Annotated in this window: 45 protein-coding genes and 1 tRNA gene; 33 read left to right on the top strand and 13 right to left on the bottom strand. The window is 45.9% G+C overall.

Annotated features, from left to right (window positions below):
- Window positions 1-163 precede the first annotated feature (163 nt).
- Window positions 164-1258 (bottom strand): RIP metalloprotease RseP, encoded by a 1095-nt coding sequence (gene rseP / locus QUB08_RS05385; RefSeq protein WP_333223797.1) that lies wholly within the window; start codon window positions 1256-1258, stop codon window positions 164-166.
- A gap of 35 nt (window positions 1259-1293) precedes the next feature.
- Window positions 1294-1449, bottom strand: a complete 156-nt coding sequence (locus tag QUB08_RS05380; protein ID WP_333219142.1) for a hypothetical protein — start codon at window positions 1447-1449, stop codon at window positions 1294-1296.
- Between the two features lie 63 nt (window positions 1450-1512).
- On the opposite strand from QUB08_RS05380, the gene QUB08_RS05375 reads away from it, so the two are divergent.
- From QUB08_RS05375 to QUB08_RS05350, 6 genes are all read left to right on the top strand, one after another.
- Window positions 1513-2190 (top strand): ATP-dependent Zn protease, encoded by a 678-nt coding sequence (locus QUB08_RS05375; protein WP_333223796.1) that lies wholly within the window; start codon window positions 1513-1515, stop codon window positions 2188-2190.
- Between the two features lie 211 nt (window positions 2191-2401).
- Window positions 2402-2956, top strand: a complete 555-nt coding sequence (locus tag QUB08_RS05370) for a hypothetical protein (protein WP_333223795.1) — start codon at window positions 2402-2404, stop codon at window positions 2954-2956.
- A gap of 59 nt (window positions 2957-3015) precedes the next feature.
- Window positions 3016-3573: a Uma2 family endonuclease gene (locus QUB08_RS05365; protein ID WP_333223794.1), complete on the top strand. Its 558-nt coding sequence runs from the start codon at window positions 3016-3018 to the stop codon at window positions 3571-3573.
- A gap of 447 nt (window positions 3574-4020) precedes the next feature.
- Entirely contained in the window at window positions 4021-5451 is a 1431-nt protein-coding gene (locus tag QUB08_RS05360; protein WP_333223793.1) for an MFS transporter, read from the top strand.
- 536 nt (window positions 5452-5987) lie between these two features.
- Window positions 5988-6161: a hypothetical protein gene (locus QUB08_RS05355; RefSeq protein ID WP_333223792.1), complete on the top strand. Its 174-nt coding sequence runs from the start codon at window positions 5988-5990 to the stop codon at window positions 6159-6161.
- Window positions 6162-6489: 328 nt separating this feature from the next.
- Window positions 6490-8847 (top strand): polysaccharide biosynthesis tyrosine autokinase, encoded by a 2358-nt coding sequence (locus tag QUB08_RS05350; protein WP_333223791.1) that lies wholly within the window; start codon window positions 6490-6492, stop codon window positions 8845-8847.
- A gap of 428 nt (window positions 8848-9275) precedes the next feature.
- Here QUB08_RS05350 and QUB08_RS05345 read toward each other — a convergent pair whose 3' ends face one another.
- Window positions 9276-11735 carry a CBS domain-containing protein gene (locus tag QUB08_RS05345; protein ID WP_333223790.1) on the bottom strand — a complete coding sequence of 820 codons (2460 nt, stop codon included), beginning with the start codon at window positions 11733-11735 and terminating at the stop codon, window positions 9276-9278.
- Between the two features lie 269 nt (window positions 11736-12004).
- Here QUB08_RS05345 and QUB08_RS05340 point away from each other — a divergent pair, with 269 nt between their 5' ends.
- From QUB08_RS05340 to urtE, 20 genes are all read left to right on the top strand, one after another.
- Window positions 12005-12679 carry a HEAT repeat domain-containing protein gene (locus QUB08_RS05340; RefSeq protein WP_333223789.1) on the top strand — a complete coding sequence of 225 codons (675 nt, stop codon included), beginning with the start codon at window positions 12005-12007 and terminating at the stop codon, window positions 12677-12679.
- A gap of 177 nt (window positions 12680-12856) precedes the next feature.
- Entirely contained in the window at window positions 12857-13111 is a 255-nt protein-coding gene (locus tag QUB08_RS05335) for a hypothetical protein (RefSeq protein ID WP_333223788.1), read from the top strand.
- 234 nt (window positions 13112-13345) lie between these two features.
- The gene (locus QUB08_RS05330) at window positions 13346-14461 is read left to right on the top strand and encodes an inorganic phosphate transporter (protein ID WP_333223787.1); all 1116 of its coding nucleotides are present in this window, start codon (window positions 13346-13348) and stop codon (window positions 14459-14461) included.
- 282 nt (window positions 14462-14743) lie between these two features.
- Window positions 14744-15085 carry a metalloregulator ArsR/SmtB family transcription factor gene (locus QUB08_RS05325; RefSeq protein ID WP_333223786.1) on the top strand — a complete coding sequence of 114 codons (342 nt, stop codon included), beginning with the start codon at window positions 14744-14746 and terminating at the stop codon, window positions 15083-15085.
- A gap of 116 nt (window positions 15086-15201) precedes the next feature.
- The gene (locus QUB08_RS05320; RefSeq protein WP_333223785.1) at window positions 15202-16230 is read left to right on the top strand and encodes a PstS family phosphate ABC transporter substrate-binding protein; all 1029 of its coding nucleotides are present in this window, start codon (window positions 15202-15204) and stop codon (window positions 16228-16230) included.
- 37 nt (window positions 16231-16267) lie between these two features.
- Complete coding sequence (gene arsB, locus QUB08_RS05315; RefSeq protein WP_333223784.1) at window positions 16268-17419, top strand: ACR3 family arsenite efflux transporter; 1152 nt, start codon at window positions 16268-16270, stop codon at window positions 17417-17419.
- A gap of 6 nt (window positions 17420-17425) precedes the next feature.
- Window positions 17426-18082, top strand: a complete 657-nt coding sequence (arsH, locus tag QUB08_RS05310; protein ID WP_333223783.1) for an arsenical resistance protein ArsH — start codon at window positions 17426-17428, stop codon at window positions 18080-18082.
- Between the two features lie 36 nt (window positions 18083-18118).
- Entirely contained in the window at window positions 18119-18514 is a 396-nt protein-coding gene (gene arsC / locus QUB08_RS05305; protein ID WP_006633827.1) for an arsenate reductase, glutathione/glutaredoxin type, read from the top strand.
- A gap of 334 nt (window positions 18515-18848) precedes the next feature.
- The gene (gene arsS, locus QUB08_RS05300; RefSeq protein WP_333223782.1) at window positions 18849-19835 is read left to right on the top strand and encodes an arsenosugar biosynthesis radical SAM (seleno)protein ArsS; all 987 of its coding nucleotides are present in this window, start codon (window positions 18849-18851) and stop codon (window positions 19833-19835) included.
- 298 nt (window positions 19836-20133) lie between these two features.
- Window positions 20134-20859 (top strand): TVP38/TMEM64 family protein, encoded by a 726-nt coding sequence (locus QUB08_RS05295; protein WP_333223781.1) that lies wholly within the window; start codon window positions 20134-20136, stop codon window positions 20857-20859.
- A gap of 334 nt (window positions 20860-21193) precedes the next feature.
- Window positions 21194-23761, top strand: a complete 2568-nt coding sequence (locus QUB08_RS05290) for an ATP-binding protein (protein ID WP_333223780.1) — start codon at window positions 21194-21196, stop codon at window positions 23759-23761.
- 101 nt (window positions 23762-23862) lie between these two features.
- Complete coding sequence (locus tag QUB08_RS05285) at window positions 23863-24762, top strand: methyltransferase domain-containing protein (RefSeq protein ID WP_333223779.1); 900 nt, start codon at window positions 23863-23865, stop codon at window positions 24760-24762.
- Window positions 24763-24912: 150 nt separating this feature from the next.
- Window positions 24913-25641 carry an HAD family phosphatase gene (locus tag QUB08_RS05280; protein WP_333223778.1) on the top strand — a complete coding sequence of 243 codons (729 nt, stop codon included), beginning with the start codon at window positions 24913-24915 and terminating at the stop codon, window positions 25639-25641.
- A 120-nt stretch (window positions 25642-25761) separates the two neighbouring features.
- Window positions 25762-25834: transfer RNA gene (locus tag QUB08_RS05275), tRNA-Ala, on the top strand.
- A 523-nt stretch (window positions 25835-26357) separates the two neighbouring features.
- A complete protein-coding gene (urtA, locus tag QUB08_RS05270) occupies window positions 26358-27677 on the top strand; it encodes an urea ABC transporter substrate-binding protein (RefSeq protein WP_333223777.1) in 1320 nt (439 codons plus the stop codon).
- Between the two features lie 375 nt (window positions 27678-28052).
- On the top strand, window positions 28053-29207 hold the full coding sequence (locus QUB08_RS05265) for an ABC transporter permease subunit (RefSeq protein ID WP_333223776.1): 1155 nt from the start codon (window positions 28053-28055) through the stop codon (window positions 29205-29207).
- Window positions 29208-29234: 27 nt separating this feature from the next.
- The gene (gene urtC, locus QUB08_RS05260; protein WP_333223775.1) at window positions 29235-30377 is read left to right on the top strand and encodes an urea ABC transporter permease subunit UrtC; all 1143 of its coding nucleotides are present in this window, start codon (window positions 29235-29237) and stop codon (window positions 30375-30377) included.
- Between the two features lie 188 nt (window positions 30378-30565).
- On the top strand, window positions 30566-31294 hold the full coding sequence (locus tag QUB08_RS05255) for a TIGR00266 family protein (protein WP_333223774.1): 729 nt from the start codon (window positions 30566-30568) through the stop codon (window positions 31292-31294).
- A gap of 179 nt (window positions 31295-31473) precedes the next feature.
- Window positions 31474-32220: an urea ABC transporter ATP-binding protein UrtD gene (gene urtD / locus QUB08_RS05250; protein ID WP_333223773.1), complete on the top strand. Its 747-nt coding sequence runs from the start codon at window positions 31474-31476 to the stop codon at window positions 32218-32220.
- 93 nt (window positions 32221-32313) lie between these two features.
- Complete coding sequence (urtE, locus tag QUB08_RS05245) at window positions 32314-33012, top strand: urea ABC transporter ATP-binding subunit UrtE (protein WP_333150800.1); 699 nt, start codon at window positions 32314-32316, stop codon at window positions 33010-33012.
- A 202-nt stretch (window positions 33013-33214) separates the two neighbouring features.
- On the opposite strand, the gene QUB08_RS05240 is transcribed toward urtE, so the two are convergent.
- From QUB08_RS05240 to QUB08_RS05205, 8 genes are all read right to left on the bottom strand, one after another.
- Window positions 33215-33955 carry a pentapeptide repeat-containing protein gene (locus QUB08_RS05240; RefSeq protein WP_333223772.1) on the bottom strand — a complete coding sequence of 247 codons (741 nt, stop codon included), beginning with the start codon at window positions 33953-33955 and terminating at the stop codon, window positions 33215-33217.
- A gap of 66 nt (window positions 33956-34021) precedes the next feature.
- Window positions 34022-34498, bottom strand: a complete 477-nt coding sequence (locus tag QUB08_RS05235; protein ID WP_333223771.1) for a chemotaxis protein CheW — start codon at window positions 34496-34498, stop codon at window positions 34022-34024.
- Between the two features lie 334 nt (window positions 34499-34832).
- Window positions 34833-37676, bottom strand: coding sequence for a hybrid sensor histidine kinase/response regulator (locus QUB08_RS05230; RefSeq protein ID WP_333223770.1), 2844 nt, complete (start codon window positions 37674-37676; stop codon window positions 34833-34835).
- Between the two features lie 61 nt (window positions 37677-37737).
- On the bottom strand, window positions 37738-38055 hold the full coding sequence (locus QUB08_RS05225; RefSeq protein WP_333223769.1) for a hypothetical protein: 318 nt from the start codon (window positions 38053-38055) through the stop codon (window positions 37738-37740).
- Entirely contained in the window at window positions 38052-38354 is a 303-nt protein-coding gene (locus QUB08_RS05220; RefSeq protein WP_333223768.1) for a type II toxin-antitoxin system RelE/ParE family toxin, read from the bottom strand. Before QUB08_RS05220 ends, QUB08_RS05225 begins: the two co-directional genes overlap by 4 nt.
- A 102-nt stretch (window positions 38355-38456) precedes the next feature.
- Window positions 38457-44249, bottom strand: coding sequence for a PAS domain S-box protein (locus QUB08_RS05215; RefSeq protein ID WP_333223767.1), 5793 nt, complete (start codon window positions 44247-44249; stop codon window positions 38457-38459).
- A 90-nt stretch (window positions 44250-44339) separates the two neighbouring features.
- Entirely contained in the window at window positions 44340-44843 is a 504-nt protein-coding gene (locus QUB08_RS05210) for a chemotaxis protein CheW (RefSeq protein WP_333223766.1), read from the bottom strand.
- Window positions 44844-45099: 256 nt separating this feature from the next.
- Window positions 45100-45465, bottom strand: coding sequence for a response regulator (locus QUB08_RS05205; protein ID WP_333080153.1), 366 nt, complete (start codon window positions 45463-45465; stop codon window positions 45100-45102).
- Window positions 45466-46398: 933 nt separating this feature from the next.
- On the opposite strand from QUB08_RS05205, the gene QUB08_RS05200 reads away from it, so the two are divergent.
- A complete protein-coding gene (locus tag QUB08_RS05200) occupies window positions 46399-47136 on the top strand; it encodes a phosphoadenylyl-sulfate reductase (protein WP_333223765.1) in 738 nt (245 codons plus the stop codon).
- 287 nt (window positions 47137-47423) lie between these two features.
- Window positions 47424-48401, top strand: a complete 978-nt coding sequence (locus QUB08_RS05195) for a class II fructose-bisphosphate aldolase (RefSeq protein WP_333223764.1) — start codon at window positions 47424-47426, stop codon at window positions 48399-48401.
- 53 nt (window positions 48402-48454) lie between these two features.
- Here QUB08_RS05195 and QUB08_RS05190 read toward each other — a convergent pair whose 3' ends face one another.
- Window positions 48455-49294 (bottom strand): Uma2 family endonuclease, encoded by an 840-nt coding sequence (locus QUB08_RS05190; protein ID WP_333223763.1) that lies wholly within the window; start codon window positions 49292-49294, stop codon window positions 48455-48457.
- A 243-nt stretch (window positions 49295-49537) separates the two neighbouring features.
- Here QUB08_RS05190 and QUB08_RS05185 point away from each other — a divergent pair, with 243 nt between their 5' ends.
- The gene (locus QUB08_RS05185; protein ID WP_333223762.1) at window positions 49538-51748 is read left to right on the top strand and encodes a Tex family protein; all 2211 of its coding nucleotides are present in this window, start codon (window positions 49538-49540) and stop codon (window positions 51746-51748) included.
- A gap of 310 nt (window positions 51749-52058) precedes the next feature.
- Here the strand turns inward: QUB08_RS05185 and QUB08_RS05180 are convergent, their stop codons facing one another.
- Window positions 52059-53138 (bottom strand): PIN/TRAM domain-containing protein, encoded by a 1080-nt coding sequence (locus tag QUB08_RS05180; protein ID WP_333057600.1) that lies wholly within the window; start codon window positions 53136-53138, stop codon window positions 52059-52061.
- Between the two features lie 396 nt (window positions 53139-53534).
- Between QUB08_RS05180 and hemW the strand changes: the two genes are divergently transcribed.
- The 4 genes from hemW (at window position 53535) to QUB08_RS05160 (ending at window position 57500) form a co-directional block, all read left to right on the top strand.
- Entirely contained in the window at window positions 53535-54878 is a 1344-nt protein-coding gene (gene hemW, locus QUB08_RS05175) for a radical SAM family heme chaperone HemW (RefSeq protein WP_333223761.1), read from the top strand.
- 227 nt (window positions 54879-55105) lie between these two features.
- Complete coding sequence (locus QUB08_RS05170; protein ID WP_333223760.1) at window positions 55106-55366, top strand: hypothetical protein; 261 nt, start codon at window positions 55106-55108, stop codon at window positions 55364-55366.
- A 112-nt stretch (window positions 55367-55478) separates the two neighbouring features.
- Entirely contained in the window at window positions 55479-55751 is a 273-nt protein-coding gene (locus QUB08_RS05165; protein ID WP_333223759.1) for a DUF1830 domain-containing protein, read from the top strand.
- A 183-nt stretch (window positions 55752-55934) separates the two neighbouring features.
- Window positions 55935-57500 (top strand): FAD-dependent oxidoreductase, encoded by a 1566-nt coding sequence (locus QUB08_RS05160; RefSeq protein WP_333223758.1) that lies wholly within the window; start codon window positions 55935-55937, stop codon window positions 57498-57500.
- Window positions 57501-57671 lie beyond the last annotated feature (171 nt).

Below are 57671 nucleotides of genomic sequence, written 5' to 3'. Positions count from 1 at the left end.
GTTTTTAAGTGGTTCCCAGGCACGACTGGGGAACCCATAACCAGAGGTTCTGCCTCGCTTGCGTCGGAAAAAAAGAAGAGGGAAAAATAGGAAAATATGAAAACGGAAAACTAGACATAATTCTTCCTTCTTCCTTCTTCCTTCTTCCTTCTTCCTTCATTTACTATTGCATGAAATTTCGCAAATCAAACCCAGCCAAATTAGCAGTATCGCGAATAATCAAGAAAATCCCCAAACCCAGCAACAACACCAAACCTGTCTGCATGACATTTTCCTGAATGCGGTTCGGCAGAGGCTTGCCCCGCAGTCCTTCTATTAACAGAAAAGCTAGCTGACCGCCGTCCAAAGCAGGTAAAGGCAAGATATTAATCACAGCCAAATTGATGCTAATTAGCACAGCATACTGAAACAAACTCGCAGCATCCGATTTAGCAATCCCTGCACCAATCGCCACAATCGCCACTGGCCCGGACAACTTGTCGGCAGTCTGGCTGAAATTGCTAAGTAACTGCCCGAAACCTTGCACCGTCAGCACCACAATCCGCTCAAATTCTTTGGCGGCCTTGCTAAACGCCTCTACAAATCCGGCCCTCTGCCGCACCACAGTGCCGTTAGAAGTTAGCTGCACGCCAATGCGACCTTTGCCGTCGGGCGACTCTTCAGGAGTTACTGTCACCACAAATTTTTGTTCTTGGCGCTGAATTTCCAACGCTAGGGGTTGGTTGGGATGATCTTGGATTGCTGCGACCAATAATTTGACTGCTTCGCCGGAAGCGCCCAATTCCTTGCCGTCAACAGACAGAACAACGTCGCCCGATCGAATTCCCGCTTGTTTGGCGGCCGAACTGACTTCGGCGGCGACTTCCGGGACTTTAACTCCCGGTAGGTAGTTCATTTGTGCAGCGCCGACAGTGGTCAATTGCACCACCAGCAGGAAATAAGCAAAAATTAAGTTGGCAATTACCCCTGCACTAATGACGATCGCCCGATCGAGTACGGGGCGATTTTTGAGCAAATTCGGGTCATTTGGGGGAATTGTACTGTCGGGATCGTCGTCCGGGAAACCCACGAAACCTCCCAGGGGAAAGGCGCGGAGGGCGTATTCAGTTTCCGGGCCTTGGTACTTCCAGAGGATTGGCCCGAAACCGATGGAGAAGCGGTTGACGTGGATGTGTTGAAGTCTCGCCGCCAAGAAGTGGCCGAGTTCGTGAACGACAATCAAGATACCTAAAACTGCGATCGCTGCCAAAACTGACATGAAGGATTCCACTAACACTTTTACTGGACTTTGATTTATTTTAATATCTTTTTAATATCGGTGGCTTCGGAGGGGCAATTTTCAGTCAAACTGGAAGGTGGTGTTTTTGTCGGAAGTCCCGGCTGCTGCGATCGACCCGACGCTGCCAAACCGATCGCGCGATCGTACCTGAGTTTACCTCTAAAACCCATTCCCATTACCAATTCCCTATTACAAATTACCCATTACCAATTCCCTGTTAGCCATTCGCCATTATGAAAGACACTTCTTTGAATATTATCGCTATTTCTATCTTTGCCATCACCATTTCAATATTGTTGGGCCCCCTATTCAACTTGCCAGAAGCCGTACCTGCGATCGCCACTTTTTGCCTGTTGGGGCTAGCCACCCTCGACAGTTTCCAGTGGCAAGGTCAAGGCGGTACTATTTTATTAGATTGGCTGGGGGGAACTTCCAAACAAAAGCGCGATCGTATCCTTCACCACGAAGCCGGACACTTCCTAGTCGCGTACCTCTTGGGAATTCCCGTAACCAGCTACGCCCTCAACGCTTGGGAAGCATTTAAACAAGGTCAAACAGCCCAAGGAGGCGTGCGATTTGAAGACGAACAATTAGCATCTCAACTCCAAAATGGCACTCTTTCCGCCCAACTTTTAGACCAATACTGCACCGTATGGATGGCCGGAATAGTCGCCGAAAAATTTGTTTACGGCAGTGCAGAAGGAGGAGCAGAAGACCGCACCAAAATTAGTGCAATTTTAACACAACTGCGCCGTCCCAGTTCCGAGATTCAACTCAAACAAAACTGGGGTTTGCTGCGAGCAAAAAACCTGATCGAAAGCCACAAATCAGCTTACGAAGCCCTAGTAGCAGCAATGGAAGAAAGAGCAACTGTTGCCGAATGCTGCGACATAATTCAGCAAAATTTATAGGAAAAAGATTACGCACTCTTGCCTTATAAACCCGGTTTATCTCTAGATTTCTCACAAAGACAGGACTTACGCACCGCCTCAATATATAGTGTTTTGTAGGGGCAAACCCCCCGTGGTTGCCCCCATACCTGGAATGATTGCGTAAGTCCTAAAAGACAAAAAATTTGCGTATAAACCTAGTTTAAGAGCGTATTATAGGGATTAAAAATTCATGTCAGAACCAAAAGATTTCCCAACAACACTGCAAACAGCGAACCCAAATACAGAAAAATTGTTGTGGCTGTTCGGTTTCCGGATCGACCCCGGCACCGAAATACCAAATCTATATACTTTAATTGTCTATGGAGAACAAGAGCCACCCTTAGTAGCCGGCGGTCAACTTGTATTTTTTACCCGCCCAGAACTAGCGATTAACGCTCTCCAATTGTGCAATATCGATGTCAGCGAACTGGGAAAGCCACCCACACAAATAGACGCTATTTGCGACATTGCAGAAACGCTGTACTTGCTCGATGCCGAAGATTTTGACGAGTCAGCTACTATCCTCAACTGTTTGAACGCGCTTTTCGATTTAGTGAAAGCTACTTTAATACCGATGCCAACTGAATACAAGCGCATACTTTATGATTTTGCAGACCATTTGAATATTGAGGAAGAGTTTGCAAGTTTTTTAGACGCAGAAGATATTCAGCGCTCGGAAATTGTCAATGCCATTTTGTGGTGTGTGGGAGCAATTACAGCTAAATCTAGATTGTTGACCGAGTAATTTAATAAAAACTAGAATGTGACTCGATAATAGATAATATAGCAAAAGGAAATTGTGCCATGACTGTAACAGATGTACGCTTGTGGACTGTAGCCGAATACCGCCGGATGACCGAAACTGGCATTCTCAATCCCGATGAACGAGTCGAATTAATTGACGGGCAAATTATTTCAATGAGTGCAAAAAATCCTCCCCACGCAGCAACTAACCTCTGTGCAGCCGACTATCTGAGAAATCTGCTGGCAGGACTTGCTTTAATTCGCATTCAAGACCCGGTTACTCTAAGTATAAATTCAGAACCAGAACCCGATATTGCTGTAGTGCAAATCGACCCTCGGCTGTACCAAGATTTTCATCCCGCACCCGACAATATTTTATTATTAATAGAAATAGCTGACACGACTTTAGAAACAGACCGCAAGCGGAAAGCACCGGCTTATGCTAAGGCGGGAATTAGTGATTATTGGATACTTGATTTTAACACGCGGCAAGTTTATGTTTTTCGCGAACCGGGCGAGGCCAACAACCGACAAGAAACAGTATTTAATGAAGATGATGTTTTGTCAATGCTGACCTTTCCAGAAATAGAAGTTCAGATTTCGCAACTGTTTCCTTAAGTCTGTGGGCTGCGGGTTTATCGATATCTTTAGCTACGGATCGATATTTCGGCTAAAACCAGCCCCTTGTATGGTGCGTAGCTGCTACGGTATCTACGGGTATTGTGTATATTGATATCGCTCGAATTACCACAACGTTGTGGGGCGGGTTCACAAACCATACATAACAATGACCGACAATTCATATAAACCCGCCCCCACCCCACCGTAAATCTGAACGTACATTTGGCTTGGAAAGTTGGGTGGGGGCGGGTTTTTGAGATTGTTGGTTTTGGGGCGATTATTGTTGGTGAACCCGCCCCAACAAATCTATCAATTACCAATTATCAATTACCAATTATTCAGAATAATCCCGATCGCTACAAAAAACTTAGTATTAGGGCGTAGCGCGAGTTATACTCCTACTGGAAAGACTGTGACTGCCAAAAAATCTCGAAATCAAAGTTTATGAGCAACACTTCCGGGCCTGAACCAGCCGCCAACAACCCCGCAACAAAAAAACTCAGTTTCTCGACAAAATTAGCTTACGGTGCCGGCGACCTCGGCCCGGCAATTACCGCTAATGTTTTGGCCTTTTACCTCCTAGTTTTCTTTACCAATGTCGCTGGTTTACCGGCCGGCTTAGCCAGTAATATTTTGGTAGTTGGCAAGGTTTGGGATGCCATAAATGACCCGATTGTGGGCGTTTTGAGCGATCGCACTTCTCACCCTTGGGGCCGCCGATATCCTTGGATAATATATGGTGGCATTCCCTTCGGCATATTCTTCTTATTGCAGTGGATAGTACCTAGCACGGATCACACAGTGTTATTTTGGTACTATGTTGCGATCAGCATTTTGTTCAACACCGCCTACACCGCTGTCAATCTTCCCTACACTGCCCTGACTCCAGAACTTACTCAAGACTACAACGAACGCACTAGCCTTAATAGTTTTCGGTTTGCTTTCTCCATTGGCGGCAGCATCTTTTCCTTAATCTTAGCTCTAATTATCTTTGCTGTATTTGAAAAGAACCCGAATCAACAATATTTAGTATTAGGTGCAATCTGTGCAGTTATCTCTGTCTTGCCTTTGTACTGGTGCGTTTTGGGAACTCGCAAGCACGTGGCAGCCCAACTATTAGAAAACGCAGAACTAGATAATTCTACATCCTTGCCACTGAAAGAACAGTTGCAGATTGCATTTAGCAATCGTCCTTTTTTGTACGTCATTGGAATTTATCTTTTTTCTTGGCTGGGAGTGCAGTTGACTGCTACTATTATTCCCTACTTTGTTGTTAACTGGATGCAACAGCCACAGTACGTTTTTAGCTTGGTGGCGATCGCAGTTCAAGGCACTGCATTAATCATGCTATTTGTTTGGAGTAAAGTCAGCGAGAGATACGGCAAAAAAGCCGTATATTTTATGGGCATGAGTCTGTGGATTATTGCTCAAGCTGGACTATTTTTTCTGCAACCAGGACAAGTATTGCAGATGTACTTATTAGCAGTCATGGCAGGTGTCGGAGTTTCCACGGCTTATCTCATACCTTGGTCGATGATACCGGATGTGATCGAACTCGACGAACTGCAAACAGGAGAAAGACGCGAAGGCGTTTTCTATTCGTTTATGGTACTGCTGCAAAAAATCGGATTGGCAGGGGGTTTGTGGTTGGTAGGCCAAGCATTAGAAGGAGCTGGATTTCTATCTACAGTTCCGGGACAGCCTGCACCCGTACAGCCAGAGTCTGCACTGTTTGCGATTCGAGTTGCGATCGGACCTCTGCCCACAATTGCTTTAATTGCTGGCATGATTCTTACATACTTTTATCCCATAACCCGCGAAGTTCATGCAGAAATATTGTTGAAGCTGCGAGAAAGAAAAGCACAAAATCAGTAAGCCTTAATAAGGAGTAGTTGGTAATTAGTCAAATCTAAAAATAACCACTACCAATAGCTGATACGAGCGAGATCAATAGCAATCCTCCCATCTTGTGCGAACTCTTTTTGTATTTAACAATGTGTCATCTTCTTATTGCATCAGTTAATTCAAAAAAAGCCCGTTGCGCGTTTACCGAAAGGATTGCTATAGCTTGCTCGGAGGGCGAATAAAAGCGATAGTTTTAGTAATAGCCCCGGAACGCAGAAACCTAGTTTTTTTACGAAAATACATAAATCGCCCAGCGCCATCCGCCTCGGTAGAAAAACCGCGAAGGTTTGAGTTGTTCGAGATGTCGATCGAGCTTGAGAACACAAGTTATTAAATTTTATGTCTGTCGCGCACTATAGAGAGTTGTTTGTGATATAATCACCAATCTAAGTAAGTCTATATACTTAATCAGTCATCCAGCTCCTCAAAAAGTTTATAATTAAAAGAAGAAACAGATTTTTGTCGGAAATTGATTGGATTAGTTGCCGTTCCCAAAAATCTGCTGAATGTGGCTAATTATATCTACATGGGAAATGCCAAACTTTTTAGTCGGTCAGTTAGCGCGTAAGTTAACAAGTGCTTCTGCCGTGGACTCTGAACCGAAAAATGGCATTGAGGACAAACCAATACCAGCGCAAGCAGCGGCTGAGGTATTACAGTCAATTGTAAAAGTTTGGTAAAGTTAGGGAACCCGCTGTCGCGAAGCTGAGCGACACCTGAAAAAGTTGGCTTCGTCGCGGGTAAACCCTAAATACAAGCACAACGCAGCAGACTCAAATGCAGTCTGATCTAACTCTCTAGCAGTTGTAAAAGAACTTTTGCCGCCGGCATAGCATAGGGATTTAGTTATTTTTGTATACTATGTGAAAGTAGTGAGAACTATTAGAAGGAAGTGGACTCGACCAACCAATAATTTCGTGTGATATCCTTAAGCCAATGCTCAAAGTATCAACCCGAAGGCTCGCAGAAGAAAGCTGATTTTACCCACACAATATCCAAGAGGTCAACATGGAAAGAGAACAGGACGCTCATATCGTACCCATTAGCAGCCAGAGCCGACAGGTGCAGCAATTTTCCGTTGACGAGGGAGAAGAGTTAAGCGCGCAGCCTCAGAAAGGATTGAATCTAAAGCCGTTTTTGAGGACTTTTCAGCGACAAGCCCTAATCATTATTGGGATTATAGGTCTAGTAGGCGCTGGAGCTTTTTATCAGATCAAGGGAGGCAAGAAAACATATCAAGGCGATTTTCGGATGCTAGTCGAACCCGTGACAACGGAGGCAAGAATTGCTGACCCATCTGCCCTAGCCAATCGCAGTGAGGGGGGAGGAGTACCTAGTAGAGATTTTTTTAGTTTGGACTACGCAACTCAACTTCAAATTCTCCAGAGTCCTCAGATGCTGTCGGCTATTGTTAAACAAGTCCAAAAACGATATCCAGAAGTTACCGAGGAAATTCTTCAAAAAGGATTAGTCGTTTTGCGGCTGGGAGAAAATCAGATGACGCTGACTAAAATTTTGGAAGTTCGCTTCATGGGGAATGACCCTGAATTTGTTGAGTTCGTTTTACAAGAAACTAAAAAGAAATATTTAAAGTACAGTCTTGATGAACGCAAGACTCGCATTGGTGAAGGTGTAAAATTTATTGAAGACCAGCTTCCGGGACTCAATAAGCGCGTAAACAGCCTGAAATCGGAGTTACAGGTGATACAGGAGAAGCAAAAGATTACCAATCCTCAAGAACAAGGCGCGCAATTAATCCAGCAAGTTCGTACCGTAGAAACTTTAGAGTTAGAAACTCAAAGGCTACTGCAAGAACAGAAAACGCTGTACGCTAACTTGCAAAAACAATTAGATTTTACACCAAATGAAGCTATTGCCGCTTCAGCTTTAAGCGAAGAACCTCAATATAAAGAGTTGTTGACCAAGGTTAAGGAAGTAGAAGGTCAGATTGCTGTAGAAACAGCTCGTTTTAAATCAGCTAACCCTATAGTGGAAGCTTTAGAGCGCAAGCGGGCAAATTTAGTAGCTTTGCTCAACCAGCAAACTGATCGAATTTTGGGGCAAAATTTAGTAGGCACCCAAGCCAATTCTAAAGTTCAGAATTTTCAAAATTCTATTCGCATAGGCTTGATTAAACAATTGGTTGATACTGCTAACCAAGTTGAAGTCTTAGAAGCTCGCCGTCAGGCTATCAGCCAAACTAAAAACAATTTAAACCGACAAGCAACAGAATTCCCCACCATAGCCCGCCGCTACAACGAACTGCAACAGCAATTAGAAGTAGCCGCCCGCACCCGCGATCAACTTTTAAGCCAGCGGGAAACTCTGCGCGTCCAAGCAGCTCAAAGCCAAGTACCTTGGGAAATAATTTCTGAACCACAGATACTGCGAGATGCGAAGGGCAACCTGATTCCAGTTGCCACGAAAGCTAAAAACAAATTTTTGATGGCAGTTGTTGGGGCGCTAGTTTTGGGTCTGGGAGCTGCTATCCTCATTGAAAAGTTCCGCAATATTTTCTACTGTGCTGATGACGTTAAAGATGCGGTTGAAGCGCCTTTATTGGGAGCAATTCCTCTTGACAAAAATGCTAGAAAATTGCAGCCTTCTATTGCTAATGCCTATGCTTATCTGGAAGGAAAAGAGGGTAATAAGAAAAATGCTGCGGAATTTATAGAAGCTTTTGACTCTCTTTATACTAATATCCGCTTTCTTTCTTCAAATCGAACGATTAGCTCTTTGGCAATTGGTTCGGCTACAGTTGGCGAAGGCAAATCTACCGTTGCTTTAAACTTAGCTCACGTGGCAGCGCTGGCGGGTCAGCGAGTGCTGTTAGTAGACGCTAATTTGCATTCGCCAAGCCTGCACTTGCTGTTGGAACTGCCTAATGTCAAGGGATTGAGCAACTTGCTCGACCATAAAAACGAACCCAATGAAATTATCCAACGATCGCATCTAGCAGATAATCTTTTTGTATTAACTGCTGGTCTCCCGAATCCTGGTACTGCCCGACGGTTGGCATCATCTCAGATGCAGTATTTAATGGAAGAACTTCAGGCAAAATTTGACTTAGTTATCTACGATACGCCGCCGCTGGCGGACAGTAAAGATACGAATTTTTTAGCGGCGCGCACCGATGGCATACTGATGGTTGTAGCAATTCGCCAGGTTCCCTTTTCTTTAGTTCAAAAAGTTTTCAGTCAATTAGAAAATTTTGGCATACCATGCTTGGGCACAGTTGCGAATCATGCCCCTAAACGCAAGAAGTATCCAGCATCAAGATCATCAGTTGTTGAAGATAAAAATGAATATTTGAATTTGACACCAGCACCGTCTCGTATCCGCAAACTAGCTCCCAAAAAAGAGTGATATAGCAATCCTTGCAGGAGTCGTAAATTTTTGACCCCACCCCAACCCTCCCCTTATCAAGGGGAAGGGGTAAGAAATTCACAAATGATGCGAGGATGGCTATATCATTTCCGGTAACACTCATATATGATGTTGACTGTTGACTGTTGACTGTTGACGCCGTGAACAGTCAACAGTCAACTCGAATTTACTATTCCGATGAAGAGTGGATTTGATATGAGACCCAACAAAGATGACCCCCAAAAAAAGGATACCAGCCCCCGACAGGAGTCATGGAACTCCCAAAATTTTAGACTCTTGTTCAGTCTCCTAGATTCGTCTGTGGAGTAAATCGAAAATCTAAAATCGTTCGACGCTCGCGCGAGCCGAACCCCTTATGCCGAAGTCTAAAATCTACAATCTACAATCTACAATTGACTGATGGCGGACTAATTTCCATCCGGGTTGGTAGGAAATGTGACGATAAAATTAGTCCAGCCATTCCTGCTTTCAACCTCAATTTTTCCCTGCAACTGTTCCACAAGTTTTTGAACCAAAGCTAAACCCAAACCTGTACCTCCTTGTTTCCAAGGATCGGCGTTGGGAACTCGATAAAATTTCTCAAAAATTCGAGGCAATTCCTCTATGGAAATCGACGATTGATTGCTGAGTGTAAATTGGATTTCTGAAGCCACAGCACTTGCTTCTCGCGAATTTGTCCTTTGTCCTCCTTGTTCGCCGTCTCCGTTTTTGCACTCGACTTTGAGAGAAATTTCGCCGTCATTAGCCGTATATTTGCAGGCATTGTTGAGGAGTTCGGCTAAAATTCGTCCCAAACTAGCGCGGTTGGAACTGATCGTGGGGAGATGCCGGTCGCACTCTACTCGCAAATCTTGGTGGCGGTCGTGGGCCCGGGTGTAAAACGGGTCGATAATAGTAGGCAGCCAGACTTCTAAGTTTACTGGTTCGAGGTCGATCGGACAAGTTGCGGCTTCGAGCCGCTGCAAATCTAGCAAAGCATTAATCAAATCTGTTTCTCTAGTACATTCTGTTTCTAAAATTTCTAGATAAATCTGGCGTCGATCTACTGTGGGAGAAATTCTCAGCATATGAATAGCCATTTTTATATTAGCTAAAGGCGTCCGCAGTTCGTGAGAAACGGTGCTGAGAAATTCATCTTTAAGGACGTTTAAATGCTGAAGTTCGTGAACTTTTTGCTGCAATTCGGCGGTGCGTTCTTGGACTTGGCGTTCGAGGTCGGTGTTGAGATTTTGGACTTGCTGATAGAGTTGGGCTTGCTGAATGGCGATCGCGATTTGAGTTGCCAGTTGCAGCAGCAAATCCACTTCCGAAGGCTGCCACTGACGGGATTGGGAACACTGATGAACACACATCATCCCCCACAAATTGCCGTCTTGCAAAATTGGTACAATCAAATAAGCTTTGATTTGCGCTTGCTGGAACCAGGCATATTTTTCGGCGCTCAAACGGGCTTGGTCGATGTCGGGGACGGCATAAATTTCCTGTTCTATCACCGAAGCAGATTCTTGCCAAATATTATCTGGCAGGATTTCTCCTAAGATTGAAGGCCAATTTTCGGCAACGGATTCTGCCACTACAATGCCGTAATTGCTGGACTCTAAATGCAGGATTGCTACTCGATCAGCTTGCAAAACTTGGCGGACTTCATCGACGCTGGCGTTGAGAATTTCTTCGAGGTTTAAGGATTGGTGAATCCGCAAGGAAATGTGAGTTAACAGCCGATCGCGCTGCAATTGTTCGTGGAGTTTTGCAGTCCGTTCCCGCACCTGCTGTTCCAGTTTGGCATTGCGGCTTTGCAACAGTTCCACTTTTTCGGCTTGCAATTGATAAACCGACTGCTGCAACTGTTTGACAACTCGGTACATTTCGGTGGGGTCGAGGACTCTGAGCAAGCTGGTCTGAGTAATAATTCCCAACAGTTCTCCGCGCCCCCCGCACACGACCAACCGCTGCACTTGTTGCTGCTGCATTTCTTTGTGCGCCGTCCATAGGGAATCGGAAGGTTGAAGAAATTGCAGGGGAGTTCTCATGACTTTTTGAGCTGGGGTTTGCTTGAAATTTAGTTCGAGAAACTGTGCCTGCACGATGTCGTATTCGGTAATAATTCCCAGGGGTTGGTGAAAGGAATAGTGAAAAATGGAGGTATAGTCATCTTTGGGCTTCTCCATTGTTAATTCTTTGTTTTTTGTAATGACTACGCAACTGACTTGATGCTCTGACATCAGTTCGGTTATGGTCAGCAGCGAGGCGGTGTGAGGCGCTGTGATTGGCGTAGTCATTAATTCTGCTACCCGCCGCAATTTAAGAATGTTTGAAGGCTGCAATACTTGGCGAATTCTTTCCCGTGTCAGCACTCCTACTAAGTGGCGAAATTGATTGACGATCGGCAAATAGCGAATCTTGTGCTGGCGAAATAAGGATAAGGCGGTAAACACGTCTTGGTCATCGGATTCTGTGAGGGAGACCGACACCGGGGACATCACTTCAGAAATTGGTATTTTGTGCAGGGCTACTTTGTGCTGGCTGTCTATTCTACCAGAAGCTATCAGCCTCACTAGGTCGGCGGGTGTTAATATGCCAATTAACAGTCCGCGGCTGGGGTTGTCGGATAAGTTGCCTGTGGTAATAGTCTGCTGGTTCTGCACGACGAACACGCAGCGGGCCCGCACCTTTTCCGGCGTGGATGTTTCGGTCATCACCCCCCGGTCTGAGGGTACAGGTGTTTTGACTAGGGGACAACTGTTTTGCAACTGACTCATCAGGGCGATCGCCACTGCTAAGGAAGTTTCTGGCCCGGCAGTGAGGGGGTAGCGATCGATCGCTTGTTCTAAGGCTGAGGAGTAAAAGGGCGGGTGGTAAAACGGCATAGTGGATTGCAGGTTGTCAGAGGGCGGCTAACTATCGGGCAAAGCCTTAGGGAACGGCAGAAACACCTCGCCTGTGCTTGGGATTTAAATAATAAACTTTCTCATTGATTATTTCCACGCAATCTGAGCTTTAGATTAATCGTCTCACTAATCCGCAATCTTACTCATCTCAAATACGCAGGGCGGTTTTTACTGCCTGCTTTTCCCCTGAGACTCTCCTATAATCAAAATAACCCGAATGTAAAGTTTTACTACAAGATTTACCCATAATGACAACTTTAAGCTTAGAGCAAATTGCAGCCAAGTTAGAAAGCCAAAATTCAGCCGATCGAATGGTGGCTTTGGCCAACTTGCGGAATGTGCCTGCAGCAGAGGCGGTGCCTTTGATTAAAAAGGTGTTGAACGACGAAAGTTTGCAAGTGCGATCGATGGCTGTGTTTGCTCTCGGGGTCAAACCGACAGCAGAGTGCTATCCTATTCTAGTCAAATTGCTAGAAACTGACCCGGATTACGGCATTCGCGCTGACGCTGCGGGTGCTTTGGGCTATCTCGAAGATATCCGAGCTTTTGAGGCTTTGGTGCGGGCTTTTTACGAAGATACTCAATGGCTGGTGCGCTTCAGTGCTGCTGTTTCTCTGGGGAATCTCAAAGATCCCCGCGCTCGCGACGTGCTGCTAAAAGCTCTCGACAGCGAGCAAGTGGTGATCCAGCAGGCGGCAATTTCGGCTTTGGGGGAAATTAAAGATATTGGGGCGATCGATCGCATCCTCAATTTTGCTCAGTCGGAAGATTGGCTGATTCGCCAGAGGCTGGCTGAAGCTTTGGGCAATTTGCCGAGTGTTAAGAGCGTTTCGGCTTTGAAATACTTAGAAAAAGATAGTAATTCTCAAGTATCTCAGGCGGCAACAATTTCTCTTGATCGCCTGTCAAAAGCAGAAGCGTGACATAAAACTTTTAGTATGTTGAAAAACCCGGTTTATTCAATAAACCGGGTTAATCCGTATTTTAGCAATCTTAATAAAATTTATAGAGTATTCAGTAAAACCAGAATGTATTATTTAAGCTGCGAGGCTAAATCGCAAGTTAAAATAGTTGTCGATCTCCTTTAACCCAAACTAACCATGAATCAAGCACCCAATCCCTTTAACTCAAATCCCTCCAATCCCCTAGACCCCTTGGAGCAAGAAGTTGACGAGCAAGGTGAACCATTGCCGAAACAGTACCACCCAGCTACTAAAAAAACTCTGCAAAAAGTCTTTATTATCCTGGTAGTTGTTGGGGCAATTATTGGGGGAATTCTGTCTATAGGGGTGATTTCGCTGATGCAGAAGGCGGGACTGACAGATGTGCCAGCAAGGGTACAAAATCCTAAGTGAATCGGTGGGTTGAGCGTACCGGAAGCGATCGCCCAGCCTTAATTATAGTATCGTTCAATATCGTGCCCGTGTTGCTGGCGCGAAATTAGGATGCGATCGCTCGCCTTCCAAAGAAATCTTAATATTTTCCTTATTTTATTTGAGGCAACTGTGTCTATACAATCAAATTCGGTGCTGTAGCGGCCCCGGCCAAAAACAGTTTTAAATAAACCATACTTATTCAGAGTATAGAAAATGTTACTTATTGGGCTATTTATTGCCACCTTTTTTTTAGCATACTGCAATGGTGCTAATGATAATTTTAAAGGCGTGGCGACACTGTTTGGCAGTCAGACGACGAACTATAAAACAGCAATTGGTTGGGCAACGCTCACAACTTTTGCAGGTTCAGTATTTTCTATTTTTCTAGCAGAAACTCTGGTAAAAAGCTTTTCGGGAAAAGGATTAGTGCCAGACGCGATCGCCAATGGTCAAGATTTTCATTTAGCAGTCGCGATCGCTGCTGGTTTAACCGTCATTCTTGCTACCTTAACTGGATTCCCTATTTCCACAACTCACGGTCTTACAGGCGCTCTTGTAGGTGCAGGTTTAGTAGCAATTAGTACCGAAGTTAATTTTACTGCATTGCAGAAAACTTTTCTAATGCCTTTGTTGCTGAGTCCGATGATTGCGGTGGCATTAGGAGCTTTAATTTATGGGTTGTCTCGCTACCTGCGAGTTTATTTAGGAATCGAGAAAGAATGGTGTATTTGCGCTGGTCAAACTCAACAGATTATTCCCATTCCCCAACCCGATGGAACTAACATAATTAAGTGCATCACAACCGCTGATGTCGCGGTCGATTCTCTAGATAAATGTACGCAAAGGTACAAGGGAAATTTCTTACAAATTCCTAGCCAAAAGTTAGTGGATGTTTGCCATTTTATGAGTGCGGGAATCGTCAGTTTTGCCAGAGGATTGAACGACACCCCAAAAATTGTTTCGCTCATGTTAGTCGGTCAATCAATATCAGTTCAGTGGGGAAGTTTAGCAGTAGCTTTGGGAATGGCGATCGGCGGTTTATTGAATGCTAAAAAAGTTGCCGAAACAATGAGCAAAAAGCTGACAGCAATGAATACAGGTCAAGGACTTGTGGCAAACTTAGTGACGGGATTTTTAGTTATTGGTGCCAGTCGCTATGGACTTCCAGTTTCTACTACCCATGTTTCGGTAGGTTCAATCTTTGGTGTGGGATTGATTTCAAAAAAAGCTAATGTGCGCGTTTTCTATCAGATTCTACTATCATGGATTTTGACCTTGCCAATTGCTGCGCTAATCAGCGGCTGTGCTTACTTGGTGTTGCATCGGTAAGAGAATTAATCGTTAGGAGCGCAAATTAAATAATTTACACTCTTGAAAGTGGGGAGTAGGGGTTGGGCGTCCCGCCCGCCCTTTCTGGACGGGCGGGACGCCCATCCCACAAGAACCATCACGCATTGTAAGTTATTTAATTCTCATTCCTTAGTCCTAGAAGAGAAGAGAATGAGTTCGCAGTTGATTTGGGATTGCCATCAAAGGATAACGTTATGAAATCTAACGGTAAAAACAAGAAATCGTGCCGGGAGTTTTTGAATAAAAATTTAAGGGTAATTTATGGTTAAAAATTCGACGATCGCGCTACCTGTTGCAGATAAATTGATTGCTGCTGGCTTTCACGCTCTTTCCGAGCCTTTGCGGCTTCAGATTCTCGAGTTGCTGCGGGAACAGGAGTTGTGTGTGTGCGATTTGTGCGATCGGCTGTCTGTCCCCCAGCCTAAACTCTCTTTCCACCTCAAAACCCTAAAAGAAGCCGGTTTAGTTCGCAGCCGCCAAGAAGGGCGCTGGATCTACTACAGCCTCAATTTAGCTCAGTTTATCGCCCTCGAACAGTACCTCGCCGAATACCGCCGTTTCAGCCAGATCCTGCCGGCGCGCCCCTGTTCGGACGCAGATTAACCCATCAACATTTCTTAATGTGTTTATGGGCTATTTGTCTTCCCTCATACTTGACATATCAAATTTTATTGATATGATTCCAGTGTACCCCTTAGTTATGACATTGGGTGAGGTCAATGAAGCCAGCAGAAAAGCCCAAGGCTTTCGCACTAAGTATAATTGCTTTGACCATAGGTGCGATCGGGCTTCTCAACTCCTGCGGACAAGTCCAGTCGCCAGAATCGCAAAGCATTAAAATAGACGGTTCCAGCACTGTGTATCCAATTACGGATGCGATCGCCAAAGAATATCAAAATACCAATCCCAAAAAAGCATCAATTACTGTTGAATTTTCCGGTACAGGTGGAGGGTTTAGAAAGTTTTGTGCTGGCGAAACAGACATCAGCAACGCCTCGCGCCCCATCAGCGCAGGGGAAATGGAAGCCTGCAACAAAGCAGGCATCCGCTACTACGAATTACCAGTCGCCTTTGACGCGCTAACAGTAGTAGTCAATCCCCAAAATAGCTGGGCAAAAGACATCACAGTAGCCGAACTAAAAAAACTTTGGGAACCCGCCGCCCAAGGAAAAATTACCCGCTGGAATCAGATTCGACCTAATTGGCCAAATCAACCTATAACCCTTTACGGTGCAGGCAAAGATTCCGGTACATTTGACTACTTCACAGAAGCAACAGTAGGTACTGCGAAATCCAGCCGTACCGACTATACAGCTAGTGAAGATGATAATGTTTTAGCCCAAGGAGTTATCAAAGATCCAAATGCCTTGGGTTACTTTGGATTAAGCTATTACGAAACCAATCAAAATCAATTAAAAGCATTAGGAATAGACAATGGTAAAGGGCCAGTTCTACCCAGCATACAAACTGTAGAAAACGCTCAATATCAACCCCTCGGTAGACCTCTTTTTATCTATGTCAGTTACACCGCTGTCCAAAATAAACCAGAGGTGGGCGAGTTTGTGCAATTCTACATGAAAAAAGCACCAAGTTTAGTCCAGTCGGTCGGTTACATTCCCCTACCAAGCGAAGGCTATCAACTGATTTACAAGAATTTCTACAATGGCAAAGTTGGGACTTTCTTCGATGGTCAAGCTAGGTTTGACTTAACCATTGGAGAGTTATTACGAAAAGAGGCAAAATTTTAATTTTTTCTCATGAATTTTCACTTACCAGTTAACTAAAATGAATCATCCTCAAGCAACTAACCCACCTGTCAAAGCAGGAAGCAAGCTCAGTTTTTTTGAAAGATATCTCACCCTTTGGGTATTTCTTTGCATTTTAGGCGGTATTATTCTCGGTAAATTATTCCCCAGCGTCGCCGTCACCCTTGATAATCTGAGCGTTTATCAGGTGTCAATTCCTATTGCCATTTGTCTATTTTTTATGATGTATCCCATCATGGTAAAAATTGACTTTACTCAGGCAGCTAATGCAGCGCGAACGCCCAAACCAGTGATTTTAACATTAGTCGTCAACTGGCTCATAAAACCATTGACAATGGTAGCCTTTTCTCAGTTTTTCTTAGGTTGGCTATTTCGCCCCCTCATTACCGGCACCGAAATAATTCGGGGCAGTGAAGTCTCCATCGCTAGTTCCTACATTGCGGGTACAATATTATTAGGAATTGCCCCTTGTACTGCGATGGTTTTAATGTGGGGATATCTCTCCTACGGGAATCAAGGACATACCCTCGTTATGGTTGCCGTTAATTCCCTAGCAATGCTGTTTTTATATGCACCATTAGGCAGATGGCTGTTAGCAGCCAATGATTTAGTTGTTCCTTGGCAGACAATAGTATTGTCTGTATTGATTTATGTCGGTTTGCCCTTAGCCGCCGGAATGTATAGCCGTTTCTGGATTTTTAAACATAAAGGGCGAGAATGGTTTGAACGAGAGTTTATGCAATATCTGAGTCCAGTTGCTACGGCTGCCCTTTTGATTACGCTAATTCTTTTGTTTGCCTTCAAAGGAGAGTTGATTGTCAACAATCCTCTGCATATTCTTTTAATTGCTGTGCCTCTGTTTATCCAGACAAACTTCATTTTCCTGATTTCTTATGTAGCAGCTTTAAAACTCAACCTGTGCTACGAAGATTCAGCACCGGCCGCGCTGATTGGGGCCAGCAATCATTTTGAGGTAGCGATTGCTACGGCTGTGATGCTGTTTGGCTTAAACTCAGGTGCAGCCTTGGCTACAGTTGTGGGTGTTTTAATTGAGGTTCCAGTGATGTTAATGTTAGTAGAATTCTGCAAGCGAACAGCATTTTGGTTTCCGCGAAAACCAGAAAGTGCCTCGCTGCGAGACCCTCGTTGTCTGCCCAATTCCAATTGCTAGAATCTCATGAACGACTTTACTCATAAACCCCGAATTCTCTTTTTATACGGCTCGTTAAGAGAGCGTTCTTACAGCCGCTTGTTGGCGGAAGAATCGGCTCTAATTATTGAGGCTTTCGGTGCCGAAGTTAGGTTTTTCAATCCTCTAGAATTGCCGATTTATGGTAGCGTTCCCGATACGCATCCGAAGGTTCAAGAATTACGAGAATTGAGCCTATGGTCGGAGGGTCAAGTGTGGTCTAGTCCAGAAATGCACGGTAATATTACTGGCATTATGAAAAACCAAATTGACTGGATTCCTTTAAATATTGGGGCCGTCAGACCAACTCAAGGTCGAACTTTGGCAGTGATGCAAGTCAGCGGCGGTTCCCAGTCTTTTAATGCTGTGAATACTTTGAGAATTTTGGGCCGCTGGATGCGGATGTTTACGATTCCGAATCAGTCTTCGGTTGCTAAGGCTTATCAGGAATTTAATGAAGATGGGACGATGAAGGATTCGCCTTATCGCGATCGCGCGATCGACGTAATGGAGGAACTGTACAAGTTTACCTTGCTGTTGCGGGAGCAAACCGACTATTTGACCGATCGCTACAGCGAACGCAAGGAACAAGCAGCTAAAGAGGCGATCGCCCTAGCAAATCGCGCCCTTGAAACATCTAACTAACAACTAACAACTAACAACCAACAACCAACAAAAACCATGAAAAAAGTAATGTTTGTTTGCAAAAGAAACTCCTGCCGATCGCAAATGGCAGAAGGATTCGCTAAAACCATCGGCGCCGGCAAGATTGGAGTCACCAGTTCCGGGTTAGAATCAAGCAGAGTTCATCCAACAGCAATTCAAGTCATGTCAGAAATCGGCATTGACATCACCGATCAAACATCCAACCCATTAAGCGAATTCAATGCAGAAGACTACGATGCAGTAATTTCTCTCTGCGGCTGCGGCGTGAATTTACCCGAAGCGTGGGTATTGCGAGAAGTGTTTGAAGATTGGCAACTCGACGATCCCGACGGACAACCCATCGAAACTTTTCACCGCGTTAGAGATGAAATTAAAGCACGAGTTGAAACATTAGTGGACTCTCTAAAGTAAGATTAGTCTCAAAATGATAATTCTTGCCTTGTCGGTTTTAACTCAGCTCTTGCAGTATTGTCAATAAGCCTTTTATGAACAGGCAAGATGCCTGTTCCACAAGAAAATTAATCTTTTTGTGGAACAGGCATCTTTTTGTGGAACAGGCATCTTTTTGTGGAACAGGCATCTTGCCTGTTCTTAAAAATAGTGCAAGATGTGATTTTCAATTAACTTTGTAGCCAAGAATTCAAATTTGGCTCTGTCGCATCCAAATAATTAGTGCTAAATTATGAGAGGCGTTCCCCCGGAACGCCTCTACATTCGTTGCGAGCACAGACCAAAAGGTTAGCACATGATTCAGACAGCAGTCACCCCTTTCAAAAACAAAATTAACTCAGCTTTAACTAAAAAGCAGATTACAGTTTTACAAATTAATCTCGGCAAACGCTGCAACCTCGCTTGCACTCACTGCCACGTAGAAGCTAGCCCGACACGAACAGAAGAACTTTCCCCGGAAATTTGCGACCAATTAATTGAAATCATTCGCCGCTTTCCTCAAATTCAAACTGTTGACCTCACCGGCGGTGCTCCCGAAATGCTTTACGGTTTTAAACCGCTAGCGGAAGCTGCCAGGGCGGCAGGTAAAGAGGTAATTGTTCGTTCTAATTTGACGATTTACTTTGAAAAAGGTTTTGAAGATATTCCCGAATATTGCGCGCAACACCAACTCAGAATTGTGGCGTCGCTTCCCTGCTACCAAGCTGACAATGTGGACAAAATGCGCGGTAACGGTGTTTTTGACAGTTCGATTCGGGCGCTGCAAAGGCTAAATCAGTTGGGATACGGGAAAAACCCAAATTTAACTCTGGATTTGGTGTACAATCCACAAGTGCCGGCAACAGACAAGTTTTCCCTAACACCGGAACAAGGCAAGTTAGAGCAAGATTACAAGGTTTATTTAGCCGAACATTTTGGGATTTGTTTTAATCAATTGTTCGCGATTACTAATTTGCCGGTGGGACGGACGAAGTTTCATTTGGAACATAAGAAACTTCACAAGCCTTATCTGGGGTTTTTGGAAGATAATTTTAATCCCGGTACTCTGGAACATTTAATGTGCCGTAACGAATTGTCGATCGACTATTTGGGCAATGTCTACGACTGCGATTTTAACCAGATGGAAAATCTGCCGGCGAAAACTGGCAGTGGGGAAAAAATAAATACTGCTAAATTGCTCGCATCTGGCAGTTTAGATGTGATTCAAGAGGTGCAAACGGCTGCTTATTGTTACGGCTGTACGGCGGGTAGCGGTTCTAGCTGTGGCGGTACTTTGATTTGAGCAATACAGTAGGGACACTCCAAGAGCCCATAGGTGTCAAGTTAAGGTAGAACCCATAGTCCGGCAGGGGTTTCAACAAGAGCCTCAAAGCTAAAGTCCTCGCTTCAGAGGACTGAAGAAGTTATTAGTCCTCTTGAGAGGACTTTCGCTATTAGACAGGGGTTTCAACCCCTGGCGGACTGGCGGGTGGGCGGATGGACTTGGCGGGCTAACAGCTTAAGTTGACACGCTTTGGGCAGTGCCGTGTCCCTACCCTGGAAACGACGGTGTATGCAATTTAGACTGGGGAGTTTAGGTAATGAATGATTCGCGATCGCCCGATGAAAATCCGCCGCCATCAAATAGGTGGAAGCTGATTTTAGGGATTGGTTTAGCTGTGGCTTTGATTGTGGCGACTAAGTTTTTTAACTTCCAAGGAATTCTGAAAAATGCCCTGGAGTCGATCGCTAGTCTCGGCCCTTGGGGCCCGGCAGCTTTTATTCTAATTTACATTGTCGCAACAGTTCTATTTATCCCCGGTTCTTTGCTGACTCTCGGTTCGGGCGTTTTGTTTGGAGTCGTTGGCGGTTCGGTTTGTGTTTCCATCGGCTCGATTTTAGGTGCAACTTGCGCTTTTTTGGTAGGGCGGTATTTAACTCGCGACTGGGTTTCCAAACAGATAGAGGGCAATCAAAAATTTAAGGCGATCGACTCGGCAGTTGCCTCTGAAGGATGGAAAATTGTTTTGCTGACGCGGCTTTCTCCCATTTTTCCGTTTAATTTGCTTAACTATGCTTTTGGAGTCACGCAGGTATCTTTAAAAGACTATTTTTTGGCATCTTGGATCGGCATGATTCCCGGAACAGTCATGTATGTTTATATCGGTTCCCTGGCTGGGAGTTTGGCTGCACTCGGATCGCCAGGTCGATCGCGCACTGCTGCTGAGTGGGCTCTCTACGGCATTGGTTTGCTAGCAACGATCGCCCTCACCGTTTATGCAACCCGCTTGGCCAAAAAAGCTTTAGACGAAAAAATTTCCCATTGAAACCACAGCACAAATTAGTAAAAATGTCAAGAGACTTTAGCCCACACATTATAATACATTGCTAATTTAAAAAACTCCGTGTTTTCTCTGTGTTATTTATAATTATTTTGTTATACAAAAGAGATAGATATTAAAGATATCGTAAAGCAGTTACCTCAATTAGGTAAACCGAAGGTCAAAATATAAAGCTGATGCCAAAATAGAAGGCGAGCGTGCGATCGGAATAAGAATTGTTTGCAGTCAGGAATGCAAGTCATACCATTTTAAATTTGAGATTAGAGATTTGAGATTGCGAATGACTGATGCCTAGCAGGGTTGGGATCACCGGCCTACAGTGGCATTATTTTCAGAAAGTGGTCTCACGACTTGGCTGATATTAATTCTGCCGAATGACCAATACCGTTTGATGAATTTGATTCGGAGAGAACATTTGATGATGCAAAACCCAGCAAATCAAGCCGGATCTGTGTCTGCGCCGCCACCCCACCAAGCAAAAAAGCTGCGCCACTTTTGGGAGAACATCAGCAATTCTGCTCAATCAGGGTGGCAGCAAGCGCACAGTCTTTGGCAGCACAGACGGCAGCGCCGCCATTTGCTGACCCTGCTAATTCTGGCTACCACCGCTTTAACCATTAGCACAACTGCTTGCATCAGCTATTTTTTTGTGCGCGGGCTAATCCTTGACAATTTAAAGCAAATAGCACTATTAAAACTAGAAAAAGGCACCGATGAAATCGACCGCTGGCTAAGCAGCCGCAAAGCAGAAATAGAAACCATTGCTTACGATCCTACGGTTGGCACTCTCAATTGGCAATTAGTCGAACCCCGGTTACAAGGAGAAATATACAGATTAAAAGAGTATTTCGTCCTGTCATTAACTCAACCTGACGGCTCATTTATCAACACTTTAGGCAACCGCGCGAACACTAAAGACCGCCAACACTTTCAAAAAGCAATGGCCGGGCAGCTCAACGTTTCCGACCCGCTGATCGGCCGCAGTACAAAAGTTTCGACGATCATCATTTCAGCTCCTATTTGGGCTTTACCTCCCGCTCCAAATCAAGTAATTGGAGTCCTATCGGGTAGCATTAAATTAGACCGAGTAACATCTGTCGCTAACAGCTTGCTGTACGGTTCCGACAGTTATGCTTTTGCGCTCAATTCACAAGGAGTGCCAATTGTTCATCCCAACATTAACTTAATCGGAAATATCGATCGCCCTGCCCCAAGCTTTTTACAGTCAAAAGACCCCGCACTCTCCACAATTGCGCGGCAGATGATCGACCGCCAGACGAACATCGAACTGGTAAAAATAGATAACAAATGGGTGTATGTAGCCTACGCACCCCTCAAGGAAGTTAACTGGTCGATGGCTTTAGTAATTCCCCGCGAAAATATTGAATCCCAACTGCAAGCATTAAATTTGCTGACATCCGTAGTCGCCGGACTGCTCGTCCCGGCAATGCTAGCAGCAATTTGGCTAATTTACTCCTCCGAAAACAATCGCGCTCAAGCGGAGCGAGAAGCCATGCTCAACCGGATTGCTGGACGCATTCGCGCTTCCCTGGAATTAGACCAAATTGTGCAAAGTACAGTCGAAGAAATAGTAAGTTTGCTGCACCTAGAACGGGGGGCTTTTGGTTGGTACAAACCGCAAGAAAAAACGTTACAAATCCTGTGGGAATGTTGCCCATCTGATTCTCCGACACAAGCCATAAATTTTGAGTCTTACTTTCTCGAAAATGTGTTAGTACGGAGTGGTAAAGGCGAACCAATTATTCTTTCGAGCGACACTTGGGCGGAGGGTGTAACTCAACCGCCGGAACTTAAAGCTAATAGCTATTTAGCCGTACCTGTCCAGACTCAGAACCAGCCGCAGGGTTATTTAATTTGCAGCCACGCTACTCATTGGCTTTGGAGTCGGGAGGAAATTCAACTGTTAAAAGCTGTAGCAGACCAACTGGCGATCGCAATTACTCAAGCTCACCTTTACAGTCAAACCCAAGACCAAGTAAAACTGCTTAATAGTGCCTTAAATGAACTGAAAAAAACTCAAACTCATTTAGTGCAGAGCGAAAAGATGTCATCCCTAGGTCAAATGGTGGCTGGAATAGCGCACGAAATCAACAACCCCGTTAACTTTATTTCGGCTAATTTGCCTCACACCAGCAAATATACTAAAGATTTATTAGAGTTGGTGAGTTTATACAAACAAGCCTTCCCAGAGGTTCCCCAGGAAATCGCAGAATTTAGCGAAGAAATCGAGTTAGAATTTATCGAGGAGGATTTGCCGCATATATTGAATTCTATGAAAATAGGAACCGAACGCATTCGCAGCATAGTTCTTTCTTTGCGAAACTTTTCTCGCCTGGATGAATCTGACAAAAAGCAGGCGGATATTCACGAAGGTATAGAAAATACCTTGCTGCTGCTCTCCAACCGCATTAAAAATAGAATTTATATAGTCAAGAAATACGGAAAAGTGCCTTCAGTCGAATGCTACCCGTCTCAGCTCAATCAGGTGTTTATGAACTTGCTGAGTAATGCGATCGATGCCTTGAACGATATCGATCGCCTGGATAAAATCATTACAATTTCCACGGGAGTAGTTCGCGAACATGGCGGTAAATTTCTGAAAGTGGCGATCGCCGACAACGGGCCCGGCATTCCCGACAGTGTTAAAGAAAAAATTTTTAACCCATTTTTTACTACTAAAGAGGTGGGCAAAGGCACTGGTTTGGGGTTAGCTATTAGCTACAAAATTGTAGTGGATGGACATGGCGGCAGCATCAAAATTTCTAAACATCCGGGCGGGGGTACGGAGTTTTTGGTAAAAATTCCTATTAGTAACGAGCAGCAAGAAGCAAGCAGGAAGAGGGAAGGAAGCCAAGGGATTTTGTAACAAAGGTAAGGGATAGAAGTTCGAGGGGACAAACAGCTTTAATTAATGCTAAATTTACGGCCGTTCGCTAAAATTAGAAGAGTTTTTGTTAAAGGAGTTTTATGGCTGTTGGCAAGGATACAATTTTCGAGCGCTTTTTGTCGCCCCTGATGCGACTGGCGATCGACGAACAAGCACTGAAACGACTCTACGAAGGCATCGACTGGGAAACAGCGGGCGATCGCTACCGACAACCCGACCTAGTTTATCCCGAATATTACAGCAGCCAAAACTTTCACGGCATTAAAGGCGGCTACCTCAACCCCAGTGCCGCCGTTTCCTACGATCCAATCACGCAATATGTTTTGCCTCCCCACGAAACAGTCGTCAGACAAGGCTTAATTGACGCTGTGCGGGTGAAACCGCGCCGAATTATCGATTTGGGATGTGGCACCGGTTCGACAACGCTCATGCTCAAGCAAGCTTTTCCCGAAGCGGAAGTTGTCGGGCTGGACTTGTCGCCTTATATGCTGGTAGTTGCCGAAATGAAAGCGCAAAAAGCCGGCTTAAATATCCAGTGGTTGCACGGAAATGCCGAAAGCGTTGCTTTTCCTGATGGCAGCTTCGATTTAGTCGCAGCTTCCTTGCTGTTTCACGAGACGCCACCTGCTGTATCGCGGGCAATTTTGCGAGAAAGCTTCCGACTGCTGAAGGTTGGGGGACAAGTGGCAATTTTGGACGGAAATCAAAAAACTTTGCGGCAGACAGAGTGGCTGACTGATATCTTTGAAGAGCCTTATATTAAGTCTTACGCGGCTGGCAGCCTCGATGCTTGGGCGGGAGCGGCTGGATTCGCGGCGGTGCAAACTCACGAACACTGGTGGACGAATCAGGTGACGCAGGGCGTGAAACCTTTGCCTGGGGAAGATTTGGAACAGGTGCGGGTGGCGAGGGGGTGGAATTGGGGCGATCGAACTCCTGATTTTGATGGCGATTTACCGGGCATTCCAGCTCCCGCTTGATGTATTGTTGAGGTGTATTTTTCGCCCTTTGGGGGCGGGTTTCATAGATGGTTAGTTTTAGGTTGAGATGGTTGGTAAAACCCGCCCCTACTAACTTGCTAATGACTGATGATTAATGACTAATGACTAATGACTAATGACTAATGACTAATGACTCTAAAAGCAGTTTTATTTGATTTTAATGGCGTTATTATTAATGACGAGCCAATTCACGAGAAAATAATCGATCAACTGATGCTCGATGAAAATCTCCAGCTCAAACGTGGGGAGGTTCGAGAAGTTTGTTTGGGAAAGAGCAATCGCGCTTGCATTACTGAACTGCTGGAGCGCCGGGGACGATATCTAACAGAAACATATCTTGATCGACTGCTGCAGCGCAAGGCCGAAGCTTACAAAGCTCAAATAGATACTTTGGAGAAACTGCCGATTTATCCGGGTTTGGCAGAATTTATTGACAAAATTCGGGTCGCAGGACTGAAAATGGCTGTAGTTAGCGGGGCAATGCGATCGGATATAGAATTGGTGTTAAATCGGGCCGGTTTGGCAGCAAACTTTGAGTTAATTGTCGCAGGCGACGACTTGAGGGCGAGCAAACCAGCACCTGACGGCTATCTATTGGCTGTGGAACTTCTCAACCAGAAATATCCCGACTTTAACCTGCAACCGATCGAGTGTTTGGCGGTGGAAGATAGTTTTGCGGGGATTGAAGCGGCGAAAAAAGCGGGGATTCAGGTAGCGGGTGTGACTCACACTTACCCGTTTCACATGATCCAGCGCCAAGCTAATTGGACGGTGGACTATTTTGCTGATTTAGAGTTGGACAGAGTGGCCCAACTTTGCTCGATCGCCCCCACTGAGCCGGCTGCGGAAAACACTTGACGTTTTTAGCAGTTACGTGGTAGTGTAGGTGACGGTCTGCGAACATTAGAGCAAGCAAGACCTGTAAGCCTTTTAGATTCGGCAATCCGGCATCTAAAATGCTAAATTAAAACTCAATCAGGGGAATTAGCTCAGTTGGTAGAGCGCTGCGATCGCACCGCAGAGGCCAGCGGTTCGAGTCCGCTATTCTCCATAAATCAGGGGCATTTCTACAGGTGACGATCGTACTAAAAGCGAAGTGCGATCGTCACCTGCTTTGATACTCGCCTATTTTATGCGATCAACCCGGTTGCTGCCTAAGTTTTAGCATCAATAAACTGTTGAGAGCGATCGACCCGGTTTCTATTTTGTGCGATCGACCCGGTTTATACCTAACTGGTATCATTAATAAGATAATTTATGTAAAGAAACCGGGTTTCTAATTACACACTAATTCCTGAAAAGACGTATTTTGGTGTTTAAACCCGGTTTTCCCAAAAAATCCGGTAAGCCCGCGATCGCAACCCTGATGTCATCAGTCAATCTAAAATCTAACATGGTTTCAGCCCGGTTTCTGTTGCAGTTGCCTCAATCCCCACAAAACATTCAATTTGTCACAAACAATAAGTTTTGTAGCTAAAAATACAACAGTCTGCTGAAGCGAGTCTTAATATCAAGTCGCTATGTGTTATTATTCTCAATCATCTGACTCATCTATTCAAGAGTAACCAGAAAAAATGACAAAGCGATTTGATCGGCGGAAATTTCTTTTATACGGTTCTGCTACCCTCACATCAAGTTTATTTCTCAAAGCTTGTAGAACTCCCACTCCAACAGCAACTCCAGCCGCTTCTCCCACATCAACAGGAAGTACACCAGCAGCAGCCGGGGGCGGAAACACGATCAAAGTAGGAATTTTGCATTCCTTGAGCGGCACAATGTCAATCAGCGAAAAAAGCGTTGTCGATGCCGAACAATTAGCGATCGAAGAAATTAATAAAGCTGGGGGTGTCCTCGGAAAACAAATCGAAGCAGTCATAGAAGACGGCAACTCAGACTGGCCGACTTTTGCAGAAAAAGCCAAAAAATTGATCGACCAAGATAAAGTTGTCACCGTCTTCGGCTGCTGGACATCCGCCAGCCGCAAAGCAGTATTACCAGTATTTGAAGAAAAAAATCATATGCTCTGGTATCCTGTACAATACGAGGGTCAAGAGTGTTCCAAGAATATCTTTTATACTGGGGCGGCGCCGAACCAGCAAATCGAACCAGCAGTTGACTGGCTGCTAGAAAATAAAGGGAAAAAATTCTTCTTAGTCGGGTCTGACTACGTTTTTCCCCGCACGGCAAATACCATTATCAAGGCACAGCTAGCAGCCAAAGGCGGCGAATTAGTTGGGGAAGATTACATCCCTTTGGGCGGGACAGAAGTCACGCCAATTATTACTAAAATTAAGGCAGCTTTGCCCGACGGCGGCGTCATTTTTAATTCCCTCAACGGCGACAGCAACGTAGCCTTTTTCAAACAGTTGCAGGGTGCAGGTTTGGGGCCGGACAAATATCCGTCAATGTCTGTCAGTATTGCTGAAGAAGAAGTAAAGGCGATCGGCGTAGAATACCTCAAAGGTCATTACGCCGCCTGGAATTACTTCATGACTGTGGAATCTCCGGCCAATACAAAATTTGTGGAAGCTTTCAAGGCAAAATACGGCAAAGATAGAGTGACAAATGACCCGATGGAAGCAGCTTACATCATGGTTTACCTGTGGAAGCAAGCTGTCGAAAAAGCAGGGACAGCCGACGATTTGGAAAAAGTACGGGCGGCCGCTTTGGGTCAAACCTTTGACGCGCCGGGGGGCACAGTAACGATGGATGTTAACCATCACCTTTCTAAATTTGTGCGCTTAGGCGAAGTGAGAGACGACGGTTTATTTAACATCGCTTTTGCTACGCCCGCAGTAGTAAAGCCGGTGCCTTGGAATCAATTTGTCGCTGAGACAAAAGGCTTTGCTTGCGATTGGTCAGACCCCGCAAAAGGTGGAAAATTCAAAGCTTAATAAGTAGGTAATACCAATTTTGTTCACGTTGGCAACGTATCTTTTATCCCCCTAGGGTGTGTCTTTAAACGCGGAGATCCCCCCCGCCCCCCCTTAATAAGGGGGGAGTAAGAGCATTCTTTCGTCAATCCCTACTCCCTTAATCAGGGGGAACTGGACTCTTCAAAGTCAACCCCTACTCCCCTTATTAAGGGGGAACTGGACTCTTCAAAGTCAACCCCTACTCCCCTTATTAAGGGGGATTTAGGGGGATCGAGACTCGGCTACAAGCGAAATATACAGAGGGTTTTAGTTCTAAGTTGACACCAATGGGGTAAAATCCGCCCCTAATTATCCGCGAACAAAGTTGACCGACTCGATGCAGGAGTAACAAAAGTGGCGATATTAGATGGTTTATTTAACGGCATTAGCATCGGCGCGGTTTTACTAATTGCAGCCCTGGGACTAGCGATTATTTTCGGGCTGATGGGCGTGATTAATATGGCTCACGGCGAGTTGATGATGCTGGGGGCTTATACAACTTTCGTCGTGCAAAATGTCTTCAAAGGTATCGGAGGATTTGCTTTTGAAACCTATATTTTCTTTGCGATTCCCCTAGCTTTTTTAGTAGCTGCATTGGTAGGATTAATTCTCGAACGCGGAGTGATTCGCTATCTTTACGGGCGGCCGCTAGAAACTTTGCTGGCAACTTGGGGCGTAAGTTTAATTTTGCAGCAGTTTGTCCGCAGCGTTAGTTGGGTGCTGGTAATTGGGATTGCGGTGTTTTGTTTGCTGTTTTTTGGCGGTTTGCGGGTGCTGAAATCGCGCCTGGATTTCGATCGCATTCGTAACAAAATTATCGCCCTAATTTTGCCTTTATCTTTGGGTATTTCCTGGGCGGTGAGCGCCTTTTTAGGGCAAACTTACAAACTGGCAGTAACTCAACCTTGGTTTGGCGCTCAAAATGTGGACGTAACTGCACCGAAATGGTTGCGCGGTGGCATACCGCTGGGCAATTTTCAGTTGCCCTACGCCCGAATTTTTATTATTGTGCTGACAGGAATTTGTTTGGCGGGAATTTACCTATTTTTGCAAAAGTCTGTGTGGGGATTGCGGATTAGATCCGTGACGCAAAATCGCAGCATGAGTGCGTGTTTGGGTATTCCTACCGAACAAGTAGACGCGCTGACTTTTGCTTTGGGTTCGGGGCTGGCTGGTGTCGCTGGGTGCGCGATTAGTTTGATTGGTTCGGTAGGGTCAAATACTGGACAAAATTATATAGTCGATACGTTTATGGTGGTGGTTGTGGGCGGTGTCGGCAAGATTGTGGGGAGTGTAGTTGCTGCGATCGCGATCGGCACTGCAAATTACCTGATCGGTTCGGGAACCTTAGCATTAATGTTCGCTCCTGTCAAGCCTTTAGCCGACTTCTTCACATTTTTCGCCACAACCAGCATGGCAAAAGTAATGGTATTCGCCTTAATTATGGCTTTTCTGCAAGTGAAGCCGGGAGGGATTTTCCCGCAAAAAGGGCGGACGGTAGAAAATTAAAAATTACAACTGCGAGTGTAGCGAAAAATGCAGAACAAACATCAAAAACCCTGGCTAAAAGAAGCGGCAATTGTCAGCGCGATCGCCCTCACATTCATCTTACTCCTCCCAGGAATACTCCCCGACGTTCGGCTCAATCAATTGGGGCGATTTTTAGCACTAGCAATTGCCGCCCTCGGCATAGACTTGATTTGGGGATACACAGGTTTACTTAGTTTAGGGCACGGCGTATTTTTTGCGATCGGCGGCTACGCCTTCGCCATGCACCTAAAACTGCAAATTCCCCCAACCGCCAGCAGTCAATTGCCAGAATTTATGAACCTCTACGGCGTTACCGAACTCCCCTGGTTTTGGCAACCATTTTATTCATTTCCCTTCTCAGCATTAGCAGTAGTTCTCATCCCCGCCATCTTGGGCGCACTTTTAGGTTATTTAGTATTCCGCAATCGAATTCGAGGCGTTTACTTTTCAATTCTCACCCAAGCAGCAACCATTGTATTTTTCAACTTCTTTAACGGTCAGCAAAAACTGATTAACGGCACCAACGGACTCACAGACTTTAAAACCTTGTTCGGAGCCACAGTCAATGACCGAGATACTCAATATATTTTCTACATTCTCACCATACTATTTTTAGCAGCAACTTACGCCCTCTGCCGATGGCTGACCAGCGGGCGTTTTGGCCGGCTGCTAGTAGCCATTCGCGACGACGAAGTGCGCCTGCGTTTCTCTGGTTACAATCCCACAGGCTACAAAGTTTTAGTCTTTGCAATTTCCGCCGGTTTAGCTGGGATTGCAGGCGCATTATTTACCGTACAAACCGGAATCATTTCGCCAAAAGCAATGGATATTGCCTTTTCAATTGAAATGGTAATCTGGGTCGCAGTGGGAGGTCGCGCCACATTATCGGGAGCAATATTGGGAACACTGCTAGTCAACTTTGGCAAAAGTTTCTTGAGCGAACAATTCCCCGAAGTTTGGCTGTTTTTCCAAGGTGCGCTATTCCTCATAGTAGTCACTGTTCTGCCCGACGGCTTAGTCGGATGGCTGCAACATCAAGGTTTCGGCCAAATCCGCAGCTTGTTCAGAAGACCCAAGTACGCATCTACTTATCCCAGCCTGGAACAAGACCCCCAAGTACAGCTCGAAAAAGAAGAACTTGAACATTGAGTGCAAAAATATCGTGTAATTTATAAGTAGGCTGACATAAATAAATTTCACCTACAACAGACAAACAAAGCAATCGCAATAGACTTGACAAACGCTGTGTTTATCTCTGTCTGAGGAAACGTAATATATATGTACCTACTTAGATATTCGTAGCAAGTAGCTTCGTTCTTTAACTTGAGGGGCAACATATGGCAGATATTATTGACTACAAAATCTACGGCGACGATTTGCAGCTCATCGAGATTGAACTCGACCCCAAAGAAGGCGTCAGGGCTGAAGCTGGAACCATGACATACATGGAAGGCGACATCCAAATGCAAACATCCACAGGTGGCGGCTTATTTCAAGGTTTCAAACGGATGCTGACAGGAGCTGGTTTTTTCATTACCACCTTTGTCAACGCCGGAAATCGCAAGGCCCGCGTCGCTTTTGCCGCCCCCTATCCGGGTAAAGTAATTCCCCTCGATTTAGGCCAACTTGGCGGTAAATTTTTGTGTCAAAAAGACTCATTTCTCTGTGCGGCCAACGGCATTGAAATTGAGGTAGCATTTACCAAGCGGCTCGGTGCCGGTTTCTTTGGCGGAGAAGGTTTTATTCTGCAAAAATTGCAGGGTGACGGGCTAGCTTTTGTTCATGCGGGAGGAACAATAGTTGAGAAAAATTTGGGAGTTGGCGAAGTGTTGCGAGCGGACACTGGTTGTTTGGTAGCTTTTGCGCCGACTGTAGATTACGATATTCAGTTTGTGGGCGGGTTTAAAAATGCTCTATTTGGTGGTGAAGGCTTGTTTTTAGTTAAGCTAACCGGGCCTGGAAAAGTGTATTTGCAAAGTCTGCCGCTCTCGAAGTTAGCTGAGCGAATTATGGCTGCTTCTCCACCTCCAATGTCGAGCAGTTCGAGCAGTTTTAGTTTAGAGTAAAATAACCGTTTATGTGCTTGTGTAGGGTGCGTCAGCCCGCAGATTTCTTGGCTTACCCAGAGACTTTTAATTGACGCACCTTCTCAGAGAAAATCAGCGCTGTCAGGTGCGTCAGCCCACAGATTTTCCGGCTTACCCAGAGACTGTTAACTGACGCACCCTACCCGGAGAAATCACCTATGAATGGAAAAGTATTAGAAATAGAAAACTTGACTGTGAGTTTTGATGGTTTTAAAGCCATCAACGGTTTAAATTTCAGCATGGATGCGGGCGAACTGCGAGTTATTATTGGCCCCAATGGTGCGGGTAAAACAACTTTTCTAGATTCAATTACCGGGAAGGTGCAGCCGACAGAGGGCAGGGTGTTATTTAAGGGACAAAATTTACGCAAGTTGTCGGAAGATAGGATTTCGCGCTTGGGAATTGGTCGCAAGTTTCAGACGCCGCGAGTTTACTTGAATTTAACGCCACGCGAAAATTTGGAATTGTCTTGCAGCCGCGATAAAAATGTTTTTTCGACTTTGTTTCAGCCTGCTTCTGCTGCTGAAAAACGCACGGTTTCTGGTTTGTTAGAAACAATTGGTTTAGTTGCTAAGGCTGATATTTCGGCGGGTTTGCTTTCTCACGGGGAAAAGCAATGGTTGGAAATTGGAATGTTGGTGGCTCAATCTCCTGATTTGTTGTTGGTAGATGAACCTGTGGCGGGTTTGACGGATGAGGAAACGATGTTAACTGGAGAGTTGCTGATTTCGTTGGCCGAAAGTCATTCGGTGTTGGTAATTGAACACGATATGGAGTTTGTGCGGCAAATTGCGCGACAGGTGACGGTGTTGCATCAGGGTGCGGTTTTGTGTGAGGGGACTATGGATGAGGTGCAAAATGACGATCGGGTAATTGAGGTATATTTGGGAAAACCGGAAGAATAGTTATTAGTCAACAGTCAACCGTCAACAGTGAACAGTCAACAGTCAACCGTCAACAGTGAACAGTTAACCGTCAACAGTCAACAGTAAATAATTATGCTACAAGTATCTAATTTGAATGTTTATTACGGCGAAAGTCACATTTTGCGCGATGTCGATTTAAGCGTCATGGCGGGGCAAATGGTTTGCTTGATCGGCCGCAATGGTGTGGGCAAAACTACGATGCTAAAAACGATTATGGGGTTGCTGCAACCGCGCAGTGGCACTATTGCTTTTGGCGGAGAATCTATTGCTTCTAAGTTGACTTACCAGCGGGCTAGATTAGGCATTGGTTATGTGCCTCAAGGGCGTGAAGTTATTCCACGTTTGACTGTAAAAGAAAATCTTTTGTTAGGTTTGGAAGCGAAACCAAGCAAAACCAAAAATCCTGAAGTTCCTGATGAAATTTTTGAGTTATTTCCGGTTTTGAAAACTATGCTCGATCGCCTGGGAGGTGATTTGAGCGGGGGACAGCAGCAGCAGTTAGCTATTGCTAGGGCTTTGATGGGTGAGCCGCAGTTGCTGGTTTTGGATGAACCTACGGAGGGGATTCAACCATCGATTATTTTAGATATTGAAGCTGCAGTGCGCCGCGTGGTTGCGACTAGGGGGATTTCTGTTTTGTTGGTGGAGCAACATTTGCATTTTGTGCGGCAAGCTGACTGGTATTATGCTATGCAAAAAGGGGGGATTGTGGCTTCGGGAAGCACAAGCGAGTTAAGTGATGAGGTGATTCAGAGGTTTTTGGCTGTTTGATTCAGAAGGAAGGCACGACACGGATTTGGACACGGATACACGGATTAATTAACAATCTGGAAATGAGGCAGAGCCTCTAGCTATTTATTCCCAGGCAGAGCCTGGGAACAAGGAGGCAGAGCCTGGAATGGATGCAGTCGGCGCACCATCCCCACTTTGTTGGACAAGAAGCGATTTCAATCGCGCCGGAAACGAGACTATATTATTGATTTTTTCGGCCGTCGGGCATTGTGGTGCCGGCCATACTTGCTCGATCGATACTAGCGCCATCTATATTAGCATTGCGGAGGTTGGCATCGGAAAGATTGGCATCCCTCAAGTCGGAAAATCGCAGGTCTGCACCGTCTAGATTTGTCTTTGTCAAGTTAGCTTTTCTGAGGTTAGCGTTGCTGATTCTCGCTCCTACTAATTCGGCTCCGCTTAAGTTTGTGCGAGCTAGATTGGTGTTGACAAAATCAGAGATCTCGAAGCGACTACCGCTGAGGTTGGCATCTGATAAATCTGATCCTGTAAGGATGGGATTTTTTAAGTTAATGTTAACTAATTTTACGGCTCGGAGGTCGCAGCGGGAGCAGCTTTGAGTTAGCAGCAGCGTTTCGACGTTGGCGTTGATTTGGTCGATTTGTTGTTGGGAGAAATTTTCGGCAAATTCTGGGGAGACGTAGCCGAGGTTTTTGGGATCGGCTGCTTTTGGTTGGGGTGTTTGTATTGGGGGTGTTTGGATTTGTTGGGGTGCTTGGATTGGTTGGGGTGTTTGTGGTTGGGGTGTTGGGATGGGTTGGGGTGTTGGGATGGGTTGGGGTGTTGGGATGGGTTGGGGTGTTTGGATTGGTTGGGGTGTTTCTATTTGCCCGATCGCACTTAGTTGCAGCCCCACCTTCGGCAGTTCGAGAGTTCCTGCAAAAATTAGTAGCGCGATCGACATTATTGTGAGTTTTTTCATAAATCAATCACTTTTTGTTTGCCCAAATACCATTTATATGGTATAATACCTCGAAAAGTGAACTCCCTACATTTCGCTAAATAGATCAAAATTCAGATAAAAAACTTCGGAACCATCAGGTGCGCGAATTAACTTTTCTATTACCGGAGGCAGTTGCTGTTGACGGTACAATTCTGGAATCTCGCAGAAGCTTTCTTCGGTAATTTCCAAAATTTTTGGCATATCAGGAAGGGGAATCCCTAACCGATCGCTTTTATTTAAGGTACAAATAATCAGGTATTTGCACTCACCAATGCTCGGACTGCTGGGAAATATTGTGGATAAATTAATTATGGTAATCAGTTCTTCTTGATGCCGCAGTAAACTATTACCGTTAGGTAAAAGACCGTAGGCATTAAAGTTTTTAACAATCCGCTCCACTCGTTCAATAGGAACAGCATAGTAAATATTTCCTAGTTCAAAGGAAACAAATTTTTTAGGAAAAATTCTAACTGGCGCTTGTTTATTGCTCCGAAAGCGGCGATTGTAATTGGCGTGAGTCATGCGATTTTAGATTTTAGATTTTAGATTTTAGATTGAAGATTATTCGATTGAAGATTATTGGATTTTAGATTGAAGATTATTGATTTTATATCAACTCCGTTGGCATCGGAATTATTCATCTCTCTCTTCCCTTTCTCTGTATCCTCTGCGTCAAGAGCGGTTTAATCATTCCGATACAACCGGAATAGATATTAGGTTTTAGATTGAAGATTATTGGATTTTAGTAGGTGAGTCTGCTGCGTAGCTTTTAAGTATAATTAGCGGGTTCAATTACTTTTGACCTAAGTTTTGTTTGAGATTAGGGATTATTTGATGGGAAATTTTAGAGGGTGGATTAAATTATTGAGTGGTGGATTAATTTTGGGATAGCTTGTAAAAGTTGGGCTTCGCTGTAAGGTTTCGTGAAATATTGATTTGCGCCTAATTCCATTGCCATTTGCCGATGTTTTGCCCCGCTACGGGATGTCAGCATGGCTACGGGAATCTTAGCAAACCGCTGGGTCGATCTGATCGATCGCAACAATTCAAATCCATCCATCCGAGGCATTTCAATATCCACGATCGCCAAACTGCAATCAAGACCATTTTGCAACTTTTCCAGGGCATCCACACCGTCTTTAGCCTGTACCACCCGGTAGCGAGCACGAGTCAGCGTCAGAGACAGCAACTGGCGAATTGTATAGGAATCATCCACTACCAAAATCTGCGGTGACTGACTCGCACTCGCCGGTATCTCCTGCACTTTACCGGAGATAGCGGCGATCGAACTATTTACCACAGGTTGGCCCACCAAATCGTCCACATCCAGAATATTCACCACGCGCCCGTCCCCCAAAATCGTAGTCCCCAAAACGCCGCGAGGCTTGGATAGAGGCGGTGGCAAAGGTTTAACCACAATTTCCTGCTGACCGATCAGCCGTTCCACTGCCACCGCCAGCATTCCTTCGGTAGAAGCCAAAACCAGGACGGGAATTTCCTCTTGGGTCAAAGGGTCAGGAGAGGGGGCATCCGGCGGGAGGACGCTGTATTCGAGCAAATCTTGCATTCTCACCAAACGAATAAACTCCTCCCGCCACCACAGCATCGGCTGATTGCCGGCAATGTGAACTTCCGAGGCTTTAATGTGCAGAATTTCCTCGACTGCATCCAGTGGCACCGCTATTTTATTGTGATCGGTTTTCACCATCAAGGCATCAGTAATCGACAGCAGCAGTGGCAGTTTAATAATAAAACTCGTACCTTTTCCCAGGCGAGAGTCTACCTTCACAGTTCCCCGCACAGTCCGCAAATTTGTTCGCACCACGTCGAGCCCGACTCCCCGCCCCGAAAGGTCGCTGACCCCTTCTGTAGTGCTGAAACCCGGCCAAAACAGAAAATCGTAGAGTTCGGCAATGGAAAATTCTTGAGCTTGTTCCTCCGTAGCCAAACCCTTTGTGACAACTTTACGGCGAATCATTTCCGGGTCAATGCCTTTGCCGTCATCGGCGACAGTAATAATAGTTTGGCCGCCTTGGTGGCGGGCTTCTATTTCTATTTGACCGCTGGCCGACTTGCCGCTTGCTTTCCGAACTTCGGGCATTTCGATGCCGTGGTCGAAAGCGTTTCTCACTAAGTGTATTAAGGGATCGCGCAAAGCGTCGAGCAAACTTTCGTCAATTTTGGTATCTCTTCCCACTAGCAGCAGGTTGACATCTTTATCGTATGTGATACACATCTCCCGGAGTGCTCTGGGCAAGTGATCGACGGCGCGACTGAAACTCACGACTCGCAACTGCATGACGCGGCTGCGTAGTTGTTCGGTAATGCGGCGCAGTTGGTCGGTACTGCGCTCGAATTTCATGGCTAAGGTGTCTAATTTGGTGGCGGATTGAGAAATTGCTTGGGCAGTTTCGATGACTTCTGCGGCTGTCGAGTGGAACTCTGTATAACGATCCATCTCTAAGATATCGAAGTGAGCATGAACCGGAGAGGATTTGCCGTTAGCAATCATGGGGAATTCTGTTTCTGCAGCGGCAAGTTTTCCCAATCCAGAGTTCCCGTTTCCCCCTCTCCACTCTGCAAAGCTCAGTCTGTCGTATTCTTCTCGCAACTGACCGCCGAATTGGTTCAAATCTACGATATTGCGGCGGATGCGCTTGACTTCGCCGCGCAGTTCGGATTCTTGAAGTTCTAAATTTGTACGGTTGATGACTAATTCCCCGACTAGATTCACCAATTCAGTTAAGCGTTCTAAGTCTACCCGGATTGTCGGCCTTTGCGGGTTGGGGACTGGGAGAGTCGAGGAGGGGGAGATTTCGGGGGGAGTGGGAGAGGGGGAGAGTGGGAGAGTGGGAGTGGGGGAGATTTCGGGGGGAGTGGAAGAGGGGGAGAGTGGGAGAGTGGGAGAGGGGGAGATTTCGGGGATGTCGATCGCCCTTCCTTCTAATATTTGTTGGCGTGCGGTTTGCAAGTTTTGGGCGATCGTCAAACCGTCGGATTGCAACCGTTGTACAGTCAAGTCGGGAGAGTCAATCAAATCTTTGAGGGCTGCGGCGACTTTGCCAAAATCCGGCAATTGCAGCATTCCAGCCAAACCGGAGAGTTGGTAGTAAACCTGCTTGAGGGCGGTGACGCTTGTTGCCAAATCTGCTTCGGAACCTTGGGAAAGCTCGGTTTCTAGGCGATTGAAGAGTGCCGGCACTTGCTGTTCAAAAATCTGTTTCAGGGTTTCCGGGGCGGTCGATTGGCTGACTGCAGGGACTGGCTGCTGTTCTGACTTGCCGTACTTGGCCTGGAACTGGGCGAAAATTTGGGCGATCGCCTCCAAGTTTTCGGTTTGATCCGGAGTTGTGACATCGGAGTGTTGAACTGATTCGATCGTAATCTTTTTGAGAGCATCCACCCCCTGCAGCAAAACACTCACAGTAGTCGGTTCCAGGGCTGACAAGTCTGTGCGATCGCGCAAAATGACAAAACAGTCCTCCAGCGTGTGAGCTGCCGCCGATACGTTTTTAAAGCCCAACATCGAACCCGCACCTTTAATCGAGTGAGCCGCCCGAAACATTTCTTTAACTGCCGCTTGTCGCTCTTTCAAACCCGCCGATTCCATCGCCAGGAGATTCGTCTCCATTGACTGGAGAAACTCTTCGCATTCTGCGGTAAAAGCATCTATTAATTCGTTTAAATCGTCATCATTCATATGAGCGGCCCAAATAAGCAGCCAGTAGTTTTGAAATCTTACCGATAACCTCGGTTTTTTGCTAATCGTTTGAACTCAAGGAATTTTCTTTCGTTATTTCCGATCCCAAGCCAAGTTGTTGCCGCACTGCTTGCAATGATTTTCCTCTTTTTGCCTTCGGGCGAGCGCTTGGAGGTGGCACATCGTCAGCCGAAATAACTGGTTTTTTTAGAGCAGCAAGGAGTTGGTTTAATTCTTCTTGAAGTTCTTCCACTGATTCTCCAAAAGGTGCGGTTTCTTTTTCAGAGCAGGCTGCGATCGCACCCTTATCGTCATAATACACCGTGCGAATTGTGTACCCGCCATCCTCAAAAAATACTCGATAATCCCAGTTCATCATAGTTCTTCCTCTGCTCCTTGAAATATGTATCTATTCCCCTGCTTGCCAGCTATGCGCTCTATACTGACAATTTTAACTTGCTTGTCAACGTTGTACAAAATGCGATATACACCCAATCTCAATTCCCATTCTGCTGTATTATTTGGACGCAGGGCTTTCCGGTTGCGCGTCTCAGTAGTGGGCTCATAACAAAGGTTAGCCTCAATACCGTCAACAATTACATTCTGTTCGTGTTTCTTAAACCACTGCAAATCCTCAATCGCTTGGTCTGTAAACTCAATCTCAAACACGATAGCCACAACCTAAAAATATTTCAAATACTCAGCCATCTTACCATTCATCATCGCACACTGCCACAATACCCCGAACCCCGACTTCTTCAATAAGTCGGGGTTCTACAATTACGAACGGAAATTCGCCACAGACTTTTGCAATTGACCCAAAGAACCCGACAACTCGTCCAAAGATGCTTTGACATCCGCACCTTTTTGTGCGGTAGTATTCGCAATCTCGTTGACTTGCTGCATACTGTTAGCAATTCCCTCAGCCGAAACAGTTTGCTTGGCAGATGCGCTAGTAATATTCTGCACCAAAGCATTCATTTCTCGACTAACTTCGATGATGGCATTGAGGTGAGTTTTAGCTTCGCTTGCCAGCTTAGTGCCTTCCACTACCTCCAGCGTCCCGGATTCCATTGCCTTCATCACGCGGCTGATTTCTTCTTGAATTGTACCGACAATTTCCGAGATTTCCTCCGTAGCGCCGGCGGATCTTTCTGCTAATTTCCGCACTTCTTCGGCAACAACTGCAAAGCCTAAACCTTGTTCGCCGGCTCGCGCCGCCTCAATAGTAGCATTCAAAGCTAATAAATTAGTTTGCGAAGCAAGTTGAGAAATCGAAGTCACAATTTTGCCAATTTGCTGGGAAGATTCGCCCAAACGCTTCATCATTTTCGAGGTAGAGGCGATCGTCAACCGGAGCCCGTTAATGCCTTCGACAGCTCGATCGACCGCCATACCGCCGACTTCAGCCGTGTGAGAAGACTGCTGAGCCACTGTTTCTGCCCGCACCGAAACATCTCGCACGTCGCGGATTGAATTCACAATCCGCTCGATTTCGCGCATGATAGTAGATATTTGTGCTGCTTGAATTTCCGCCTGTTGAGTGAGTTGACTGGTATTGTTAATTGACTCGTCGGTGGCAGATGTTACCTGTTCAGCTAAAGTTTGAATTCCCGTTACCACTTTCCGCAGAGAACCGATTAAGAAGTTGAAAGAGTCGGCGACAGCACCTAAAACATCGTTAGTCACTTCCGCCCTGACTGTCAAGTCGCCTTGAGCCGCGCCTTTAATTTCTCCCAACAATTTAAGGACTTGCTGCGTCAGAGAATCAGCTTCAGCTTTACGTTCTGCTGCCAATTTTTTTAGTCGTTCTTCTGCCTCTTTGCGCTCGGTGATGTCAAAGCGAATGGCGATATATTTGACTATTGTGCCACTGGTATCAAAAATGGGGGATATCGTCGAATCTACCCAGTAAAACGAGCCATCTTTGCGTCGGTTTTTGATTTCCCCTTGCCACACCAAACCGCGAGAAAGTGTCACCCACATTTCTTCAAAAAATGATTGGGGATGGTAGCCGGAACTGACGAGGCGGTGGTTGCGGTGCAGGAGTTCTCCCATGCTGTAACCGGAGATTTCAATGAATCTGTCGTTGACGTAGGTAATCATGCCTTGGACATCAGTTTCGCTGACGATCGCCGATTCGTCCAGAGCATTTTGCCGCGTTTTGAGTTCTTGCAGCAAGCGTTCCTGTGCCTCGGCCAACTGCTGCATCCGCTGCTGGGATGCTCTTTGTTCGGTGACGTTGCGGCAAAGGACTACGCCGCCTTTAAGCGCCCCCGTTTCGTCTTTTAGTGGCCGGCCGTTAACTTTCACCCACAGGCCCTCTGGCTGGCCTGCGTGGCGGGTGAAAAGGTCTACGTCGTCAAAGGCTTCTCCTCGAACCGTGCGCGCTAAAGGTATTTCGGCTGGGGGAAAGGGAGTTACGGTATCGGGCAAGAATAAACCGTATTTTTCCGACCATTCGTTGGGACGATATTCTGTCGCACCCATGCCAAAGATATCTTGGGCCGCGGGGTTGAACAAAAGAAAATTGCTATTTTCGTCGGCAGCAATTATGCCGTCGCCAATGCTGTCTATTAGCAGTTGCAAGAGATTGCTTTGCTGCCGAAATTGGTCTTCGGAACGGGCTAATTGGGCTGTTGTTTTTTCCAGTTGCACCATCGCCTGTTTGCTCTCGGTAATGTCGCGAGCCACTGCATATATGAACTTTTGTTCGGTTTCAGGTCGCGCTTTCCACGACAGCCACTTGTAGGAACCGTCTTTGCAGCGGTAGCGATTTTCAAAAGCGATTGTTTCGAGGCCGCTGGATAATTGGCCGGTTTCGGCTACTGTTTGTTCCTGATCGTCTGGATGGACGAAATTGAGAAAAGGTTGGCCTTCCAGTTCTTCTAGGGTGTAGCCGAGGCTTTTTACCCAAGCCGGATTGACGCGCTTGAATTTGCCTTCAAAATCTGCAATACAAAGCAAGTCGAGAGACAGGGTGAAAAATCGATCGCGCTCTACTTCTGCTTTTTTGCGATCGGTAATTTCGATCGCCACACTCCCGATACCGATGGATTTGCCGTCAGATCCGGGCAAAGGAAAGTATGACGCCAGCCAATCTCGCACGACGCCCGGTTCGTGGAAGAGCGATCCGGACACCTCAACGTTTAACAGCGGTTGGTTGGTGGCGAGAACCTGCTGCACCAGCGGGTCTAGGTTATCGCCCATTTCGGGTACAACTTCCCTCAGCGTCTTACCGAGGTGTTCGGCAATTGGGACGCCGGTGGTTTCCGCTAATTTCTCGTTGACTTGCACGAAGCGCAACTGCTGGTCAAAAATACACATTGAGGTGGGGGCGGCTGCGAAAAATGCGTCAAAGCGGGTTTGACGCAAAACTAATTCTCGTTCTAGGGCTTTGCGATCGCTAATGTCGCGAGCTTCGGGAATCAGCAGCACGACTTTGCCGCTGTCGTCTACGATCGGCTTGAGGGAGAAGTCCACAGTCATCACAGCACCCCCAGCAACCAGCACGTCGGCTTCGTAGCGGACAAATTCGCCGACGGCGGCTTTTGCGATCGCATCTTGCACTCTTTGCTTGGCTTCTGGGGAAATTTGCCACCACAGATTCTCGGCAAACTGCGTGCCGATGAAGTCTTCGCGCTGCAGTCCAGCGACTGTCAGGGCTGTTTGGTTGGCTTCTAATACGGTGCCGTCGGGTTCCAGCAGCCCGATTAATTGGAATGATTGGTCGAAAATGGCTCGGAACAGTCTTTCGCGATCGCGCAGCATCTCTTCTGCACGTTTGCGATCGCTGATGTCGCGAGTAACTGTTGCCAACCCGATCGGCTCGCCGGTTTCCGGGTTTTTGACTGTAAATAGGGTGAAGTCAACCGGAAAGTTTTCGCCGGTTTGAAAGTTCCTCAAGCGGAATTCACCCTGCCAAAAACCGTCTCGCACAGTAGCCGGCAGGATTTCTTCTTTGAAAATTTTAACATCTTCGGGTGAGAAGAAGTCATCAACACTTTTGCTTTTTACTTCTTCAATATTTGGCAATCCTGCTAGTTTCATTCCCGCGACATTCAGGTATGTTGCCTCTCCATCCAAGGTTGCCGTGCCGATAAAATCCGAGCTGCTTTCTACGAGCGAAATCAATCTTTGCTTTTCGATTTCTGCTTGCTTGCGCTCGGTGATGTCGTTGTTAGTTTCTAAAATTGCTTTGGGTTTTCCCTGTTCGTCTCGCTGCAAATTCCAGCGACTGAATACGGTAATTTTGGTATCATAATTGGTGGTGTGAATTAATTCTCCTTCCCAATAATCCTGCTCTTCTAACTGTGCCGATATAGCTGCTAAAGGCTGGGGAAAAATGGTGTGCAATAGAGTATGGGTGACTTGCCCCAAGGCTGCTTTTTTTGTCCAGCCGTACATCCGTTCGGCTCCCTGACTCCAATAATTAATCCTGCCTTCCATATCCCGAACGATCAAGCCATCGCTGGCAAGGTCGAGCATTTGCAAGTTCTGCTGCAAGGCTTCTTCTGCGCGTTTGCGTTCTGTAATGTTGCGGGCGATCGTTGACAGAAATTCAATTTCTCCCTTCTCGGATTTGTGAGCAATAATTACTTGAGAAACTGGTATTTCTTTGCCGTCTAAAGTTTGCCAAATTGTCTCGCCACTCCACGCCCCGTCCCGGCAAGCTGCGGGGATGCCGACGTTGATAATAGTGTCGATACTTTTGGGCGATGTCAGGTCGGAAATGCTGACTCCGGCTAAATCTGAGTCCTCGCCAACTCTCAACATTTCTCTGGCTGCGCGGTTGAGATAAATGGTGCGCTGTTGGGTGTCGGCGATGCCTACCCAGTCTGTTGTGGTTTCTAAAATTGCTTTGAACCGCAATAGTTCTTGTTCAGATTTGCGACGCTGTGTGATGTCGCGCGCGAAGCAGAGCATTCCTAAAATGTTGCCTTCTGGATCTTTGAGGGGCAATTTCTGGGTGTCGAAGGTGTGTACTTTGCCGTCGGCTAAGGTGGCTAAGTCGTTGGAGGCGGGCGCGAGGTGGTTGCCGGCCCGGAAGTTTTGGATTTGGTTCTGGGAATCTGTTTCGGCCTGGAAGTTGGCGAAGATTCGATCGACCGATATGCCGATTTCTGCGTCGTCTTTGCCGATAATTTCTGCTTGAGTTTTGCCGAAGGCGGCGGCGAAACCTGCATTGACTAGGGTGTAGCGCAAGTTTCGATCTTTGACGAAAATGCAGTCTGGCGTAGCGTCAATGACTGTTCGCAGCAAGTTTTGGGAGCTTTCTGCTTCTGCCAGTGTCTGCCGCAGTTGTTCTTCCATTTCCACGCGATTGGTGATATCTCTAATCGCGGCAACGAGAAATTGTCTGCCGTCGGCATCTACAAAGGTAGATTTTTTGGCGGAGACAAAGCGGGTGTTTCCTGCTGGGTCTGTAATGGTTTTTTGAATTTCGGTGCTGGTATTGGTCAAGAAAACTAATTCGTCTTTTTCTCGATATGTCTCTGCTTCCTGTTTGGGCAAGAACTGGTCGTAGGATTTGCCAATTAGTTCTTCTCTGCTGTGACCTAGGTATTGACAAAAGGCATCGTTTAATATTAACCACCGGTGCTGTTTGTCTTTGACGTAAATCGGGTCGGGGATGCTGTTGAGGATGTTGTTTAAGAATTGTTCTGAGGCTTTTAATTGCTCTTGTACTGCGGTGCGATCGCGAATTTCCTGTTCCAATTGGGCGTTAGTTTGCAGGATCTGCTCGGTTCTTTCATTCACTCGCTGCTCTAGTTCTGCGGTTAGCTGCTGCAATGCGGCTTCTGTCTGTTTGCGCTGGGTAATGTCGCGGCCTTCGGCGAGGATTTGAAATACTTCTCCTGTTTCATTTAACAGCGGCTTAAACGACACGTCAATTACTGTCACATGGTTGTTGGGGCCGGTGATTTCGTATTCTTCCCGGACAAACTTGCCGGCCGAGACTTGTTTAATGTTCGTTTTTAGGCGCTGCTGGTTGGTTGGAGATGATGCCCACCCTGGTGTCAGCCAAAATTTCACCCCCAGCACTTCTGATGCTTGGAAATCGCCCAATTCTAGCGCTGTCTGATTTGCTTCGATCAGAGTACCGTCTGGCTCCAATAATGCGATCGCTTGAAAAGCTTGGTCAAAAATTGCGTGAAATCGCTGGGTAGTTTCGCTCAGCGCTTGTTCTGTTTCTTTTTTAGAGTTAAGGATTTGGGTGGAACCTACTAAGAAGTCGTAGCGGTTGGACAAACTCAAAAAAGCGATCGCCGGAATTACAGTTATCCAATCCCACACTGTTTGCGCCACCGGAGAGTGCGGCAGTCCTAAGTATTCGGCGGCGTGGCCGCTGTGACCGAAAGCGCAGCTCCAAAATATGCCTGCTGTGACTGTGGCGAAGATGTCGAACCCGAATTGACGGTTTCGCCACAAACCTAAGCTGATTAGCCAGGCGATGGCAAAGTAACACACACAAATGATGCAATTAGCAGCCCCAGCTACCACCGATGAGGACAAGTCAGGCAATGTCAGGGTGAAAGTCGTTGCGATCCAGGTATAGAGAAGTTCGATCATAAAATTAAGGATGGGCAAATCGGATGCGGGCGATCGTTAGTTAAAATTATTGATGCACAGCCGTTGCAGACTTATCTGTATTGTTGATTTTTACCAGCGTTCGGAATGGGCGATCGCTTCTACATCGACAATCATTAGCAAGCATCCTTCGGAATTGTACAGACCTTTTAAGAATGGAGCTAGGTCGGGACTGACATCTAGTGCTGAGACAATGCGATCGGGATTGAGAGGTAAAACTCCTTCGACGCGGGAGACGGCTAATCCCAGGCGCATTTTCGAGAACAATCTCACGTCTCGTGGATCGGGCGCTTCTACCACTAAGATGCGGCTGTTTGGGTGGTAGGTGTCAACCGACTCAATACCGACAAACAGTCCGAAGTCTGCTGCTGCTAAGATTTCGCCCCGCAAGTTGGTTAATCCCAGCAAAAATGGCTGGGTGTTGGGAACCAGGGAAATCGGTTGTTCCTTGAGGGAAATGACTTCCCGCACTGCCTCTAATTCTATGCCGAACAGACTGCCTCCTTGACCGAACAGGAGAAATTGCTTTGTTGCACTTGTCTGATTCCCCCCAGCGGGGGGAGCAGTTATTTTCATGGCTTATTTTTAGTTTCTAGTGTAGCTTACAAATTAAAGTTTTGCTTTGACCCTAAAGCCGAGCGCCGATCGAGTTTTTCAGCATCACTTTGGGTGCCTCAAATGTTTCCGTTAAATAAATCGCGGTTGGGCAAATAAGCTGGTTTTTATCATTAAACATAAACTTTTATGGAATTCAAAAACCCAGTTTATTAAAAAAAAACGGGGTTTGTCGGTATAATGTTTTTTGGGAAGCCGCCGATGGCTTATATTCGGTTTACGCTGAAAGCAGGCGCTGCACTATGTGGACGAGTTGTTGAGGTTCAAAGGGTTTGCTGACGTAAGCGTCTGCCCCTAAATCAGTTCCCCAAGCTTTATCGATCTCGGTGTTTTTATGAGTACAAAATACTACGGGCAATTTGGCAGTTGTGCGATCGCCCCGCAATTCTCTGATCACTTCAAACCCGTTCATTCGTGGCATCACTACATCTAAAACGACCAAAGCCGGAGGGGTTTTGCGGATCATGGCGATCGCTTCTTCGCCGTCGCCTGCCCGGATCACATCCAGTCCGGCATCTTGAAGAATGCGGCAGATGATTTCTAGTTCACTCTTAACGTCGTCCACTACTAAAATTTTTGACATGATTCCACACTTCCTTGCTGTTATTGACAGCGGACTACGTTTATTCAGAAGCTGGCGCGATCGGCGGCGATGAGACTATACCGCTTTGCGGACAAATTAATGTACTTCCAAATACAATATAGCCGATCGTAAGGCTGAAGGTTAGCTGTCAGCCATAAAAAGCGATAAAAATTTACTTTACTAACGGAATTGCTCTGAATAAATTAATCGGCAATTAGTAATTGATTCTTGGTGATTCGCTGTGTTGAAACCAACAGCTCTTAGTAGAAGGAGCGACAGAAGTGCCAAAGCGGGATTTTCTACGTATTTTTTTGAGATTTGTTCCCACTTATCTAGTTAAGTTCATTGCCTAAATAATGGTGGTTGATTTATTTAATTAGCGCAAATAACAGCCACTTAAAAGTAAATATTGCGCGGTAAATACTGGTGTTGAGAGAAACTTTGTTCACTTAATATACAGCGCTATATTTTTGAGCTAGCGCTATTTTGTAATTAATAATACAAGCTTAATTTGAGGATGGTAACAATGACATTTAAAGAATTTTATTATCTGTAATTTATAATTTGGGGGCAAAATAAATTGACCGCGCGATAGTCCCATTTTACCCAGTCGAGGAGTGTTGAGTTCACCAAAACTACTACCAGCAAGCGATCGCCATCCTTGAGCTTGATTGTGGGCCCAGCCGAAAAGACTGCTGGAAGATGCGGTCAATCGATTTTAGATTTTAGATTTTAGATTTTAGAATTGAAGAAAGCGCTCCCACTGATAAATCCGGGGGCGGGTGATGAGCAGTCGGAGCTCTTTTCTCGTTTCACGGATGAATCCGGGGGGCCCGGACGACATGGCTTGATTGTCAAATTAGTCGGTGAGGGAGAGACGGCGATCGGCTATAATAAAGGGCTAGAGGAAAAGAACACCGAAAACCCGAAAATATGGTTGCCATCCAAAGAAATCTCAACATTGCCGCGCTAGAAGCAGAATACAGTCAAAAAACACCGCGAGACATTCTCAAATTTGCCCTAGAAAATTTTGACAATATCTCCATTTCTTTCAGCGGGGCTGAAGATGTAGTTCTGATCGATATTGCCTCAAAAATCACCAAAAATTTCCGCGTTTTTACCCTAGACACCGGACGATTGCACTCAGAAACTTATCAGTTTTTGGATCAAGTCAGAAAACATTACGGCATTAAATTAGAAGTAATGTTTCCCGATGCAGCAGAAGTACAAGCCCTAGTAGAAGAAAAGGGATTGTTTAGTTTTTATCAAGACGGTCACAAAGAATGCTGCGGCGTGCGGAAAGTCAAGCCGCTGCGCCGCAAACTGAATACTCTCGATGCTTGGATTACTGGTCAGCGAAAAGACCAAAGTCCCAGTACCCGCAACGGTATTCCGGTTATTGAAGTTGACACTGCATTCTCAACTCCTGACCATGAATTAATTAAATTCAACCCCTTAGCAAACTGGTCTTCAGCAGAGGTTTGGGAATACATTCGCGCTTTGGATGTGCCTTACAACAAGTTGCACGAACGCGGTTTTGTAAGTATTGGTTGCGAACCTTGTACGAAGCCGGTATTGCCGAACCAACACGAACGCGAAGGTCGCTGGTGGTGGGAAGAAGCGACCGTAAAAGAGTGCGGTTTGCACGCTGGTAACGCACAAACAGAGTAAATCCCTTAAGGAGTAAGGTGCGCCTAGCGCACCGTACTATTTGTTTGGTGCGCTGCACCTTACCCAAGAATAAATGCACTTCACATAAATCCTAGCCGAAGAATTCGCAATTAAAATAAACACAAATTAAGCTGAGCTTGCCCTTGAACTTTGATATAATGATCGACATTGAGAATAAATGCTAGCCGAAGAATTCGCAATTAAAATAAACACAAATTAAGCTGAGCTTGCCCTTCAACTTTGATAGAATGATCGACATTCAGAAAAGTTTTTAAAGCAGGTACTATATGCTCGCATCAACTAGCGAATTGCTGAACACGGCCTTGAGAAATGGTTATGCGATCGGCGCTTTTAACGTCTACAACCTCGAAGGAGTAAAGGCCGTCATCAATGCAGCCGAAGCGCTGGACAGCCCTGCTATACTGCAACTTCACCCCAGCGCCCTCCAATACGGAAAATCGCCTTTAGTCGCGCTGTGCATCAAAGCGGCCCGCAAATCTTTAGTGCCGATCGCAGTACACTTAGATCACAGCACCTCAGAAAAAGACATTCACCTCGGCCTAGGTGCGGGCATTAAATCAATTATGGCAGACGGTTCTTTTTTGCCCTACGAACAAAACTTAATATTTAGCCGGGAAATGACTAAATTAGCCCACGCTAGCGGTGCGGCAGTTGAAGCAGAAATCGGCAGAATTAGTGGCAGGCAAGACGGTTTGACAATCGATGAGAAAGCTGCAAGGATGACCGATCCAGTAGCAGCAGTAGAGTTTATCAAAGAAACTAAGGTGGATTTTTTAGCCGTAACAATTGGTAACGTTCACGGCAAATATTTGAGCGAACCAAAACTAGATTTTCCTCGTCTGGCAAAAATCCGGGCTGCTGTTTCATTGCCGTTAGTGATGCACGGTGCTAGCGGTTTGCCGGAGTCAATGATTCATCAATGTATTAAATTCGGAGTATCGAAATTTAATGTGAATACAGAAGTTCGCGAAGCTTATATGAACGTTTTAAAAAGTAGCATTTCAGAGGCCCATCCAGATTTGTTGGAAATAATGGAAAAAGCTATCGATGCCATGCAATCGGTCATTTGTGACAAACTGCAACTTTTTGGTTCTGTCGGTAAAGCTTATTTGCATCAATCTCCCTACGCGGATGACTTGACTCCCAAGAGTATCAGCAACAAGCAAACCAGCCGCAACCAATCAAGTTTTGATCAAATGTTAAAGCCTGTGTATAGTGAGGCTTTCTGTCTTCTTGTGAAGTAAAAAAACTCAAGTCCTGACTGCGAACCATTTTGTAGTCAGGACTTCAGTCTTCTCTAACCGTTTAAAAATCGATCGGGATCGATGCCAGATTCCCGCAGTCGCCGAATTAAAGACTGCAATTGAGCTTCCGCTGACTCGGCCCGCTGCCGCTGCTGTTCCGCTTCAGTCAGAATCCAATTGCCATCAACATCATACCAGCGCAGCCACAGTCGATCGATTCCCTGAAACTCCCCTTGCCACAAACCCAAGCCCAAACTTAGGTCAGGAATCCACACTCGCGACTCAGGCAATTCTAATTCTTGATAGTGTCCGCCCTTCAATTCAAACACTCGCAATTTGTTAGTATAGCGACTGAAAACGGCATAAACAGGAACCCGCAAAATTTGCTCGTAAACCTCCCATTTTCTGGGCGGTTCCTCCTTCGTCTCGGCCTCCAAAACTTGCCCGTTACCCGCAGTGTTTCCCGACTGAGGTGGCAACTTTTCTTCATCGGTATTGTCGCCTAAATCTTCTTTTTCCGTTCCCGGCGAAAGCAGTTCTACAATTACAAAAGGATTCACGCCTTCCTGCCAAGTAACATAACTCATCCGCAGTTCGGAGCGATCGTAAAGTCGGGGAACTCCCACAACTCCAAACCAATCCGGCCGCTTGTGCCACAAAGTGTGATGCACGTCATAATAAAGGTTCATGTCGGTGCCGCTAAATATCTCAGAAGCCGGATAATTCCGAGGCCGAAACGTCAGGCTCAACAACTGCGGCTGTAAATCGTGAAATTCGTCAGGCAAACCAGGTTCCTCCGGGTCTTCGCTGGGTAAATCGTACATCGTCGGCAGCGTTTCTCTGGGCGATCGCGGCGGATCGGTTTGCGGCACAGGATATTTAAAAGGAAACATATAATATTGAGAAATGACTCCATTTATGCTAACATCATGGGAACATCCCAATGATGCTTTCACAGGAGTGCAAGCCGGAGAGCTAGAAGCGAGATATATCGGCTTTGCTGTGCGGGAAGATCGCACTCCTAGAAAGCGATTTTAACAAAAATGGGATGATTCCCTTTTCTTCCTCTATTCTGTGAAGTTAATCTAAAATCTAAAATCTAAAATCTAAAATCGACTGATCCGAAATTCTGCACTATGATCGACATTCCTCAACTGATTGCTCAAGAACTTTCCATTAATCTGTCTCAAGTCAATAATGCTCTGGAACTTTTCGCCGAGGGAGCAACTATTCCGTTTATTGCCCGCTACCGCAAAGAACGCACGGATTTGCTGAATGAAATTCAGTTGCGAGATATCTCCGATCGCTTCACCTATCTGACGGAAATTGAAGAGCGCAAAAAGTCTATTTTAGATACGATTAGCTCTCAGGGGAAACTCACTGAAGAACTGCAAGCTAAAATCGAATCGTGTTTGCAAAAAAACGAACTCGAAGACCTTTATCTGCCTTACAAACCCAAGCGGCGGACGCGAGCGACAATTGCTAGGGAAAAAGGTTTGGAACCGCTGGCAGAATTTATCAAGTCTCTGAACTTACCGAAGGCTCAACCAGCAGACTTTGAGGCGGAAGCAGCTAAATACATTTCGGAAGAAAAGGGAGTGAAGACAGCAGAAGAAGCTCTCAAAGGTGCTGCGGATATTTTGGCGGAAGCGGTTTCGGAAAAAGCAGAATTGCGGGCTTATTTGCGAGAATTTTTGATGAAAAGAGGAGTTTTTGTCTCGAAAATTAAAGAGGATTTCCCGGAAGGAAGCACTAAATTTGAAATGTACCGCAATTACCAAGTTGCAGCGAGAAGCGTTCAGTCGCACAATATGTTAGCGCTGTTTCGCGGAGAAACGGAAGGGGTTTTAGATTTGGAATTGGCGTTTGATGAATCCGCCGTGATGGCTTATTTGGAAGCTCAAGAAATTAGAACTAGGATACCGGAAGTTAAAGAGTTTTATCGATCGACTTTGAAGGATGCCTTCAACCGACTGATGAAGACTTCGTTAATTACAGAAGTGCGATCGCACAACAAAGCCGTCGCTGATATCGAGTCGATCGCCACTTTTGAAACCAACCTGCGCGAGTTGCTGCTGTCGGCGCCGGCGGGAATGAAACCCACATTGGCGATCGATCCGGGATTTCGCACGGGGTGCAAAGTTTCCGCCCTCGATGAAACCGGGCAATTTTTAGAATATCAAGCAATTTTTCCCCACCAAGCGGCCGCACAGCGACAGCAAGCTGGTAAAATTGTCAAGCATTTAATTGAAAAATATAAAATTGAATTAATCGCGATCGGCAACGGTACAGCTTCCCGCGAAACAGACGAATTTGTTTCGGAAGTTTTGGCCCAAATGGACAGGAAACCGATTAAAGTCATGGTGAATGAATCCGGTGCATCGATTTATTCAGCAAGCGATGTGGCGATCGCCGAATTTCCAGACCTCGACATCACCGTCCGCGGCGCAGTCAGCATCGGACGGCGCTTGCAAGACCCCCTCGCCGAACTCGTGAAAATCGACCCGAAATCAATAGGAGTCGGTCAATACCAGCACGATGTTGACCAAAAACTGCTCAAAAAGAAACTCGACGAAACAGTCGAAAGCTGCGTTAATTATGTCGGAGTTGACTTAAACACAGCCTCCAAAGAACTGCTGACATTTGTGTCAGGAATGACGGCAACAGTTGCCAAAAATATCGTCAATTACCGCAACGAAAACGGCGCGTTTAAAAATCGCCGCCAACTTTTGAAAGTTCCCAAACTCGGCCCAAAAGCTTTTGAACAAGCAGCCGGATTTCTCCGCATTCGCGGCGGCGAAAACCCCCTGGACAATACAGCAGTTCATCCAGAAAGTTATCCTGTCGTGCAGGTGATCGCCAAAGATTTAGACTTGCCGCTGACAGGAATAACAGAAATATCGGAAAAAATCAAGACTGTAAACATCAAGAAATATGTCACAGAGAAAGTCGGAGAACCAACACTCCGAGACATTATTTCCGAACTAGAAAAACCGGGAAGAGACCCGCGCGCCGAGTTTAAATATGCCACTTTCCAAGCAGGAATCAAAGAAATCTCCGATTTGCAAGTTGGGATGGAATTAGAAGGCATAATCACGAATGTAGCTAACTTTGGAGCCTTTGTTGATGTGGGAGTGCACCAAGATGGTTTGGTTCACGTTTCTCAATTAGCCGATCGCTTTGTAGATGACCCGAAACAGATTGTCAAAGTCGGACAAGTTGTGAAAGTGCGGGTTTTGGAGGTGAATGAGAAGTTAAAGCGGGTTAGTTTGACGATGAAGTTGCAAGAAAAACCGCAACCGCAAAATAGCAATAGCGCCAGGCTTCCGGCCCCGCGCCGACGTTAAAACTTTGGGGAAAGGTGAAAAAGGGCGATCGAACCGCGAAGACGCGTTCGGCGAAGCCGTTCCCGTAGGGTAGGACACGAAGGAAGAGAAAAGAAGAAGAAGCTGGTAATTGCTATTTTTTCTTGCTAGCTTTCCAAGTGCCACCGTAGAAGTAAAAAGGATTGTTTTTACTTACCGATTCCCAACATTTAAGACACAAAAAAAACCACTGCCCCGACTCGTCATACCGGGCGCGGTAGAGAGTCGGGGCAGATTGGGAACAACGATCGCAATATTTGATTCTGATTGGCCTGGCCATTGTTACTCAGTTTCAAACAATAACTGACTCTTGAGGGCGGGCGAATATCATGCGGCCGGCGCTGGTTTGCAGGGCGCTGGTGACTACGACTCTGGCTTCGCCGCCGACATAGCTGCTGCCTGCTTCTACGACAACCATTGTGCCGTCATCCAAGTAACCGATTCCCTGAGAGGGTTCTTTGCCTTCTTTGCGGATTTTTAGTTCGATCGTATCTCCCGGCAAATAAGTCGGGCGCACCGCATGAGTCAAATCGTTGATATTCAAAACTGGCAGTTTTTGGACGGTAGCTACTTTCGATAAGTTGTAATCGTTGGTGAGCAAAATGCCGTCGATATCTAAAGCAAATCGGACTAATTTTGCATCGACTGTGGCAATATCTTCGTAGTCTGCCGAGTGAATTTGAATGCGTTCTGGATATGTTTCTTTGATGCGGTTGAGTACATCTAAGCCGCGGCGTCCGCGCACTCGCTTTTGATCGTTGGCGGAATCAGCTACCAGTTGCAGTTCTTGGAGCACGAATTGTGGCACGATAATTTGACCTTCGAGGAAACCTGTTTCTAGCAAGTTTTCAATTCGGCCGTCAATAATGCAGCTAGTATCGACAACTTTGGCAGTTGCTGGTTTGAAAGTACCTTCGGCTAGCAACACCGTGTCAAAGCTTTTGGGGTTGATCAGCCGCAAGAAAGCGCGGCCGTGGGTGTCGGTCAAACTGACGCCTGTGAAGCCGAACATGACGCTACCCAAGACTGCGACTAAAGGTTTGATGAAGCCGAACTCGCGGGGAATTGGCAGCAGGAATAGCGGAGCCAGCATTAAGTTTGCTACTAGCAGTCCGATGATTAAGCCGATCGCCCGCGTCAGCAGCATCTCCACTGGCATATCGCGGACTTGTTTTTCCAGACGGCGATAGGTTGTTTGAGCCACTAATCCCATCACGAAGCCGATTAATGCTCCAAAAGAACCTAGTACAGAACTTAAGCCTTGTATATTTGTAACTTGCAGCAGCAGATTGCTCGGCAGGAGTTCGACTCCGTAATAGCCGATGCCTCCACCTGCGATTATGAATGAGATTATTATGATTGCGTCTAGCATTAGTTCTAGGTTAATGAATTTATTCACATTATATCTTTGCAGTGCTGATACTTGTTTTCATGCTTTGGTCGGATATCGCCCTATTTACTCAGAGACTTTCATAAACTTATATTTCGCGGTTGTACCCTTTGGGGGATGTGCCTGGGAGTTGATCGGAATTTACCACGCCCCACCGAAAGCAGGCACGAGGTGCGAATAGACCGCGCTGCGGGCTGTTGGCGAATTTTGGCTGCTCAAAATCGGTACGAGTTTAAATCAAAAGAGCCGTAGCTTGCGGGGCGGGACGCCATCGTTCGCAGCGCTTTTTTGGTAAGAAAATGTCATAATATACATAATTATTCATGATTGTTTAATTAAAACTTTAGATTTGAAGTTGCGCTTTCGACTTGAGATGTAATGAACCCTACCAGAGATTATTTAACATTTGAATTAAAAAAAAGTGTGCAAGCGGCAAATTCCGGCATTCCGAGTTCGGCTTACCTGCACATACCTTTTTGTCGCCGTCGCTGTTACTACTGCGATTTTCCGGTTTTTGTGGTGGGCGATCGCAAAAATGGCGAGAATTCCGGCACAATCGTGCAATATGTTGCTGTACTGTGTCAAGAAATTCAAGAAACTAAAAATTTAGGCGCATCTCTGAAAACAGTTTTTTTTGGTGGCGGCACGCCTTCGCTGCTTTCTGTCAGTCAGTTGAGCAATATTTTAGAGACTCTCGACGGCAAATTTGGGATTGCTGCTGAGGCGGAAATTTCTATAGAAATAGATCCTGGTACGTTTACTTTAGAACAGTTGCGGGGATATGCAGCGGCGGGAGTAAATCGAGTTAGTTTGGGAGTGCAAGCTTTTCAGGATGAATTGCTGCAAGCTTGCGGGCGATCGCACTCTGTCGCCGAAATTTTTGAAGCAGTAGAAATAGTGCGATCGGCTGGTATTGTCAATTTCAGTTTAGACCTAATTTCGGGACTGCCTCACCAAACTTTAGAAAACTGGGAAGCTTCCCTGAAATCGGCGGTGGAAATTAGCCCGACTCACCTGTCGAGTTACGACTTAATTGTTGAGCCCTTAACTGCTTTCGGGCGCTACTTTGAAGCAGGCGCGCAGCCGCTACCAGCAGATGAAACCGCTGCTGGAATGTACCGTTTAGCGCAGGAAATTCTGACTGGTGCTGGCTACGAACATTACGAGATTTCCAATTATGCTCGGCCCGGTTATCAGTGCCACCACAACCGCGTTTATTGGGAAAATCGTCCTTATTACGGCTTGGGAATGGGGGCGGCGAGTTACGTGGAAGGCCGGAGGTTGACAAGGCCTCGCAAAACTCAAGAATATTATCAGTGGGTGCGAAGTATTTCGGAGAGCACTTTTCCAGCTACCCCTAAAATTGGAGGGGAAACTCAGGCCGATATTTACCCAGCAATTGAGCAAAATTTTCAAGTTTCAGAAAATGACGTTTTGTTAGAAACGCTGATGCTAGGTTTGCGTTTAGCAGAAGGAGTTAGCCTGTCGGCGCTGACTGAAAAGTTTACTCAGCAAACGGTTGATAAAATTTGGCATTGTTTGCAGCCCTACTGGCGGCAAGGATGGGTGGAAATTATAACTGCAGATGGGGCGAGCGCAACTTTAGGCGAGGGCGCGAAACTGCCGCTTTCGGGAAATGTGAGGTTGAGCGATCCCGAAGGTTTTTTATTTTCTAATACAATTTTAGCCGATTTGTTCAGCAAGTTAGGCGAGGATAATTAGCTCTGTCTCAGGAAGTATATCCCCCGGCAAGCGCGATCGACCCTAAAGCCGTGGCCGCCAATACCACCGAAAGCAAATTTAATTGCTCCCTAGCTTGATCATGTCAAAAATAATATATTTTCTATCGATCCCTAAACAAAACTTAAAGGCGAACTAAGCCTTGAGATAGACGCCACGACTGCACTCCAGCCGTCATACTTAAGACTGAACATTTAAAAAGTAATTTAATGAACACTTTAACTATCGATCGCAACCAAACCCAAAACCAGCCCTGCCTTGTAATTAGCGAGCGCGGTTGCAATCCGGCTTCCAAGTGTAATTTTTGCGGTCACTACCAACAGGCAAGAGGTTCAGTTGGTCACTGTCAATTGTTGAACGCACCTGTTAGGGGAGGATGGAAATCTTGCACTTTAGCAATGCCAGCTTTTGCACCTTCTTGGGAATACGTGGAAGGCGCTGATGTTTCCCCGGCGAAATTGATTAATTAACCCAAAAAATGTAAAAAAATCTATAAAAAATTGTGTTTTAACTGGGAATCTGCTATACTAAGTTGAGGCATTTCGCCGATCGCTCGCACAATTGCACAAACAAGTTAAAAAAATGAATTTGACACTAAATCAGGTAATTTCCGAAGGTAATACGCGCATTTTGTGTTGGTATCTAAATAATACTAGCAAAGTGCAAATCGCTCGCATTACAAATATTCCTAATTGGTATTTTGAGCGGACTGTGTTTCCGGGGGAACGTTTTTTGTTTGAAGCGTTGCCGGAAGCTCAGTTAGAAGTTTGCAGGAGTGCGGATACGGGTGGTATAGTGTGCGAGCGAATTTTGTGCGATCGGCTGCGAGTTGAAGAATTAAGCACGGCTGATTGAAGATAATTCCTTAGACTTACCAACGAGAGGTAGAAACCCGGTTTTTTTTCAGAAACCGGGTTTCTGTGTGTGATTATAAAAACTCCGTGATTCTCGCCACCCATGCGTCAGCCCTGAAACTGTCGGAAATGTGAATCTAAGTTAAATTATAAAAAATCCACCGCCGTTTAATCCTAAAACCCGATGTCCCTCACCGAACAAATCCTCTCCCAAATGCCCGGAGACGCCCTCGGAGGCCTGAGAAAAGTCGATCGACTCTGGGAAAACCTCAAACAAAACACCGCACCAGCACCCCAAGCAGTCAAACACAGCCAACAACCCCTGGAAACCCTCGACTTCGACATAGTTATCGGCGGCGGAACCCTAGGAATATTAATCGGTACAGCCTTAGCCGTGCGGGGTTGGCGAGTAGCCTTGCTCGAACGTGGCACCCTGCGCGGACGCGAGCAAGAATGGAACATTTCTCGCAAAGAATTAGACGCATTCTTAGAACTAAATTTGCTATCAGTTGAAGAGATAGAAAAAGCCATAGCCACCGAATATAACCCAGCCCGCATAAGCTTTGCCAACACCCCAGACATTTGGGTGCGCGACGTACTCAACATCGGAATAGATCCAGTTTACCTCCTAGAAACCCTCAAGCAGCGATTCCTCCAAGCAGGAGGGAAACTATTTGAAAACACCCCCTTTAAAATAGCCACGATTCACCCAGATGGAGTCCTTGTAGAATCGGAAGCTACCGATTTACTAATTGCTAAAAATTTATTTAAATCCCGATTATTCTTAGACGCAATGGGACATTTTTCGCCGATTGTCCGCCAAGCAAGACAAGGCAAAAAACCAGACGCCGTATGTTTAGTAGTCGGCAGTTGCGCTCAAGGATTTCCCAAAAACGAAACCGGCGACATATTTGCATCCTTCACCCCAATGCAAAATCAGTGCCAATATTTTTGGGAAGCATTTCCAGCCAGAGACGGCCGCACCACCTACTTATTTACCTACATAGACGCCGACACAGAAAGATTCAGTTTAGAAACATTATTTGAAGAGTATTTGCGATTGCTTCCCCAATATCAAAACGTCGAACTCGAACAGTTAAAATTCCAAAGAGCACTCTACGGATTTTTCCCCTGCTATCGCCAAAGTCCTCTAAAAACGCCTTGGGATCGCATACTCCCAGTCGGAGATAGCAGTGGCAGCCAATCTCCCCTCAGCTTTGGCGGTTTCGGGGCAATGGTGCGCCACCTCAAACGCTTGACTCTAGGAATTGACGAAGCTTTGACAAGCAACAGTCTCAGCAAAAATTCCCTCGCACTTTTGCAACCCTACCAGCCGAATCTATCAGTTACCTGGTTGTTTCAGCGTTCGATGAGTGCTGCGATGAATCAAAAAATAGACCCCAATCAAATCAATCAACTTTTGGCTGCCGTATTTCAGGTAATGGAAGAGTTGGGAGAACCGGTACTCAAACCGTTTCTTCAAGATATCGTGCTGTTTCCGGCTTTGTCCCAAACCCTGTTTAAAACAGCAATTAGCCATCCAGGATTAGTTATGAAAATTATCCCGCAGGTTGGAATAGCTAATTTGCTCGATTGGATGGTTCATTATCTAAATTTAGGAATTTATACGGGATTGCAGCCTTTGGGGAAAGCCGTAGAACCGCAGGTAAAAAATTTAGCGCCGCAACAGCAATACTATTTTCACCGATTAGTTGAAGCGTGGCAATATGGCGCGGGAGGAGATTATTAAGTGATTGATTGTGGCACGGGCATCTTGCCCGTGGCTAATATATGAACAGGCAAGATGCCTGTTCCACAACACAAGATAATTTATTTATTTATTAATTGTGGCACGGGCATCTTGCCCGTGGCTAATATATGAACAGGCAAGATGCCTGTTCCACAACACAAGATAATTTAT

The organism is Microcoleus sp. BR0-C5 (assembly GCF_036705045.1).
Taxonomy (GTDB): Bacteria; Cyanobacteriota; Cyanobacteriia; order Cyanobacteriales; family Microcoleaceae; genus Microcoleus.
This window is presented reverse-complemented; position numbering and strand designations above follow the sequence as displayed.

Excerpts from the sequence above, each read along its gene's own strand:
- urtE (WP_333150800.1), top strand. The coding sequence starts at position 32,314 with ATGCTACAAGTATCTAATTTGAATGTTTATTACGGCGAAAGTCACATT.
- arsB (WP_333223784.1), top strand. The coding sequence starts at position 16,268 with ATGAATCATCCTCAAGCAACTAACCCACCTGTCAAAGCAGGAAGCAAG.
- QUB08_RS05205 (WP_333080153.1), bottom strand. The coding sequence starts at position 45,465 with ATGTCAAAAATTTTAGTAGTGGACGACGTTAAGAGTGAACTAGAAATC.
- QUB08_RS05160 (WP_333223758.1), top strand. The coding sequence starts at position 55,935 with ATGTCCCTCACCGAACAAATCCTCTCCCAAATGCCCGGAGACGCCCTC.
- QUB08_RS05370 (WP_333223795.1), top strand. The coding sequence starts at position 2,402 with ATGTCAGAACCAAAAGATTTCCCAACAACACTGCAAACAGCGAACCCA.
- QUB08_RS05335 (WP_333223788.1), top strand. The coding sequence starts at position 12,857 with ATGAATCAAGCACCCAATCCCTTTAACTCAAATCCCTCCAATCCCCTA.
- QUB08_RS05190 (WP_333223763.1), bottom strand. The coding sequence starts at position 49,294 with ATGTTTCCTTTTAAATATCCTGTGCCGCAAACCGATCCGCCGCGATCG.
- QUB08_RS05325 (WP_333223786.1), top strand. The coding sequence starts at position 14,744 with ATGGTTAAAAATTCGACGATCGCGCTACCTGTTGCAGATAAATTGATT.
- QUB08_RS05280 (WP_333223778.1), top strand. The coding sequence starts at position 24,913 with ATGACTCTAAAAGCAGTTTTATTTGATTTTAATGGCGTTATTATTAAT.
- QUB08_RS05185 (WP_333223762.1), top strand. The coding sequence starts at position 49,538 with ATGATCGACATTCCTCAACTGATTGCTCAAGAACTTTCCATTAATCTG.
- QUB08_RS05235 (WP_333223771.1), bottom strand. The coding sequence starts at position 34,498 with ATGACTCACGCCAATTACAATCGCCGCTTTCGGAGCAATAAACAAGCG.
- rseP (WP_333223797.1), bottom strand. The coding sequence starts at position 1,258 with ATGTCAGTTTTGGCAGCGATCGCAGTTTTAGGTATCTTGATTGTCGTT.
- QUB08_RS05345 (WP_333223790.1), bottom strand. The coding sequence starts at position 11,735 with ATGCCGTTTTACCACCCGCCCTTTTACTCCTCAGCCTTAGAACAAGCG.
- QUB08_RS05255 (WP_333223774.1), top strand. The coding sequence starts at position 30,566 with ATGGCAGATATTATTGACTACAAAATCTACGGCGACGATTTGCAGCTC.
- QUB08_RS05380 (WP_333219142.1), bottom strand. The coding sequence starts at position 1,449 with ATGGGTTTTAGAGGTAAACTCAGGTACGATCGCGCGATCGGTTTGGCA.
- QUB08_RS05360 (WP_333223793.1), top strand. The coding sequence starts at position 4,021 with ATGAGCAACACTTCCGGGCCTGAACCAGCCGCCAACAACCCCGCAACA.
- urtA (WP_333223777.1), top strand. The coding sequence starts at position 26,358 with ATGACAAAGCGATTTGATCGGCGGAAATTTCTTTTATACGGTTCTGCT.
- QUB08_RS05330 (WP_333223787.1), top strand. The coding sequence starts at position 13,346 with ATGTTACTTATTGGGCTATTTATTGCCACCTTTTTTTTAGCATACTGC.
- QUB08_RS05200 (WP_333223765.1), top strand. The coding sequence starts at position 46,399 with ATGGTTGCCATCCAAAGAAATCTCAACATTGCCGCGCTAGAAGCAGAA.
- arsS (WP_333223782.1), top strand. The coding sequence starts at position 18,849 with ATGATTCAGACAGCAGTCACCCCTTTCAAAAACAAAATTAACTCAGCT.
- QUB08_RS05180 (WP_333057600.1), bottom strand. The coding sequence starts at position 53,138 with ATGCTAGACGCAATCATAATAATCTCATTCATAATCGCAGGTGGAGGC.
- QUB08_RS05170 (WP_333223760.1), top strand. The coding sequence starts at position 55,106 with ATGAACACTTTAACTATCGATCGCAACCAAACCCAAAACCAGCCCTGC.
- QUB08_RS05215 (WP_333223767.1), bottom strand. The coding sequence starts at position 44,249 with ATGATCGAACTTCTCTATACCTGGATCGCAACGACTTTCACCCTGACA.
- arsC (WP_006633827.1), top strand. The coding sequence starts at position 18,119 with ATGAAAAAAGTAATGTTTGTTTGCAAAAGAAACTCCTGCCGATCGCAA.
- QUB08_RS05210 (WP_333223766.1), bottom strand. The coding sequence starts at position 44,843 with ATGAAAATAACTGCTCCCCCCGCTGGGGGGAATCAGACAAGTGCAACA.
- QUB08_RS05340 (WP_333223789.1), top strand. The coding sequence starts at position 12,005 with ATGACAACTTTAAGCTTAGAGCAAATTGCAGCCAAGTTAGAAAGCCAA.
- QUB08_RS05375 (WP_333223796.1), top strand. The coding sequence starts at position 1,513 with ATGAAAGACACTTCTTTGAATATTATCGCTATTTCTATCTTTGCCATC.
- QUB08_RS05365 (WP_333223794.1), top strand. The coding sequence starts at position 3,016 with ATGACTGTAACAGATGTACGCTTGTGGACTGTAGCCGAATACCGCCGG.
- QUB08_RS05355 (WP_333223792.1), top strand. The coding sequence starts at position 5,988 with ATGTGGCTAATTATATCTACATGGGAAATGCCAAACTTTTTAGTCGGT.
- QUB08_RS05225 (WP_333223769.1), bottom strand. The coding sequence starts at position 38,055 with ATGATGAACTGGGATTATCGAGTATTTTTTGAGGATGGCGGGTACACA.
- QUB08_RS05165 (WP_333223759.1), top strand. The coding sequence starts at position 55,479 with ATGAATTTGACACTAAATCAGGTAATTTCCGAAGGTAATACGCGCATT.
- QUB08_RS05295 (WP_333223781.1), top strand. The coding sequence starts at position 20,134 with ATGAATGATTCGCGATCGCCCGATGAAAATCCGCCGCCATCAAATAGG.
- arsH (WP_333223783.1), top strand. The coding sequence starts at position 17,426 with ATGAACGACTTTACTCATAAACCCCGAATTCTCTTTTTATACGGCTCG.
- QUB08_RS05240 (WP_333223772.1), bottom strand. The coding sequence starts at position 33,955 with ATGAAAAAACTCACAATAATGTCGATCGCGCTACTAATTTTTGCAGGA.
- QUB08_RS05195 (WP_333223764.1), top strand. The coding sequence starts at position 47,424 with ATGCTCGCATCAACTAGCGAATTGCTGAACACGGCCTTGAGAAATGGT.
- hemW (WP_333223761.1), top strand. The coding sequence starts at position 53,535 with ATGAACCCTACCAGAGATTATTTAACATTTGAATTAAAAAAAAGTGTG.
- QUB08_RS05350 (WP_333223791.1), top strand. The coding sequence starts at position 6,490 with ATGGAAAGAGAACAGGACGCTCATATCGTACCCATTAGCAGCCAGAGC.
- urtD (WP_333223773.1), top strand. The coding sequence starts at position 31,474 with ATGAATGGAAAAGTATTAGAAATAGAAAACTTGACTGTGAGTTTTGAT.
- QUB08_RS05320 (WP_333223785.1), top strand. The coding sequence starts at position 15,202 with ATGAAGCCAGCAGAAAAGCCCAAGGCTTTCGCACTAAGTATAATTGCT.
- urtC (WP_333223775.1), top strand. The coding sequence starts at position 29,235 with ATGCAGAACAAACATCAAAAACCCTGGCTAAAAGAAGCGGCAATTGTC.
- QUB08_RS05230 (WP_333223770.1), bottom strand. The coding sequence starts at position 37,676 with ATGAATGATGACGATTTAAACGAATTAATAGATGCTTTTACCGCAGAA.
- QUB08_RS05285 (WP_333223779.1), top strand. The coding sequence starts at position 23,863 with ATGGCTGTTGGCAAGGATACAATTTTCGAGCGCTTTTTGTCGCCCCTG.